At 62.6% G+C, this 57,671-nt stretch carries 45 protein-coding genes, 1 other RNA gene and 1 pseudogene (1 of these 47 running past the window's edge); 17 read left to right on the top strand and 30 right to left on the bottom strand.

All coding sequences use genetic code 11. The features are described from left to right. Window positions 1–652, top strand: partial view of a GntR family transcriptional regulator gene (locus tag ACODSJ_RS19565; RefSeq protein ID WP_253472816.1) — the 3' portion only. It extends 113 nt beyond the left edge of the window; the window shows 652 of its 765 coding nt (coding positions 114–765); its start codon lies beyond the left edge, outside the window; its stop codon occupies window positions 650–652. A gap of 113 nt (window positions 653–765) precedes the next feature. Here ACODSJ_RS19565 and guaD read toward each other — a convergent pair whose 3' ends face one another. The 4 genes from guaD to xdhA all read right to left on the bottom strand — a co-directional run bounded on the left by guaD (window position 766) and on the right by xdhA (window position 6,920). Then, the gene (gene guaD, locus ACODSJ_RS19560) at window positions 766–2,070 is read right to left on the bottom strand and encodes a guanine deaminase (RefSeq protein ID WP_489103291.1); all 1,305 of its coding nucleotides are present in this window, start codon (window positions 2,068–2,070) and stop codon (window positions 766–768) included. A 19-nt stretch (window positions 2,071–2,089) separates the two neighbouring features. Next, complete coding sequence (gene xdhC, locus ACODSJ_RS19555; protein WP_489103290.1) at window positions 2,090–2,932, bottom strand: xanthine dehydrogenase accessory protein XdhC; 843 nt, start codon at window positions 2,930–2,932, stop codon at window positions 2,090–2,092. Between the two features lie 141 nt (window positions 2,933–3,073). Further along, on the bottom strand, window positions 3,074–5,473 hold the full coding sequence (gene xdhB, locus ACODSJ_RS19550; RefSeq protein WP_489103289.1) for a xanthine dehydrogenase molybdopterin binding subunit: 2,400 nt from the start codon (window positions 5,471–5,473) through the stop codon (window positions 3,074–3,076). Continuing rightward, window positions 5,466–6,920, bottom strand: a complete 1,455-nt coding sequence (gene xdhA / locus ACODSJ_RS19545) for a xanthine dehydrogenase small subunit (protein WP_489103288.1) — start codon at window positions 6,918–6,920, stop codon at window positions 5,466–5,468. Before xdhA ends, xdhB begins: the two co-directional genes overlap by 8 nt. 379 nt (window positions 6,921–7,299) lie before the next feature. Here xdhA and ACODSJ_RS19540 point away from each other — a divergent pair, with 379 nt between their 5' ends. From ACODSJ_RS19540 to ffs, 6 genes are all read left to right on the top strand, one after another. Further along, entirely contained in the window at window positions 7,300–7,959 is a 660-nt protein-coding gene (locus tag ACODSJ_RS19540) for a GntR family transcriptional regulator (RefSeq protein WP_489103287.1), read from the top strand. A gap of 1 nt (window position 7,960) precedes the next feature. Then, window positions 7,961–11,449: a chromosome segregation protein SMC gene (gene smc, locus ACODSJ_RS19535; protein WP_489103286.1), complete on the top strand. Its 3,489-nt coding sequence runs from the start codon at window positions 7,961–7,963 to the stop codon at window positions 11,447–11,449. Between the two features lie 257 nt (window positions 11,450–11,706). Further along, window positions 11,707–12,552, top strand: coding sequence for a cell division protein ZipA (gene zipA, locus ACODSJ_RS19530; RefSeq protein ID WP_489103285.1), 846 nt, complete (start codon window positions 11,707–11,709; stop codon window positions 12,550–12,552). Window positions 12,553–12,689: 137 nt separating this feature from the next. Beyond that, window positions 12,690–15,047 carry an NAD-dependent DNA ligase LigA gene (gene ligA / locus ACODSJ_RS19525; RefSeq protein WP_489103284.1) on the top strand — a complete coding sequence of 786 codons (2,358 nt, stop codon included), beginning with the start codon at window positions 12,690–12,692 and terminating at the stop codon, window positions 15,045–15,047. A 196-nt stretch (window positions 15,048–15,243) separates the two neighbouring features. Beyond that, window positions 15,244–16,404, top strand: coding sequence for a zinc-binding metallopeptidase family protein (locus ACODSJ_RS19520; RefSeq protein ID WP_489103283.1), 1,161 nt, complete (start codon window positions 15,244–15,246; stop codon window positions 16,402–16,404). A 175-nt stretch (window positions 16,405–16,579) separates the two neighbouring features. Next, window positions 16,580–16,676: signal recognition particle sRNA small type (gene ffs, locus ACODSJ_RS19515), an RNA gene on the top strand. A gap of 164 nt (window positions 16,677–16,840) precedes the next feature. Here ffs and ACODSJ_RS19510 read toward each other — a convergent pair. Further along, window positions 16,841–17,155 carry a helix-turn-helix domain-containing protein gene (locus tag ACODSJ_RS19510; protein ID WP_489103282.1) on the bottom strand — a complete coding sequence of 105 codons (315 nt, stop codon included), beginning with the start codon at window positions 17,153–17,155 and terminating at the stop codon, window positions 16,841–16,843. Window positions 17,156–17,470: 315 nt separating this feature from the next. Between ACODSJ_RS19510 and ACODSJ_RS19505 the strand changes: the two genes are divergently transcribed. Then, a complete protein-coding gene (locus ACODSJ_RS19505) occupies window positions 17,471–19,213 on the top strand; it encodes a putative bifunctional diguanylate cyclase/phosphodiesterase (protein ID WP_489103281.1) in 1,743 nt (580 codons plus the stop codon). Here the strand turns inward: ACODSJ_RS19505 and ACODSJ_RS19500 are convergent. Next, window positions 19,165–19,929, bottom strand: a pseudogene (locus ACODSJ_RS19500) (substrate-binding periplasmic protein). The gene ACODSJ_RS19505 and the pseudogene ACODSJ_RS19500 sit on opposite strands and share 49 nt — an antisense overlap. Window positions 19,930–20,071: 142 nt before the next feature. On the opposite strand from ACODSJ_RS19500, the gene dnaX reads away from it, so the two are divergent. The 3 genes from dnaX (at window position 20,072) to recR (ending at window position 23,290) form a co-directional block, all read left to right on the top strand. Beyond that, window positions 20,072–22,135 carry a DNA polymerase III subunit gamma/tau gene (dnaX, locus tag ACODSJ_RS19495; protein ID WP_489103280.1) on the top strand — a complete coding sequence of 688 codons (2,064 nt, stop codon included), beginning with the start codon at window positions 20,072–20,074 and terminating at the stop codon, window positions 22,133–22,135. Window positions 22,136–22,198: 63 nt separating this feature from the next. Beyond that, window positions 22,199–22,537 (top strand): YbaB/EbfC family nucleoid-associated protein, encoded by a 339-nt coding sequence (locus ACODSJ_RS19490; protein WP_003183512.1) that lies wholly within the window; start codon window positions 22,199–22,201, stop codon window positions 22,535–22,537. 150 nt (window positions 22,538–22,687) lie between these two features. Then, window positions 22,688–23,290, top strand: coding sequence for a recombination mediator RecR (gene recR / locus ACODSJ_RS19485; RefSeq protein WP_489103279.1), 603 nt, complete (start codon window positions 22,688–22,690; stop codon window positions 23,288–23,290). 38 nt (window positions 23,291–23,328) lie between these two features. On the opposite strand, the gene ACODSJ_RS19480 is transcribed toward recR, so the two are convergent. From ACODSJ_RS19480 to ccoN (ACODSJ_RS19395), 18 genes are all read right to left on the bottom strand, one after another. Beyond that, entirely contained in the window at window positions 23,329–23,877 is a 549-nt protein-coding gene (locus ACODSJ_RS19480) for an adenine phosphoribosyltransferase (protein WP_041020481.1), read from the bottom strand. 84 nt (window positions 23,878–23,961) lie between these two features. Next, the gene (gene fnr, locus ACODSJ_RS19475; RefSeq protein WP_489103278.1) at window positions 23,962–24,696 is read right to left on the bottom strand and encodes a fumarate/nitrate reduction transcriptional regulator Fnr; all 735 of its coding nucleotides are present in this window, start codon (window positions 24,694–24,696) and stop codon (window positions 23,962–23,964) included. A 94-nt stretch (window positions 24,697–24,790) separates the two neighbouring features. Further along, window positions 24,791–26,173, bottom strand: coding sequence for an oxygen-independent coproporphyrinogen III oxidase (gene hemN / locus ACODSJ_RS19470; protein ID WP_489103277.1), 1,383 nt, complete (start codon window positions 26,171–26,173; stop codon window positions 24,791–24,793). A 215-nt stretch (window positions 26,174–26,388) separates the two neighbouring features. Further along, window positions 26,389–27,072 carry a sulfite exporter TauE/SafE family protein gene (locus ACODSJ_RS19465; protein WP_489103276.1) on the bottom strand — a complete coding sequence of 228 codons (684 nt, stop codon included), beginning with the start codon at window positions 27,070–27,072 and terminating at the stop codon, window positions 26,389–26,391. Beyond that, window positions 27,065–27,283 carry a cbb3-type cytochrome oxidase assembly protein CcoS gene (ccoS, locus tag ACODSJ_RS19460; RefSeq protein WP_489103275.1) on the bottom strand — a complete coding sequence of 73 codons (219 nt, stop codon included), beginning with the start codon at window positions 27,281–27,283 and terminating at the stop codon, window positions 27,065–27,067. Before ccoS ends, ACODSJ_RS19465 begins: the two co-directional genes overlap by 8 nt. A gap of 24 nt (window positions 27,284–27,307) precedes the next feature. Beyond that, a complete protein-coding gene (locus tag ACODSJ_RS19455; RefSeq protein ID WP_489103274.1) occupies window positions 27,308–29,758 on the bottom strand; it encodes a heavy metal translocating P-type ATPase in 2,451 nt (816 codons plus the stop codon). 214 nt (window positions 29,759–29,972) lie between these two features. Beyond that, window positions 29,973–30,512, bottom strand: coding sequence for a FixH family protein (locus ACODSJ_RS19450; RefSeq protein WP_489103273.1), 540 nt, complete (start codon window positions 30,510–30,512; stop codon window positions 29,973–29,975). Between the two features lie 11 nt (window positions 30,513–30,523). Further along, entirely contained in the window at window positions 30,524–31,939 is a 1,416-nt protein-coding gene (gene ccoG / locus ACODSJ_RS19445) for a cytochrome c oxidase accessory protein CcoG (RefSeq protein WP_489103272.1), read from the bottom strand. 374 nt (window positions 31,940–32,313) lie between these two features. Continuing rightward, window positions 32,314–32,712: a type II toxin-antitoxin system VapC family toxin gene (locus ACODSJ_RS19440; RefSeq protein WP_489103271.1), complete on the bottom strand. Its 399-nt coding sequence runs from the start codon at window positions 32,710–32,712 to the stop codon at window positions 32,314–32,316. Continuing rightward, window positions 32,713–32,967, bottom strand: coding sequence for a type II toxin-antitoxin system Phd/YefM family antitoxin (locus tag ACODSJ_RS19435; RefSeq protein WP_489103270.1), 255 nt, complete (start codon window positions 32,965–32,967; stop codon window positions 32,713–32,715). It lies immediately after the preceding gene. A 148-nt stretch (window positions 32,968–33,115) separates the two neighbouring features. Then, the gene (gene ccoP, locus ACODSJ_RS19430; protein ID WP_489103269.1) at window positions 33,116–34,099 is read right to left on the bottom strand and encodes a cytochrome-c oxidase, cbb3-type subunit III; all 984 of its coding nucleotides are present in this window, start codon (window positions 34,097–34,099) and stop codon (window positions 33,116–33,118) included. Continuing rightward, window positions 34,096–34,281: a cbb3-type cytochrome oxidase subunit 3 gene (locus ACODSJ_RS19425; protein ID WP_105523028.1), complete on the bottom strand. Its 186-nt coding sequence runs from the start codon at window positions 34,279–34,281 to the stop codon at window positions 34,096–34,098. The genes ccoP (ACODSJ_RS19430) and ACODSJ_RS19425 overlap by 4 nt, the downstream gene beginning before the upstream one ends. Before the next feature lie 5 nt (window positions 34,282–34,286). Then, window positions 34,287–34,895 (bottom strand): cytochrome-c oxidase, cbb3-type subunit II, encoded by a 609-nt coding sequence (gene ccoO / locus ACODSJ_RS19420; protein WP_025110367.1) that lies wholly within the window; start codon window positions 34,893–34,895, stop codon window positions 34,287–34,289. Beyond that, window positions 34,895–36,337 (bottom strand): cytochrome-c oxidase, cbb3-type subunit I, encoded by a 1,443-nt coding sequence (gene ccoN / locus ACODSJ_RS19415; protein ID WP_489103268.1) that lies wholly within the window; start codon window positions 36,335–36,337, stop codon window positions 34,895–34,897. The genes ccoO (ACODSJ_RS19420) and ccoN (ACODSJ_RS19415) overlap by 1 nt, the downstream gene beginning before the upstream one ends. A 477-nt stretch (window positions 36,338–36,814) precedes the next feature. Then, the gene (gene ccoP / locus ACODSJ_RS19410; protein ID WP_489103267.1) at window positions 36,815–37,771 is read right to left on the bottom strand and encodes a cytochrome-c oxidase, cbb3-type subunit III; all 957 of its coding nucleotides are present in this window, start codon (window positions 37,769–37,771) and stop codon (window positions 36,815–36,817) included. Then, on the bottom strand, window positions 37,768–37,971 hold the full coding sequence (locus ACODSJ_RS19405) for a cbb3-type cytochrome oxidase subunit 3 (protein ID WP_489103266.1): 204 nt from the start codon (window positions 37,969–37,971) through the stop codon (window positions 37,768–37,770). Before ACODSJ_RS19405 ends, ccoP (ACODSJ_RS19410) begins: the two co-directional genes overlap by 4 nt. 5 nt (window positions 37,972–37,976) lie before the next feature. Beyond that, window positions 37,977–38,585 carry a cytochrome-c oxidase, cbb3-type subunit II gene (ccoO, locus tag ACODSJ_RS19400; RefSeq protein ID WP_489103265.1) on the bottom strand — a complete coding sequence of 203 codons (609 nt, stop codon included), beginning with the start codon at window positions 38,583–38,585 and terminating at the stop codon, window positions 37,977–37,979. A 10-nt stretch (window positions 38,586–38,595) separates the two neighbouring features. Continuing rightward, window positions 38,596–40,020 (bottom strand): cytochrome-c oxidase, cbb3-type subunit I, encoded by a 1,425-nt coding sequence (gene ccoN, locus ACODSJ_RS19395; protein ID WP_489103264.1) that lies wholly within the window; start codon window positions 40,018–40,020, stop codon window positions 38,596–38,598. A gap of 84 nt (window positions 40,021–40,104) precedes the next feature. Here ccoN (ACODSJ_RS19395) and ACODSJ_RS19390 point away from each other — a divergent pair, with 84 nt between their 5' ends. Beyond that, window positions 40,105–40,800, top strand: coding sequence for an alpha/beta family hydrolase (locus ACODSJ_RS19390; RefSeq protein ID WP_489103263.1), 696 nt, complete (start codon window positions 40,105–40,107; stop codon window positions 40,798–40,800). Between the two features lie 127 nt (window positions 40,801–40,927). Here ACODSJ_RS19390 and ACODSJ_RS19385 read toward each other — a convergent pair whose 3' ends face one another. The 3 genes from ACODSJ_RS19385 to acnA form a co-directional block, all read right to left on the bottom strand. Then, on the bottom strand, window positions 40,928–42,493 hold the full coding sequence (locus tag ACODSJ_RS19385) for a methyl-accepting chemotaxis protein (protein WP_489103262.1): 1,566 nt from the start codon (window positions 42,491–42,493) through the stop codon (window positions 40,928–40,930). Window positions 42,494–42,570: 77 nt separating this feature from the next. After that, the gene (locus ACODSJ_RS19380) at window positions 42,571–43,359 is read right to left on the bottom strand and encodes a CPBP family intramembrane glutamic endopeptidase (RefSeq protein WP_489103261.1); all 789 of its coding nucleotides are present in this window, start codon (window positions 43,357–43,359) and stop codon (window positions 42,571–42,573) included. Window positions 43,360–43,701: 342 nt separating this feature from the next. After that, entirely contained in the window at window positions 43,702–46,443 is a 2,742-nt protein-coding gene (gene acnA, locus ACODSJ_RS19375; RefSeq protein WP_489103260.1) for an aconitate hydratase AcnA, read from the bottom strand. Window positions 46,444–46,609: 166 nt separating this feature from the next. On the opposite strand from acnA, the gene rlmM reads away from it, so the two are divergent. Together rlmM and tusA are read left to right on the top strand one after the other, a co-directional pair. After that, complete coding sequence (gene rlmM, locus ACODSJ_RS19370; protein ID WP_489103259.1) at window positions 46,610–47,683, top strand: 23S rRNA (cytidine(2498)-2'-O)-methyltransferase RlmM; 1,074 nt, start codon at window positions 46,610–46,612, stop codon at window positions 47,681–47,683. Window positions 47,684–47,878: 195 nt separating this feature from the next. Beyond that, window positions 47,879–48,130 (top strand): sulfurtransferase TusA, encoded by a 252-nt coding sequence (tusA, locus tag ACODSJ_RS19365; protein WP_489103258.1) that lies wholly within the window; start codon window positions 47,879–47,881, stop codon window positions 48,128–48,130. Here the strand turns inward: tusA and ACODSJ_RS19360 are convergent. Next, window positions 48,127–49,530: an MATE family efflux transporter gene (locus tag ACODSJ_RS19360; protein ID WP_489103257.1), complete on the bottom strand. Its 1,404-nt coding sequence runs from the start codon at window positions 49,528–49,530 to the stop codon at window positions 48,127–48,129. The genes tusA and ACODSJ_RS19360 overlap by 4 nt on opposite strands. A gap of 291 nt (window positions 49,531–49,821) precedes the next feature. On the opposite strand from ACODSJ_RS19360, the gene pdxB reads away from it, so the two are divergent. After that, window positions 49,822–50,964 carry a 4-phosphoerythronate dehydrogenase PdxB gene (pdxB, locus tag ACODSJ_RS19355; protein WP_489103256.1) on the top strand — a complete coding sequence of 381 codons (1,143 nt, stop codon included), beginning with the start codon at window positions 49,822–49,824 and terminating at the stop codon, window positions 50,962–50,964. A gap of 125 nt (window positions 50,965–51,089) precedes the next feature. Here the strand turns inward: pdxB and ACODSJ_RS19350 are convergent, their stop codons facing one another. Further along, entirely contained in the window at window positions 51,090–51,269 is a 180-nt protein-coding gene (locus ACODSJ_RS19350) for a PA1571 family protein (protein WP_489103255.1), read from the bottom strand. 246 nt (window positions 51,270–51,515) lie between these two features. On the opposite strand from ACODSJ_RS19350, the gene ACODSJ_RS19345 reads away from it, so the two are divergent. Continuing rightward, window positions 51,516–53,297: an ABC transporter transmembrane domain-containing protein gene (locus ACODSJ_RS19345; RefSeq protein WP_489103254.1), complete on the top strand. Its 1,782-nt coding sequence runs from the start codon at window positions 51,516–51,518 to the stop codon at window positions 53,295–53,297. A gap of 206 nt (window positions 53,298–53,503) precedes the next feature. Here the strand turns inward: ACODSJ_RS19345 and ACODSJ_RS19340 are convergent, their stop codons facing one another. Beyond that, a complete protein-coding gene (locus tag ACODSJ_RS19340; protein ID WP_489103253.1) occupies window positions 53,504–55,432 on the bottom strand; it encodes a transglycosylase SLT domain-containing protein in 1,929 nt (642 codons plus the stop codon). 214 nt (window positions 55,433–55,646) lie between these two features. Here ACODSJ_RS19340 and ACODSJ_RS19335 point away from each other — a divergent pair, with 214 nt between their 5' ends. Further along, window positions 55,647–57,566 (top strand): ATP-binding cassette domain-containing protein, encoded by a 1,920-nt coding sequence (locus tag ACODSJ_RS19335; RefSeq protein ID WP_489103252.1) that lies wholly within the window; start codon window positions 55,647–55,649, stop codon window positions 57,564–57,566. Window positions 57,567–57,671 lie beyond the last annotated feature (105 nt).

The following is a 57,671-nucleotide window of genomic DNA, read 5'->3' as shown; positions in this document are numbered from 1 at the left end:
ACGCCTGGCGCCCGGTACGAAGTTGAGCGAAGAGGCCTTGGGGGAGATATTCGGAGTCAGCCGCACGATCATCCGCCGCGCGCTGTCACGCCTGGCCCATGAAGGCGTGGTGTTGTTGCGACCCAACCGCGGCGCCGTGGTGGCCAGCCCGAGTGTCGAAGAGGCGCGCCAGGTGTTCATGGCCCGGCGCCTGGTGGAGCGGGCGATCACTGAACTGGCGGTGCAACACGCCACGGCCGAGCAATTGGCCGAGCTGCGCCAGATGGTCAGCGACGAGCGCGACAGTTTCTCCCGTGGCGACCGTGGCGCCGGCATTCGTCTGTCGGGCGAATTCCACCTCAAGTTGGCCGAAGCGGCGAAGAATGCCCCGCTGATCAGCTTCCAGCGCAGCCTCGTGTCCCAGACCTCGCTGATCATCGCCCAGTACGAAAGCGGCAACCGTTCCCACTGTTCCTACGACGAACACACCCAGTTGATCGACGCCATCGAGGCCCGCGATGCCACCCTGGCGGTGGACCTGATGATGCACCACATGGACCACATCGACAGCAAGCTCAACCTCGACGAAGAAAGTGCGTCGGATGACTTGCATGCGGTGTTCTCGCATTTGTTGCAGAGCAAGAAGCCGGGGCGTTCGCCGGCCAAGCTTTGAGTTGAATCCGTCATACCGAGTCGCCCTTATCGCGAGCAGGCTCGCTCCCACATTGGAATGCCCCTGTGGGAGCGAGCCTGCTCGCGATTGGCGGCCTGACAGACGAATGAGATTTACCGCCGATGCACCAGCCGACCTGCCGCATAGGTCCGCATCACCGTCCGATCATCCCCCAGCGTCATCAACACAAACAGCTTCTCGGCAAGGTCCTTTGCCTGCTTGAGGCGATAACCCAGCAGCGGCGTCGCGTTGTAGTCGAGCACCAGAAAGTCGGCGTCGGTGCCGGGTTGCAACGTACCGATCTTGTCCTCCAGCCGCAGGGCGCGGGCGCCGCCGAGGGTGGCCAGGTACAGCGACTTGAACGGGCTCAGCCGCGCGCCTTGCAACTGCATCACCTTGTAGGCTTCGTTGAGGGTTTGCAGCAGTGAAAAACTGGTGCCGCCGCCCACGTCCGTGCCCAATCCTACGTTCACCTTGTGCTTCTCGGCCATGGGCAGATTGAACAGGCCGCTGCCGAGGAACAAGTTCGAAGTCGGGCAGAACGCGATGGCGGAGCCGGTCTCGGCCAGGCGCGCGCATTCGTCGTCGCACAGGTGTACGCCATGGGCGAGCACCGAACGTTCGCCCAGTAACCGGTAATGGTCGTAGACGTCCAGGTAGCCCTTGCGCTCGGGGAACAGCTCCTTGACCCACTGCACTTCCTGCAGGTTTTCACTGATGTGGGTCTGCATGTACAAGTCGGGGTATTCACCGAGCAACTGGCCGGCCAGGGCCAGTTGCTCCGGCGTGCTGGTGGGGGCGAAACGCGGGGTCACGGCATAGTGCAGGCGGCCCTTGCCATGCCAGCGCTCGATCAGCGCCTTGCTCTGGGTGTAGCTGGACTCGGCGGTGTCGACCAGATAGTCCGGGGCGTTGCGGTCCATCATCACTTTGCCGGCGATCATCCGCAGGTCGAGTTTTTCCGCCACTTCGAAGAACGCGTCCACCGACTGTGGGTGCACGCTGCCAAACACCAGCGCGGTGGTGGTGCCGTTGCGCAGCAGTTCCTTGACGAAGATATCGGCCACGGCGTCGGCATGGGTTTTGTCGGCGAACTGGCTTTCGCAAGGGAAGGTGTAGGTGTCCAGCCAGTCCAGCAATTGCTCGCCGTAGGCGCCGACCATGCCGGTCTGCGGCAGGTGGATGTGGGTGTCGATAAAGCCGGGGGTGATCAGCGCGTCCGGATAATGGTTGATCTCCACGTCCGCCGCCAAGGTTGGCAGCAGGTCATGGGCGTGGCCGATGGCGCTGATCCGGCCGTCTTCCACCACCAGCACACCGTCCTCGAAATACTCATAAGAGGCCGGGATGCCGACTTCGGCCGGGTCGGCGAGGCTGTGGAGCAGGGCGGCGCGGTAGGCTTTGCGTGTCAGGGGCATGGGAGTTCTCAGCGATTGTTCAACGGTTCGCCTGGCTGCGGCGCGAGGCGGGCAGCAACTTGGCAATCGGTTCGGCGCGGGCGGTGTGCTGGCCGAAATCGGCGTTATAGGTGGCGATGATTTCGCCAGCGATGGAGATGGCGATTTCCACGGGCAACTTGCCCTTGACCTCGCCGATGCCCATCGGGCAACGCATGCGTTGCAAGGTGCTGCTGTCGAAGCCGCGACCGCGCAGGCGATGTTCGAACTTGACCCGTTTGGTCTTCGAGCCGATCAGGCCGAAGTAGCCGAAGTCGTTGCGCTTGAGGATCGCGGCGCTCAGCTCCAGGTCGAGCTGATGGTTGTGGGTCATGACGATGCAGTAGCTGCCGGCGGGCAATTCGTCGACTTCGTCCAGGGGCTCTTCGGTGACGATCTTGCGCACGCCGTGGGGCAGGTGTTCGGGGAATTCGTTTTCCCGCGAGTCGATCCAGCGCACCTTGCAGGGCAGGCTGGCCAGCAGCGGTACCAGGGCGCGGCCGACATGGCCGGCGCCGAACACCGCGATCTGTGCCTGCACTTGGCCCATGGGTTCGAACAGCAGCACGGTGACGCCGCCGCAGCATTGGCCCAGGCTTGCACCGAGGCTGAAGCGCTCCAGGTGGGTGGTCTGCTGGCCGCTGGCGAGCATCTGCCGGGCGATCTCCATGGCCTTGTATTCCAGGTGCCCGCCGCCGATGGTGTCGAACGTCTGGCTGGCGCTGATGACCATCTTCGAACCGGCGTTGCGCGGGGTCGAGCCAAGTTCTTCGATGATCGTCACCAGCACGCAGGGTTCGCCGCGGGTTTGCAGGTCGGCGAGGGCGCTGATCCAGTTGTACATGTTCACCTCTACAACATCGTTGTCTGTTCCGGCCTCATCGCGAGCAGGCTCGCTCCCGCATTGGATCGGTGTCCCACATTAGGGCGGTGTTTACAAATCCCCTGTGGGAGCGAGCCTGCTCGCGATTGACCGCGCCGCGGTCTAGAGCGAAGCCAACTCAGTTTCAGCTTCTCCAGCCTTCACCGCGTTCAACCCTCGCATCTGCTCACACCCCCACAACACCCGCTCCGGCGTTGCTGGCGCGTCGATCCTGGGTTGCTGCCGGTAATCCCCCAGGCTCGCCACGGCGTCCTTGATAGCGCACCACGCGGCGATACCGAGCATGAACGGCGGTTCGCCCACGGCTTTGGAATGGAACACCGTGTCTTCCGGGTTCTTGCGGTTTTCCACCAGCTTCACCCGCAGATCCACCGGCATGTCGGCCACGGCCGGGATCTTGTAGCTGGCCGGGCCATTGGTCAGCAGCTTGCCCTTGTCGTTCCACACCAGCTCTTCCATGGTCAGCCAGCCCATGCCCTGGATGAAGCCGCCTTCGACCTGGCCAATGTCGATGGCCGGGTTCAGCGAGGCGCCGACGTCGTGGAGGATGTCGGTGCGCAGCATCTTGTATTCGCCGGTCAGGGTATCGACGATCACCTCGGCGCAGGCCACGCCAAAGGCGTAGTAGAAGAACGGCCGGCCACGGGCCTGGCTGCGGTCGTAGTAGATTTTCGGGGTCTTGTAGAAACCGGTGCTCGACAGCGAGACCTGGGCGAAATACGCCTGCTGCACCAGCGCTCCGAACGTGAGGATCTGATCGCGCACCCGCACATGGCCGTTGTGGAACTGCACGTCTTCTTCGCTGACCTTGTACTGCCGCGCGGCAAACTCCACCAGGCGTTGCTTGATGGTTTCGGCGGCGTTCTGCGCGGCCTTGCCGTTCAGGTCGGCGCCGCTGGAGGCGGCGGTGGGCGAGGTGTTCGGCACCTTGTCGGTATTGGTTGCGGTGATCTGCACCCGGTCCATTTCCACCTGAAACACTTCGGCCACTACTTGCGCGACCTTGGTGTTCAAGCCCTGGCCCATTTCGGTGCCGCCATGGTTCAGGTGAATGCTGCCGTCGGTGTAGACGTGGATCAGGGCGCCCGCCTGGTTGAGAAAGCTGGCGGTGAACGAAATGCCGAACTTGACCGGCGTCAGCGCCAGGCCCTTCTTCAGGACCGGGCTATTGGCGTTGAAACGCCGGATCGCTTCGCGGCGCTCGGCGTACTGGCTGCTTTCTTCCAGTTCGGCGGTCATTTCTTCGAGCATGTTGTGCTCGACGGTCTGGTAGTAATGGGTGACGTTGCGCTCGGTCTTGCCGTAGTAATTGGCCTTGCGCACCGCCAGCGGATCGAGCCCCAGATGCCGGGCGATGGCGTCCATCACTTCTTCGATGGCGACCATGCCCTGCGGCCCGCCGAAACCCCGGTAGGCGGTGTTCGACGCGGTGTTGGTCTTGCAGCGATGGCCGTTGATGGTCGCGTCGCCCAGGTAATAGGCATTGTCGGCATGGAACATCGCCCGGTCGACGATCGAGGCCGACAGATCGGGTGAGCAACCGCAGTTGCCGGCCAGCTCCAGGGCGATGCCGTGCAGGCGCCCGGTGCTGTCGAAACCCACGTCGTATTCAATGTAGAACGGGTGGCGCTTGCCGGTCATCAGCATGTCTTCGACCCGCGGCAGGCGCATCTTGGTCGGCTGGCCGGTGAGGTGCGCGATGACGGCGCACAGGCAGGCCGGGCTGGCGGCCTGGGTCTCCTTGCCGCCAAAGCCGCCGCCCATGCGGCGCATGTCGACGACGATCTTGTTCATCGACACGCCCAGCACTTCGGCCACCAGTTTCTGCACCTCGGTGGGGTTCTGGGTGGAACAGTAGACGAGCATGCCGCCGTCCTCGGTGGGCATCACCGAGGACACCTGGGTTTCCAGGTAAAAGTGTTCCTGGCCGCCGATGTGCAACGAGCCCTGGAGTCGATGCTCGGCAGTCGCCAAGGCCGCGGCCGAATCGCCGCGTTGGTGGGTATGGCTGTCCAGCACGAAATGCCGCTTGCGCAGCGCTTCGACCACGTCCAGCACCGGCTCCAGGTCTTCGTATTCGATGATCGCGGCCATCGCCGCCTTGCGGGCCGTGTCGAGGTCCTTGGCGGCGACGGCCAGCACCGGTTGGCCGACAAACTGCACGTCGTCGATGGCCAGCAACGGATCGCCGGGCAACAACGGGCCGATGTCCTTCAGGCCCGGTATGTCTTGATGGGTGATGGCAATGCGCACGCCGTCGAAGGCGTAGCAGGGCGCTGTGTCGATCCGCAGGATCCGTGCGTGGGCGCGGTCCGAGAGCCGGGCATAGACGTGCAACTGGTTGGGGAATTCCAGGCGATCATCGATGTACTGCGCTTCGCCGGACACATGCTTGGCGGCGCTGTCGTGCTTGACGCTGCGGCCCACCCCGGTGGTCAGTTCGCGAGCGAACAGCTCGGCGAGCTCGGCTTGAGTCTTCTCTGGGGCGTGATGGTTAGACATAAGCGGTCACCCGGGTCTCGATGTGCGGCGTTTGCAGTTCGATGAAGTATTTGCGCAGCAGATTGCGGGCACTGAGCAGGCGGTATTCCTTGCTGGCGCGCAGGTCCGACAGTGGCGTGAAATCCTCGGCCAGGGCGGCGCAGGCGCGCTCGACGGTGCTTTCGGTCCACGGTGCGCCGATCAGGATGGCTTCACAGTGCCTGGCGCGCTTGGGCGTGGCGGCCATGCCGCCGAAGGCCACGCGCGCGTCACGGACCACGCCGTTGTCGATGCGCAGGTTGAAGGCGGCGCACACGGCGCTGATGTCATCGTCCAGGCGCTTGGACACCTTGTAGGCGCGAAACGCCTGCTCGGCGCTGGCGCGGGGCACGATGATCTTCTCGATGAATTCGCTGTCCTGGCGGGCGGTGACCCGGTAGTCGATGAAATAGTCTTCCAGGGCCAGGGTGCGGCGGGTCTGGCCCTTGCACAGCACGATCTGCGCGCCGAGGGCGATCAGCAGGGGCGGCGTGTCGCCAATGGGCGAGGCGTTGCCGATGTTGCCGCCGAGGGTGCCCTGGTTGCGGATCTGCAGCGAGGCGAAGCGCTGCAACAGTTCGCCAAAATCGGGGTACTCGGCCTTCAAGGCCGCGTAGCAATCGGAGAGTGTTGTGGCCGCACCGATTTCCAGGCGATCGTCGAAACGCTCGATGCCCTTGAGTTCGGCCACATGGCCCACGTAGATCATCACCGGCAGGGTGCGGTGAAATTGGGTGACTTCCAAGGCCAGGTCGGTGCCACCGGCCAGCAGGCGCGCCTGGGGGTAGGCATCGTAGAGATCGGCCAGGTCGGCGAGGGTCAGTGGCACCAGGCAACGCTTGTCACCGCTGTTGAGCTCGCCGGTGTCCGTCGGCGCGATGGCCTTGAGGCGGGCGATGGTCTCGGCTTCGCGGGCATCGAACTGGTCCGGTTGCTTGCCCCGGCAGGCCTGCTCGGCGGCGGCCAGGATCGGCCGGTAGCCGGTGCAGCGGCACAGATTGCCGGCCAGGGCTTCGTGGGTCTTGTGAGCGTCAGGTTGCGCGCTGTTCTTTTGCAGGGCGAACAGCGACATGACGAACCCCGGCGTGCAGAAGCCGCATTGCGAGCCGTGGCAATCGACCATCGCCTGCTGGACGCTGTGCAATTGGCCTTGGTGCTTGAGGTCTTCGACGCTGATCAGTTGCTTGCCGTGCAGGGACGAGACGAACGTCAGGCACGAGTTGAGGCTGCGGTAGCGAATGCGTTCGTGGCCATCCGCGTCCGTTTCCAACTCGCCCACCACCACGGTGCACGCGCCACAGTCGCCGCTGGCGCAGCCTTCTTTGGTACCGGATTTGCCCACATGTTCGCGCAGGTAATTGAGCACGGTCAGGTTCGGGTCCAGGGCATGCTCGCGACGGAGCTCCTGGTTGAGTAAAAACTGGATCACGGAAGGCCTCGCAGATTCATTATTGTTGTACTCGACGTGGGGTGAATTTAGCAGGTCTGACTTTTCGGTCAATAAAATTCTGACTTAAGGGTCAGGAAAATGAGTTTTGTCGATGAACAACGATCTATAGACACTGTTGAACCCTGTGGGCGAGCTTGCTCGCGATAACGGCGGTACATTCAGTATGGATGCAAGCTGACCCACCGCTATCGCGACCAAGCTCAGCTCCCACAGGATTTCCCACAGGTCCTGTTTCAGGATGAGAGCTCAAACTTTTTTGCTTATATCGTGCCAAAACCCGATGCAGGCCCTGCGCCATGACCTGTCGAGTGCGCTACACTTCGCCGCTTGTGTGAATCGAAGAGTTTGAAGGACAACCATGACGTTCAAGGCCCCGGACAGCCTCGCCGAGCAAATCGCCCATCATCTGGCCGAGCGCATCATTCGCGGTGAGATGAAGCCGGGAGAGCGGATTCAGGAGCAGAAGGTCACGCTGGCCCTCAATGTCAGCCGTGGTTCGGTTCGCGAAGCCTTGTTGATCCTCGAACGGCGACACCTGGTCGCGATCCTGCCGCGTCGGGGCGCCCATGTCACCGAACTCACCGAACACAAGGTGCGCAGCCTTTGCGCGTTGATGAGCGAGCTGTACATCCTGCTGGGCAATGCCGTCGCCCACGGTTGGAAAGAGCAGCCGGACATGGCACCGTTCGTCGCGATCCAGCAGCGTCTCAAGGACGCTTACGAGCGCCAGGACATCCGCACCTTCGTCGATGAAAGCTTCAGCGTGATGCGCGCCGCTTATCCGTTCGCCAACAACCCGTACTTGCAGGAAACCGTCGAGAACCTGCAGCCGGCCATGAGCCGTGCCTATTTCCTGGCCTTGGAACAGCGCAAGGCCGAGATGAGCGAGTTCCTCGATTTGTTCCAGCGTCTGCTCACCGCTGTGCTGGCCCGTGATTTGCCGCAGATTCGCGTCGTGCTGACGGCCTACGCCCAGCGCAGTTGCGATCTGGTGGTTTCTGCCCTGACGGCGGCCTGACGTGCGACTCAAGTGCATCAAGCTGGCGGGGTTCAAATCCTTCGTCGACCCGACGACGGTGAACTTCCCCAGCAACATGGCGGCCGTGGTCGGGCCCAATGGTTGCGGCAAGTCGAACATCATCGACGCCGTGCGTTGGGTGATGGGCGAGAGTTCGGCCAAGAACCTGCGTGGCGAGTCGATGACCGACGTCATCTTCAACGGCTCCACCAGCCGCAAGCCGGTCAGCCAGGCCAGCATCGAATTGGTATTCGATAACTCCGACAGTACCTTGGTCGGCGAGTACGCGGCCTATGCCGAAATCTCCATCCGTCGCAAAGTGACCCGCGACAGCCAGAACAGCTATTACCTCAACGGCGCCAAATGCCGGCGTCGCGATATCACCGATATTTTCCTTGGCACCGGCCTGGGGCCGCGCAGTTACTCGATCATCGAGCAGGGGATGATCTCCAAGCTGATCGAGGCCAAGCCCGAAGACTTGCGCAATTTCATCGAAGAAGCCGCTGGTATTTCCAAATACAAGGAGCGGCGCCGCGAGACCGAAAACCGCATCCGTCGCACCCATGAAAACCTGGCGCGCCTGACCGACCTGCGAGAAGAACTCGACCGTCAGCTCGAACGGCTGCATCGCCAGGCCGAGGCCGCGAAAAGGTATCAGGAGTACAAAGCCGAGGAGCGCCAGCTCAAGGCGCAGCTTTCGGCCTTGCGCTGGCAGGCGCTGAACGAGCAGGTCGGCCAGCGCGAGGCGATCATCGGCAACCAGGAAGTCAGTTTCGAGGCCCTGGTGGCCGAACAACGCAACGCCGATGCGGCCATCGAGCGCCTGCGCGACGGCCATCATGAGTTGTCCGAACGCTTTAATCTGGTGCAGGGGCGCTTCTATTCGGTCGGAGGAGACATCGCTCGGGTCGAGCAGAGCATCCAGCATGGCCAGCAACGGCTGCGCCAGCTTCAGGACGATCTGAAAGAGGCCGAGCGCGCACGCCTGGAAACCGAATCGCACCTGGGCCACGACCGCACCTTGCTGCTCACCCTCGGCGAAGAGCTGGAACGGCTCACGCCGGAGCAGGAAATGACCAGCGCGGCCGCCGAAGAGGCCGCCGCAGCGCTGGAAGAAGCCGAGCTGACCATGCACGGCTGGCAGGAGCATTGGGACCGTTTCAACCTGACCTCGGCCGAGCCACGGCGCCAGGCGGAGGTGCAGCAGTCGCGTATCCAGCAATTGGAAACCAGCATGGAGCGCCTGGCCGAACGTCAGCGCCGGTTGGCCGAAGAGCGCGCGTTGCTCGCGGCGGACCCCGAAGACGCGGCGATTCTGGACCTGAGCGAGCAACTGGCCGCCAGCGAAGCGACGCTTGAAGATTTGCAAGCCAGCGAAGACGCCCAGGTCGAACGGCTCGAGCGACTGCGCCAGGCCTTGCAGCTGGCCTTGCACAACCAGCAGCAGGCCCAGGGCGAGTTGCAGCGGCTCAATGGTCGCCTGGCTTCGCTGGAAGCCTTGCAGCAAGCCGCACTGGATCCAGGCACCGGCACGGCCGAGTGGCTGCGGGACCAGCATCTGAGTGAGCGTCCGCGGTTGGCCGAAGGCCTGAAGGTCGACGCCGGTTGGGAGCTGGCGGTGGAAACCGTGTTGGGCGCTGACTTGCAAGCGGTCTTGGTGGAGGACTTTGGCGGCTTCGACCTGTCGGGCTTCAGCCAGGGCGATCTGCGCCTGCTCAGCCCGACGGCTGATGGCGTGCGGATCCCGGGCAGCTTGCTGGATAAGGTCGAGGCCCAGGTCGATCTGTCGCCCTGGCTGGGCCAGGTCAAACCGGTGGACAGCCTGGAGCAGGCGTTGGCCCTGCGTGGACAACTGGAGGCCGGCGAAAGCCTGATCAGCCGCGACGGCTACTGGGTCGGTCGGCATTTCCTGCGTGTGCGCCGGGCCAGCGAAGCCGAGAGCGGCATGCTCGCCCGTGGCCAGGAAATCCAGCGGTTGGGTGCCGAGCGCGAGGAGCGCGAGGCCAGCGTCGAAGCCCTGGAAACCGAATTGCAGAACCTGCGGGCGCAGCAGCGTCAACAGGAGAACGGCCGCGAACACCTGCGCCGGCTGTTGCAGGATGAAGCGCGCCAGCAGGGCGAGCTCAAGGCCCAGTTGTCGGCCGGCAAGGCCAAGGTCGAGCAGTTGGCGTTGCGTCGCACCCGTCTTGAAGAAGAAATGGCCGAGCTGGGCGAGCAGCGGGAGCTGGAACACGAACAGATCGGTGAGGCGCGCCTGCACTTGCAGGAAGCCCTCGATGCGATGGCGGTGGACACCGAGCAGCGCGAGTTGCTGCTGGCCCAGCGCGATAGCTTGCGTGAGCGCCTCGACCGGGTGCGCCAGGAAGCTCGCCAGCACAAGGACCACGCCCACCAGTTGGCAGTGCGCCTGGGGTCGCTCAAGGCTCAGTACGATTCCACGCGCCAAGCGCTGGAGCGCCTGGAAATGCAGTCCGAACGCCTGACCGAAAAGCGTGAGCAACTGAGTCTGAACCTGGAGGAGGGCGCGGCCCCGCTGGAAGAGCTGCGTCTCAAGCTCGAAGAACTGCTCGACAAGCGCATGAGCGTCGACGAAGAACTCAAGACGGCGCAATTGACACTGGAAGACGCCGATCGGGAGCTGCGCGATGCCGAGAAGCGGCGCAGTCAGGCCGAACAGCAATCCCAGTTGATCCGTGGCCAGATGGAACAGCAGCGCATGGAGTGGCAGGCCCTCACCGTGCGCCGTAAAACCTTGCAGGACCAATTGCTTGAAGACGGCTACGATCTCAATGGCGTGCTCGCCACCCTGGTGGCCGGGGCCGGCGAGAAGGAGGCCGAGGAGGAACTGGAACGCATCGCTGCGCGCATCCAGCGGTTGGGGGCCATCAACCTGGCCGCCATCGACGAATACCAGCAACAGTCCGAGCGCAAGCGTTACCTGGATGCCCAGGACGCTGACCTGGTGGAAGCGCTGGAAACCCTGGAAAACGTCATCCGCAAGATCGACAAGGAGACCCGCAATCGCTTCAAGGATACCTTTGATCAGATCAACAGCGGTTTGCAGGCCCTTTTCCCAAAAGTTTTCGGCGGCGGCAGTGCCTACTTGGAACTGACGGGCGAAGATCTACTCGATACAGGGGTGACGATCATGGCGCGTCCTCCCGGCAAGAAGAACAGCACCATTCACTTGCTCTCCGGCGGTGAGAAGGCGTTGACGGCACTGGCCCTGGTCTTTGCCATTTTCAAATTGAATCCGGCGCCGTTCTGCATGCTCGACGAGGTCGATGCGCCGCTGGACGACGCTAACGTGGGCCGTTACGCACGGCTGGTGAAGGAAATGTCTGAAACGGTGCAGTTCATCTACATCACGCACAACAAGATCGCCATGGAAATGGCCGATCAGCTGATGGGGGTGACCATGCACGAGCCCGGTTGCTCGCGACTGGTGGCGGTGGATGTGGAGGAGGCCATGGCGATGGTGGATGCCTGAGGACCGCTTCTAGGGCCTCTACCTGGAACGCTGAAGGGTATTTTTCACCCTTGGGCCTGTTGTTCTTGCTGGATTGGGACACAAGCCCATGTGACAGACGGTGTAAAGTTGTCTTTGGTCGTGCTAGTTTAATGTCAATTTTTCCTATGCGTGGGCAAAACGCCATTCAGAACATAGAGTTGGCTCCACGTTTTAAAGCGGTTTGCAAATAGCTAAGCCCCTTATTTTTCAGCATTTTTATAGAGGCACGGGATTACATGGAAATCGGTCTGCGCGAGTGGCTGATCGTCATCGGCATCATTGTCATTGCCGGTATACTTTTCGACGGCTGGCGTCGCATGCGCGGCGGCAAGGGCAAGCTCAAGTTTCGCCTGGATCGCAGCCTGTCGAACCTGCCGGACGACGATGACAATGCCGAACTGCTGGGCCCGCCCCGGGTGCTGGACACCCACAAGGAGCCGCAGCTGGATGAACATGACCTGCCTTCGGTCAGCGCACCGGTGCGCGAGCCCCGGGAGTCGGGTTCCAAGCGCGGCAAGCGCAATAGCGAGCCGTCCCAGGGTGATTTGAACCTGAACCTCGACCTCGATGGTGGTCCGAGCCTGAGCAGTCGCGACAGTGACTACCCGGACGAGAGCAAGGTCTCGAACGCCGACAAGGATCAGGCCCAGGCTGAAGAAGTGCTGGTGATCAGCGTGATCTGCCGTGACCCGGCCGGCTTCAAGGGGCCTGCATTGCTGCAGAACATCCTGGAAAGCGGCTTGCGTTTCGGCGAGATGGACATCTTTCACCGGCACGAAAGCATGGCTGGCAACGGCGAAGTGCTGTTCTCCATGGCGAACGCGGTCAAGCCTGGGGTGTTCGACCTGGACGACATCGACCACTTCAGCACCCCGGCGGTGAGCTTCTTCCTCGGCTTGCCAGGCCCGCGTCATCCCAAGCAGGCCTTCGACGTCATGGTGGCTGCGGCGCGCAAGCTGTCCCAGGAGCTCAACGGCGAACTCAAGGATGACCAGCGCAGCGTGCTGACCGCACAGACCATCGAGCATTACCGCCAGCGCATCGTCGAGTTCGAGCGCCGGGCGCTGACTCAGAAACGCTGATTGATGGCACAGGCTCTCCCTGACCAGAGAGCTTTTGTGGCGAGGGAGCTTGCTCCCGCTGGGGGCGAAGCGCCCCCTCCAAGTCTTGAGAAAATTGAGCAGCCCAGGCTGCTCTTTTGCTTTATGAGAGAACACCCATGAACGCCGTTGAAACCCGCATCCTAGCGCTGCGCGCCGAGCTGGATCAGCACAACTATCGCTACCACGTCCTGGATGAGCCCAGCATTCCGGACGCCGAGTACGATCGCCTGTTCCACGAACTCAAGGCCCTGGAAGAGCAGCATCCTGAGCTGGTGACCCGTGACTCCCCGACGCAGCGGGTCGGCAGCGTGGCGTTGTCGGCGTTCAGCCAGGTGCGCCACGAGATCCCGATGCTCAGCCTGGGCAACGCCTTCGACGAAGCCACCATGCGCGAGTTCGACCGCCGGGTGACCGAAGGCCTCGACCTGCCCATGGGCGATCTGCTGGGCGGTGGCGCCGCGGTGGAATACAGCTGCGAACCGAAGCTCGATGGCCTGGCGGTCAGCCTGTTGTATCAGGACGGCATGCTGGTGCGCGGCGCCACCCGTGGCGACGGCACCACTGGCGAAGACATCAGCGTCAACGTGCGCACCGTGCGCAACATTCCCCTCAAGTTGCAGGGCAGCGGCTGGCCGCCGGTGTTGGAAGTGCGCGGCGAGGTGTACATGTCCAAGGCCGGCTTCGAGCGTCTCAACGCCACGCAATTGGAGTCCGGTGGCAAGACGTTCGCCAATCCGCGTAACGCGGCCGCCGGCAGCCTGCGCCAGTTGGATTCGAAAATCACCGCCAACCGCCCCTTGGAATTCTGCTGCTATGGCATCGGCCAGGTGAGCGCCGACATCGCCGACACTCACATCGGCAATCTTGAGCAGCTCAAGGCCTGGGGCCTGCCCATCAGTCGCGAGCTGAAACTGGCCCACGGCCTGGATGATTGCCTGGATTACTACCGCGACATCGGCGAGCGACGCAACGCGTTGCCTTATGAAATCGACGGTGTGGTGTTCAAGGTCAACAGCGTCGCGTCCCAGCGTGAACTCGGTTTCCGTGCGCGGGAGCCGCGTTGGGCCATCGCCCATAAATTCCCGGCCAGCGAAGAACTCACCGAGTTGCTGGACGTGGAGTTCCAGGTTGGCCGCACCGGTGCCGTAACGCCGGTGGCGCGGCTCAAACCGGTCCGGGTCGCGGGTGTGACGGTGGCCAATGCCACGCTGCACAATATGGACGAAGTGGCGCGCCTGGGGCTGATGATCGGTGACACGGTGATCATTCGCCGCGCCGGGGACGTGATTCCGCAAGTGGTGCAGGTGGTGACCGAGCGCCGTCCAGAGCACGCCCGTGCGGTCGCGATCCCGCAGCAATGCCCGGTGTGCGGTTCCCATGTGGAGCGCACGCAACTGATCAAACGCAGCAAGGGTCGCGAAACCATCAGCGAGGGGGCGGTGTATCGCTGCGTCGGTCGCCTGGCCTGTGGCGCCCAGCTCAAGCAGGCGATCATCCACTTCGTGTCGCGCCGTGCCATGGACATCGAAGGCCTTGGGGAAAAGAGTGTCGAGCAGTTGGTGGATGAGGGGCTGGTGGGCTCGCCGGCGGATCTGTATGCCCTGACCTTCGAACAAGTGGTCGACCTGGAAGGCTTTGCCGAACTGTCGAGCAAGAACCTGCTGGCGGCCATCGTCGACAGCAAGAAACCGGGGTTGGCGCGCTTCATCTACGCCCTTGGCATTCCGGATGTGGGCGAAGAGACCGCCAAGGTCCTGGCTCGCTCCCTCGGTTCCCTTGCGCGCGTCCAAGCGGCCCTGCCGCAAGTGCTGACGTATTTGCCGGACGTCGGCCTGGAAGTCGCCCATGAGATCCACAGCTTCTTCGAGGATTCGCACAACCGCCAGGTGATCGATGCGTTGTTGCGCCATGGTCTTGATATCCAGGACCAGGGTGAACTGGGCGCCGAATTTGCCGCCAGTACCACCTTGGGCGGTTTTCTCGACAAATTGAACATTCCGTCGGTGGGCCCGGGCGGGACGCAAAAACTGGCGGACAAGTTCGGTACGCTCGAGGCGGTCATGAACGCCGACTGGCTGGACATGCGCCAAGCGTTGCCGGAGAAACAGGCCAACGCCGTGCGCGAGTTTTTCGCCATCGCCGACAACCGCCGGCAGGCCGAGGCCGCAGAACAACAGCTGCGTGATTTCGGCATGCACTGGCAGAGCGAGAAAAAAAACGTCGAAGGCCTGCCTGAAACGGGTCACACCTGGGTGCTGACGGGTACGCTGGAGCTGATGAGTCGCGACGTCGCCAAGGAAAAACTCGAAAGCCTGGGGGCCAAGGTGGCCGGTTCCGTGTCGGCGAAAACCTACTGCGTCGTGGCGGGGCCGGGCGCCGGTTCGAAGCTGACCAAGGCCAATGAATTGGGGCTCAAGGTGCTCGACGAACAAGCGTTCGTCGATTTCCTGACGGGGCATGGCATCACGCTCTGAATGGATACCCGGCTCTTGTGGCGAGGGAGCTTGCGCCCGCTCGGCCGGTCCGACGCCTCGGGCGGAGCCGTCGTAAATGGGGCGGCTGCGCCACCCAGCGGGAGCAAGCTCCCTCGCCACGGTCCATGAGGTAAGGCATGGGAACGATCGTGGAGATGGGGTGATCTAGTCTTGGAGGCTCCAGGGAGAGATCGCCATGTACCGCTTCTTCGAACAATTGAGCTCGCGCATCGCCGCGCCATTCATGGGCGACCGTTCGCGCAACAGCAAGGTCTGGTCGTGTCGCTGCGGCCAGTCGCTGTTCTTTCGCAACAGTCAGTGCCTGGCTTGCCTCGCGGCGCTGGGCTATCAGCCGGAGCAGAGCCGCCTGTCGTCCCTGCAACCTGGCGAAGCCCCCAATACCTGGACCCTGGATGCCGACCCGCAGGCCGGACTCTTTCGACGTTGCGCCAACCTCGACACTCCGGCAGCCTGCAATTGGCTGTTGCCCGCCGACGGCCCTGACACGCTGTGCATTGCCTGCCGTTTGAGCCGCACCATCCCTGACCTGTCGATCCCGGAGAATCCGGAGCGCTGGCGCAAGGTCGAAACGGCCAAGCGCCGGTTGGTGGCGCAACTGATCACCCTCGGTTTGCCGGTTGTTCCCAAAACCGTCGATGAAAGTCAGGGCCTGGCGTTCGACTTCATCGGCGTCGACCCCGACGGCACGCCGCCGACCACCGGCCATGCCAGCGGCCTGATCACCCTCGACATCAAGGAAGCCGACGACGCCCACCGCGAGCACGTGCGCCAGCAATTGCACGAACCGTATCGCACCTTGCTGGGGCACTTCCGGCATGAAGTGGGGCATTACTATTGGGATCGGCTGATCGCCAGCAGTCATTGGCTCGAGGCCTTTCGCCAGTTGTTTGGCGACGAGCGGACCAGCTACTCCCAAGCCATGGAGCGGCACTATCAGCAAGGCGCGCCCCTGGACTGGCAAACCCGCTACGTCAGCGCCTACGCCACCATGCACCCTTGGGAGGACTGGGCCGAAACCTGGGCCCATTACCTGCACATGATGGACGCGGTGGACACGGCGTTGGGCTTTGGCATGAGCGCCCGGGACATGGATTTCGACTACCAGCCTTTTCCGCCTGAGACCCTGTTCGATCCTGCACACCCGGGCGGCGAGGCCTTCCTGTCGTTCGTCAATGCCTGGATCGAACTGGCCGGCATGCTCAACGAACTGTCGCGCAGCATGGGCCAGGCAGATTTCTACCCGTTCGTCGTACCGGCTGCGGTCATCACTAAGCTGCATTTCATCCACCTGGTGATCCAGGAAGAGGGCGGTCGGGCGGATGAGGTGTTGTTGTAGGTTTCTTTGGCTGCATCGCTGTCGAAGGCAGCAACGTCATCGCGAGCACGCTTTGCTCCTACAGCAAGTGCTTGAACGTCTTCAGTTTTTTTATCCGGCACGAACGGTTGTAACTTCCGGCCAGATAGGTACAATGGCGCGGCTTGCCGACTGGCGAGCGTCGTTATGGTGACCCCATCGGTCCCCCCGCAACGATTACCCGTGAACCTGGTCAGATCCGGAAGGAAGCAGCCACAGCGGGAACATTGTGTGCCGGGGTGTGGCTGGTGGGGTCGCCTCCATAACGCCCAGGCCTTCATTCGCAAGGTCTTTCAAAATCTTTTATTTCTTTTTGTTTACCGGTCGATCCTCGATCGAGGCTTTCTGCTGTCCGGATTCTGGCGGGAGCCCGATCCGCACGGTACGGACAGACCCCATCCTCTTTCTCAGGCCTGTATCAAGGCTTGGACAGCGCCTGGTCAACCGCTGCGATCAGCTTGCCCAGATCTGTCGGGGTGGCTTTGTGTATGACGCCGAACAGGTACGCCCGCTGTTCATCTTCATCGGTCATGTTGGCAAAGAACGCTTTGAGTTGTACCTCCAGTGCGCCAGCAAGCAAGGACAAAGCCTCCACGCTGGGAGTGTAGGTACCGGTTTCGAAGCGGCTGATGGTTTTGGGGTCAAAACCGGTTTTTTCGCCAAGTTCAGCCTGAGTAAGCCCTGCTACTTTACGGTAGCGTCTGATGGCTGGACCCAAACTTGAAATTTGCATCGCTTAATTCCCATTTAGAATCAAGAACTTAACGATAGATTTTTGCATTAGGCAACCGCGCAATCCATCACCTTACTTTGCAAAGTGTGATGTGTTTCGTAGAATCGGCCTCTGGCACGGGCGTTCGGTGGCCTGGTTCTAAGCGAAAAGATTGGACTTGGCGTCCTTGCCGCGTTGGCTCGGTGCCCTCCGATAGCACTTGCCAAGCTGTTCTCAGCTTTTCCCAAGGTGTTTGAGCCTAGTTGATTTTCGCCTTTTCTGAAGGCGGTGCAACCGCGCGCGACTAATGAGCCTGACTCATGGATGAATGCTTCGATGGATAAGAAGTACCGAAGAGCCGTTGACGCCGCCGCGATTTTTTCCGAAACCGATCTTGACGGGCGCATTACCTACGTCAACGACCAGTTCTGTCACCTTTTCGGCTACCGGCGCGATGAATTGCTGGGGGCCAATCACCGTCTGATCAACTCCGGCCACCACCCGGAAGAGTTTTTCGCCGGCATGTGGCGCAGCCTCTCATTGGGGCAGGTCTGGAAAGGGGAAATCTGTAACCGGGCCAAGGACGGTACGTTGCACTGGGTCGATACCACCCTGGTGCCCGTGATCGACGAAGCGTCCGGGCGCACTGAGCGCTACTTGGCGATTCGCTTTGACGTCAGTGAGAAGCGCCAACTGCTGCATTCGTTGCAGTGGCGGGTTGGGCATGACGTATTGACCGGGTTGCCCAATCGCACCTATCTGTCCGATCTGCTGGACCAGTCCCTGGCGTTCTCCCGCGAGGAGCGTTTCCCCTTGGCGGTGTGCATGCTCGACCTGGACGGTTTCAAGGCCGTCAACGACGGCCACGGCCACGCCAGCGGGGATCAGTTGCTGGTGGAGGTTGCCAGGCGCCTGCGCAGCATTGTGCGCGGCGAAGACGTGGTGGCACGGCTGGCGGGGGACGAGTTCGTGCTGGTGTTGCGCCACGTGCGAGGGCTGGAGGAGTTGCATGCTGCGTTAAACCGGGTGTTGATGGGGGTTTCCATGCCTTACGCCATCAACGGCAAGGCCATCAAGGTGTTTGCCAGCGTCGGCGTCACGTTGTTCCCGGATGACAACGAAGACGCCGACACCTTGTTGCGCCACGCCGACCAGGCCATGTACGTGGCCAAGCAGAGTGGTCGCAATCGCTACCATTTGTTCGATGTGTCTCGTGACAGGGAAGTGCGAGCTACCTATCAGTCTGTCGAGCGGGTTCGTCAGGCATTGCTGGAGAACGAGCTGCGGCTGCATTTCCAGCCCAAGGTCAACATGCGCAGCGGCGCCGTGGTGGGCCTTGAGGCACTGTTGCGTTGGAAGCATCCGCAACGAGGCCTGGTACCGCCTCGGGAGTTTTTGCCGCTGGTGGAGGAGACCGACCTGATTGTCGATATCGGCGAGTGGGTCATGGAGCGGGTCCTGGGCCAATTGCAGCGGTGGCAGCGGGTGGGGCAGGGCTGGCCGGTGAGCATCAATATTTCGGCGCGGCATTTTCAGCGCACGGATTTCGTCGAGCGTCTGCGGCATGTGCTGGAGCGGCATTCGGTGGTGTCGCCGCGCCTGTTGGACCTGCAGATCGTCGAGTCCGTCGCCGTGGAAAACCTGGCGCACGTCAGCGCTTGCCTCAAGGCATGCCAGGCCCTTGGCGTAGGGTTCTCGCTGGGGGGCTTCGGCACGGGCTACTGTTCCCTCAAGGATCTCAAGCACCTGCGCACGCAGACCATCAAGATCGACAAGACCTTTGTCCGCGATATCCTCAATGACCGTGATGACCTGGCGCTGACTGAAGCGATCATCGGCCTGGCCCGGGCGTTTGGCCGCGAGGTCGTTGCCGAGGGTTTGGACAGCCTTGAGCATGGGCAATTGCTGTTGCGCCTGGGCTGCGAGGTTGCCCAAGGCTATTTCATCGCCCGGCCCATGCCGCCCGAGCGGATTCCGGGCTGGGTGAGGGAGTTCGTGCTGCCGCCGCAGTGGCGACAGCGCGCAGGTCTTCAGGGGGAAGCGGCCTCGACTTCCGACACCGCGTTGCGTCCGGTATAGAGCTGGATGATCGCGTCGATCTCTCCGGATGCCTTCATTTCCTCCTACATGCGCAAGATGCGTTGGGTCGCCAGCCTGGGGTCGTTGCGTAGGTAGCAACTCAGTTCCTGTTCCTGGAGAACGGCCACGCTGTGCAATTGCCGGTCGGCGGTGTGTCGTTGGTTGAACCAGTCCAGTGCCCACTGGTTGCTCACCCCATAGCGATAGCGCCCGGCCAGCAGCTTGGCCAGCACTTGATCCTGGCTGCGGGCATCGTCGCGCCGCAGGTGGCCGCTGTCGAACAGTGGCTGCAAGGTGGGGTAGGCATAGCTGAGCATGGTGCCAATGGGTTGCGGCTCCAGGGTCTTGAGCGAAACCGTCGGCGGCGCGCTGGGCGAACCAACGAGCAGGTCGCGTTGAAAGAACAGCGGCACACTCCACAGGTAGTCGCCACGGTTGGCCACCCAATCGGGAGAGACGTAGCAACGGATGTCGACTTCGCCTTGTTGCATCGCGCCGTCCAGCCGGGCGCGGGACAGCACGTGAAATTGGGCCGGCGTACCCATCCGGGTCGCCAGGCTGAGCATGATGTCGGGCAGAATGCCTTGGGTTGGGCGACCTCGTTCGATCTGCACCATGGGCATGGCCCAGCCGTCGGTGATGGCGAAACGCAATGGCACTTCCTCGGCGAAGCAGCCGGTACCCAGTAACAGCAATGCCCCCATGGCCGAGCGCATAAACTCTCCTGACGATGAAAAAAGTGTCGACAACGAGCCTCAGGATCCAAGCTTAGTCAGATTAGACGAGCACACCGGATGCAATTTCGCCCTTGCTCCGCTAGCATTAGCCGCTTCTGCTTTCCAGTGGCGATGGTTTTCGATGAGTTATCAGGTTCTTGCACGTAAATGGCGTCCGCGCTCGTTCCGCGAAATGGTCGGCCAGACCCATGTGCTCAAGGCTCTGATCAATGCCTTGGACAGCCAGCGGCTGCACCACGCCTACCTGTTCACCGGTACCCGTGGCGTGGGCAAGACGACCATTGCGCGGATCATCGCCAAGTGCCTGAACTGCGAAACCGGCATTACCTCGACCCCGTGTGGCGAGTGTTCGGTCTGCCGGGAAATCGACGAGGGGCGTTTCGTCGACCTGATCGAGATCGACGCCGCCAGCCGCACCAAGGTCGAAGACACCCGCGAGCTGCTCGATAACGTGCAGTACGCCCCGAGCCGTGGGCGCTTCAAGGTCTACCTGATCGACGAAGTGCACATGCTCTCCAGCCATTCCTTCAATGCGCTGCTCAAGACCCTCGAAGAGCCACCGCCCTACGTCAAGTTCATCCTGGCGACCACGGATCCGCAGAAACTTCCTGCAACGATTCTGTCCCGCTGCCTGCAGTTCTCTCTGAAGAACATGACGCCGGAGCGGGTGGTCGAGCATTTGACCCATGTACTGGGCGTCGAGAACGTGCCGTTCGAAGATGACGCGCTGTGGCTGCTGGGTCGGGCTGCCGACGGTTCGATGCGTGACGCCATGAGCCTGACCGACCAAGCCATTGCCTTCGGTGAGGGCAAGGTCTTGGCGGCCGATGTGCGGGCCATGCTCGGGACCCTCGACCACGGCCAGGTCTACGACGTGCTGCATGCACTGATCGAGGGTGACGCCAAGGCGCTGCTCGAAGCCGTGCGTCACCTGGCCGAGCAAGGGCCGGACTGGAGTGGCGTGCTCTCGGAGATCCTCAACGTGCTGCACCGTGTCGCCATCGCCCAGGCCTTGCCGGAAGGGGTCGACAATGGCCACGGCGACCGTGAGCGCGTGCTGGCCCTGGCCCAGGCACTGCCGGCCGAGGACGTTCAGTTCTATTACCAGATGGGCCTGATAGGCCGTCGCGATTTGCCGCTGGCGCCGGATCCGCGCGGTGGTTTTGAAATGGTGTTGCTGCGGATGCTGGCGTTCCGGCCTGCCGACACGGCGGATGCCCCGAGGCAAACGTTAAAGCCAGTGGGGATCAGCCAGGCCACAGCTGATTCCGCCAAGCCAGTGGCTGCCGCGCCCGTCGTTGCGCCGGCAGTGACTCCAGTTCCCGTTACGCCGCCTGCGGCGCAGCCGGCCCCGGCCCCTGTCGTCCCGGCCCCCGAGCCTGAGCCGCTTCCCGAGCCTGTGGCTGAAGCTGTGGCTGAAGAGGTCATCGACCTGCCCTGGAACGACCCGGTCGAGACCTTGATCGTCCAGCCGCCCGTAGAGCCAGTATTGGAAATTGCGGCCGAGCAGCCCGACCTGCCACCGATGCCGCTGCCGACACCCGATAGCGTGGTCCCGGATGCACCTGAGTGGGTCGCCGCGCCCATGCCCGAGCCGACCGTGGCTGACGTCGATGCCGCCACGCCCGGCATGGACCTGGACGATGAGCCGCCGCTGGACGAGGACTACATCGAGCCGGACATGGATTCGGCCTACAGCTATCTGGACGACCTGGCCAGCGAACACGCGGCCGAGCCGGCTGCGGAGCCCGAGCCTGAGCCGGCGGCGATGCCCGCCACGGGGCTTGCGCTGCAATGGTTGGAACTGTTTCCGAAATTGCCGATTACCGGCATGACCGGCAGCATCGCCGCCAACTGCACATTGATTGCCGTGGAGGGCGATCACTGGTTGCTGCACCTGGATCCGGCCCACAGTGCGCTGTTCAACGCGACCCAGCAGCGGCGCCTCAACGAAGCGCTGAACCAGTACCACCAGCGCACCCTGACGTTGAGCATCGAGCTGATCAAGCCCGAGCAGGAAACCCCGGCCCAGGCCGCGTCGCGCCGTCGCGCCGACCGTCAGCGCGAGGCCGAGGAGTCGATTCACAATGATCCGTTCATCCAGCAGATGATGCAGCAGTTCGGCGCGGTGGTCCGTCACGATACTATCGAACCTGTCGAGGCCCCGGTAACCCAGGGCTCATAACTGAAGGCGCCGGGCGAGTAGGCCGGGCGCGTTGTTTATCCAAGTACTTTCGAGGTGATTCCCATGATGAAAGGTGGCATGGCCGGCCTGATGAAGCAGGCGCAGCAGATGCAGGAAAAGATGGCCAAGATGCAGGAAGAACTGGCCAACGCCGAAGTCACCGGCAAGTCCGGCGGCGACATGGTGACTGTGGTCATGACCGGTCGTCACGACATCAAGCGCGTCAGCATCGACCCAAGCGTGGTTGAAGGCCTGAGCGAAGACGACAAGGAAATGCTCGAGGCCCTGTTCGCCGCTGCCGTCAACGACGCGGTGCGCAAGATCGAAGCCAACAGCCAGGACAAGATGTCCGGCATGACCGCCGGCATGCAGTTGCCACCGGGCATGAAGCTGCCGTTCTGATTCGCCATCCCGCCGGGGATGGGCTACACACAATGCCAGGCATCGCGCCTGGCATTTTTGTGTGTGCCTGGGGAGCCGGCCCGAATATTTGACGCTGCCCGGAGGCGCGGGTATAAACCGCGTCTCGTTGTTATGTCGGACATTTCCTCCATGAGCTTCAGCCCTTTGATTCGCCAACTGATCGACGCCCTGCGAACACTGCCGGGCGTGGGTCAGAAAACAGCCCAGCGCATGGCGTTGCAATTGCTCGAGCGGGATCGCAGCGGCGGTTCGCGCCTGGCCCAGGCCTTGAGCCAGGCCATGGAAGGGGTGGGCCATTGCCGTTTGTGCCGCACCCTCACCGAAGAGGAGCTTTGCCCGCAATGCGCCGATGCGCGTCGCGACGACAGCCTCTTGTGTGTCGTGGAAGGGCCGATGGATGTGTATGCCGTGGAGCAGACCGGTTTTCGTGGTCGTTATTTCGTGCTCAAGGGACATCTGTCACCGCTCGACGGCCTCGGGCCGGAGGCCATTGGCATTCCTCAGCTGATGACGCGGATCGAGGAGGCGGGCACCTTCACGGAAGTCATCCTGGCCACGAACCCGACGGTCGAAGGCGAAGCCACCGCCCACTACATCGCCCAGTTGCTGAACAACAAGGGCCTGATCGCCTCCCGCATCGCCCACGGCGTACCGTTGGGTGGGGAGCTTGAGCTGGTGGACGGCGGGACGCTGGCGCATTCGTTTGCCGGGCGCAAGCCGATCACGCTCTAACAGCCGCCGAAAAAACCTGTGGGAGCAGTGTTTGTGGGTTATCGCTCGCTCAACGAGAACTGCGTCAGGCAGAACGTGGGAATGCCCATGTCTTCCAAGCGCTGCGAGCCCAGCAACTCTGGCAAGTCGATGATCGCCGCCGCTTCATGAACCTTGGCGCCCATGCGGCGGATCAGGTTGGCGGCGGCGATCAGCGTGCCACCGGTGGCGATCAGGTCATCGAACATCACCACCGAGTCCCCCTCACACAGGCTGTCGGCGTGCACTTCAAGGAAGGCTTCGCCGTATTCGGTCTGGTAACCCTCGGCCAGGACGTCCGCCGGCAGCTTGCCTTGTTTGCGGAACAGCACCAGCGGCTTGTTCAGTTGGTAGGCCAGGATCGAGCCGATCAGGAACCCACGCGCATCCATCGCGCCGATGTGCGTGAACTCGGCCTCGACGTAGCGGTGGGCGAAGCTGTCCATCACCAGGCGCAGGGCCGTCGGGGATTGGAAGAGCGGGGTAATGTCGCGAAAGATCACGCCCGGCTTCGGAAAATCGATCACGGGGCGAATCAGGGATTTGATGTCGAAGGAGTCAAAGACCATCGTGGAGGTGTCCTGGCAGGGCTACGAGCGCGGCAGTATAACGCGGCGGGGACACCTCGGCGTCCCTGTGCCGCGCGGGGTGTATCAGGCTTCGAGCGCGCCGCCGGCCAGGGCGCAGAGCTGGATCGGGTCGATAATACGGATTTCCTTGCCTTCGGCGGCGATCAGTTCGTTCTGCTGGAAGCGGGTGAACACGCGAGATACGGTTTCCACCGCCAGGCCCAGGTAGTTGCCGATCTCGTTGCGCGACATGCTCAGGCGGAACTGGTTGGCCGAGAAACCACGGGCGCGGAAGCGTGCCGAGAGGTTGACCAGGAACGTGGCGATGCGCTCGTCGGCGGTCTTTTTCGAGAGCAGCAGCATCATCTGCTGGTCGTCGCGGATTTCGCGGCTCATCACGCGCATCAGCTGGCGACGCAGCTGTGGCAATTGCAGTGCGAGCTCATCGAGGCGATCGAAGGGAATTTCGCACACCGACGTGGTTTCCAGCGCCTGTGCCGAGACCGGATGGATCTCGGTGTCCATGCCCGACAGACCGACCAGCTCGCTGGGCAAATGGAAACCCGTGAGCTGCTCTTCGCCGCTGTCGCTCAGGTTGAAGGTCTTCAAGGCGCCCGAGCGCACGGCATACACCGAATCGAAGGTGTCGCCCTGACGGAACAGGAACTCACCTTTTTTCAGCGGGCGGCCCCGTTTGACGATCTCGTCCAGCGCGTCCATGTCCTCCAGATTCAACGAAAGTGGCAGGCAAAGGGGCGCCAGGCTGCAATCCTTGCAGTGAGCCTGACTGTGAGAGCGCAATTTGACGGGCTCGGACATTTCTTTAATCCTTGTGGGAAAACACGCATGGTGCGTAAGGGTAACCCAGCACAGGAAGTCCGGCCAGTACGGTTTGATCGTCAAATTGTCGCGCTTAGATCACGCGGGAGAAGCGCTGCCGTTCGTGCTGGTCCAGATACGCGTCGAACACCATGCAGACCGACCGCACCAGCAGGTGTCCTGCAGGCCGCACCGTGATGTGGCTGTCCTGGAGTTCGATCAGCCCGTCTTCGGCCATGGCCTGTAGCTGCGGCCACAGAGCAGCGAAATATCCACGGAAATCGATGTTGAAGGTTTGCTCGATATCGCTGAATGGCAGGTGGAAGTGACAGATCAACTGCTGGATCACCGCGCGCCGCAGGCGGTCGTCGGCATTGCACAGCAGCCCGCGACTGGTCGCCAGTTGGCCGTCGGCCAAGGTGCTCTGGTAATGGGGCAGGTCGCTGCTGTTCTGGCAGTACACATCACCGATCTGGCTGATGGCTGAAACGCCGAGGCCGATCAGGTCGCAGTGGCCGTGGGTGGTATAGCCCTGGAAGTTGCGTTGCAGGGTGCCTTCTTCCTGGGCGATCGCCAGATCGTCGTCAGGCAGGGCGAAGTGATCCATGCCGATGTAACGATAACCGGCGGCGGTCAGCTGTTCGAGGGTGCCTTGGAGCATTGCCAGTTTCTGCTCGGGGTTCGGCAGTTCCTGGCTGTTGATGCGCCGCTGGGGCTGGAAGCGTTCCGGCAGGTGGGCGTAGTTGAACACCGAAAGGCGGTCGGGCTGCAGATGGATGACTTCCTCGATGGTGCGGGCAAAGCTTTCCGGGGTCTGCTTGGGCAAGCCATAGATCAGGTCGATGTTGATCGAGCGGAACTGCAGGGTTCGGGCTGCATCGATCACGGCGCGGGTCTCGTCCAGGCTTTGCAGGCGGTTGACCGCACGCTGGACGGCCGGATCCAGGTCTTGCAGGCCGATGCTGACCCGATTGAAGCCCAGTTCCCGCAGCAGACCCATGGTCGACCAGTCGGCTTCGCGCGGGTCGATTTCTATGCTGTAGTCGCCAGAGTCGTCATCCAGCAGGTTCAGGTCCTTGCGCAACCTGGCCATCAACTGGCGCAGCTCGTCATGGCTGAGGAATGTCGGGGTGCCGCCGCCCAGGTGCAGTTGCTCGACGCGCTGGGTTGGGTCCAGGTGGCAGCCGATCAGTTGGATTTCCTGTTCCAGGCGTTGCAGGTAGGCGTGGGCACGACCGCGGTCCTTGGTGATGACCTTGTTGCAGGCGCAGTAGTAGCAAATGTTCGCGCAGAAGGGGATGTGCACGTACAGCGACAGCGGTCGCGCGGCCTTGCGGCTTTCGCGCAGGGCATGCAAAACGTCGAAGGTGCCCACTTGGCTGCCGAATTGCGCTGCGGTTGGGTACGAGGTGTAGCGTGGTCCCGCCAGGTCGTAGCGGCGGATCAAGTCTGGGTCCCAACGAATGGCGTCGAGCATGCGGGCGTTCCCCGGATAGGCTGGCATAGACGCGAGTCTAGGGGCGGCGGCGCGGGGTGGTTTTGATTTGTGTCAACGGGGGTGGGGTTGGGCCGGTCTGGCCTGTGGGAGCAAAGCTTGCTCGCGATGACGGCGGCACATTCAACAAGGGTGTCAACCGATCCACCGCTGTCGCGAGCAAGCTTGGCTCCCACAGTTGATGGGGGGCTACTCGGTCAATGCCCCATGAGCCAATGCTGATGCGGCCCCGGCAGCGTCCAGATTCCGAAAATGATCACCAGCAACCCACCGGCCATGCGCACGCTACGCTTGCGCAGCAGGGCGGTGATGCGTTCGGCGGCCAGGCCGGTGGCGAGCAGCACGGGCCAGGTGCCGAGGCCGAAGGCGAGCATCAGCAGCGCGCTGTCCAGGGCATTGCCTTGGCTGGCGGACCACAGCAGGGTGCTGTAGACCAATCCGCACGGCAACCAGCCCCACAGTGCACCGAGCAGCAAGGCCCGGGGCAGGCTCGACACCGGCAGCAAGCGGTTGGCGATGGGCTGGATATGTCGCCACAAGCCGCGACCGACACCTTCGATGCGGGTCAGGCCGCTCCACCAGCCCGCCAGGTACAGGCCCATGGCGATCAGCAGCAGACCGGCCAGCACCCGCATGATCATCGCTCCCGGGCTGTTGGCGACGGCCCAGCCCGCCAGGCCGATCAGCAACCCGGCGGTGGCGTAGCTCAGGATTCGCCCCAGGTTGTACGCCAGCAGCAGTCGCAGGCGCCGATTGCGCTGTTCCTTGGGAATTGCCAGGGTCAGGGCGCCCATCAGGCCGCCGCACATGCCCAGGCAATGGCCGCCCCCCAACAAGCCGAGGATGAGCGCTGAAACCAGCAAAGGCGCCAGATCAAGCATGGGGCGGCGCCTTGTCGTCCGGGCCATGGGCCTCGCCGCGGGCCTCGTCCACGGCCGCCTTGTGGTTGGGGTCTTGGTCGTCGAACAGGATGCTGTGGGCCGGGCCGTCGAGGTCGTCGTACTGGCCGCTGTCCACGGCCCAGAAGAAGATGTAGACAGCGATGGCCACGATCAGCAGGGCGGCCGGGATCATCACATAAAGAGCTGGCATGGCGTAACTCCAGGCCCGCGCGGCTCAGGCCGGCAGCGGACGGGTATCGGGCGTGGCGTCGAGCGCCTGTGCCTTGGGCTGGCGAGTCAGCCTCAGGGCATTCAGCACCACGGTCAACGAACTGATGGACATGCCGACCGCTGCCCACACTGGCGTAATCCAGCCGAGGGCGGCGAACGGCAACATGAGGCCATTGTACAGCGCCGCCCACGCCAGGTTCTCGATGATCACCCGGCGGGTGCGGCGGGCGAGGTTGAAGGCATGGATCAGCGCGTCGAGGCGATTGGACAGCAGCACGGCGTCGGCGCTGGTCTTGGCAAGGTCGGTCGCCGAGCCCATGGCCACGCTGATGTCCGCCGCTGCCAGCACCGGCACGTCGTTCACTCCATCGCCGAGCATCAGCACTTTGCGACCTTGTTGGTGCAGCGCCTGGAGCACGGCCAGCTTGTCGTCCGGGCGCAGGCCGCCCCGGGCCTCGTCGATGCCCAGTTCGGCGGCGACGCTGGCGACCATCGGCGAGCTGTCGCCCGACAGCAACAGCGTTTTCCAGCCCCGAGCCCGGCAAGCCGCCAGCAGCTTCGGTGCATCGGTGCGCAAGCGGTCGTCGAGGACGAACCAGGCCAACGGCCCGTGATCATCGCCCAGCAACAGCCACTGTCCGGGTTCGTCCGGCATCGACGGTATCGCTGCGCCGCTGAGTTCACAAACGAAGCCGGGCTGGCCAATGCGCAGGCGCTGCTCACCCACCAAGCCTTCGAGCCCCAGTCCAGGGCTGCTCTGCACTTGCTCGGCGGCCAAGGGGGCGCGGCCAAACGCGCGGGCTATGGGGTGTTCGGAACGGTTTTCCAACGCGGCCGCCAAGCCCAGGCATTGCGCGCTGTCCAGCGCTGCCAGCGGCCGGATGCTGCGTAACGCCAGGCGGCCTTCGGTGAGGGTGCCGGTCTTGTCGAAAATCACCGTGTCGATCTGGTTCAGGCCTTCCAGCACATGGCCGCGGGTCAGCAGCAGGCCGAGCTTGTGCAGGGTGCCGGTGGCGGCGGTGAGGGCGGTCGGCGTTGCCAGGGACAACGCGCAAGGGCAGGTGGCGACCAGCATCGCCAGTACGATCCAAAACGCCCGGGACGCATCCAGTTGCCACCACAACAGGCCAATGGCTGCCGCTGCGACCAAAGAAAACAGCAGGAACCATTGCGCGGCCCGGTCGGCAATTTCCGCCAGCCGTGGCTTCTCGGCCTGGGCCCGTTCCAACAGCCGCACGATGGCCGACAGGCGAGTGTCTTGCCCGAGGGCCAGCACCTCGACCGTCAAGGCGCCTTCGACGTTCAGGGTGCCTGCGGTGACCGCATCGCCCACTTGGCGCGGCTGTGGCAGGTATTCGCCGGTCAGCAACGATTCGTCGATGCTGGACTGCCCGTCGAGGATCTTGCCATCGGCCGGCAGGACCGCCCCGGGATGGACCAGCACCCGGTCGCCGGTGCGCAACTCGCTGAGCAGGATGCGTTCGCTCTGGCCGTTGTCTTCCAGGCGAAGGCACGAAGCGGGCAACAGATTGACCAGTTGGGCGGTCGCGGCGGCGGTGCGCTCCCGGGCTCGACGTTCGAGGTATCGGCCGGTCAGCAGGAACAGGGCGAACATGCCCACGGCGTCGAAATACAACTCGCCGACGCCGGTGATCGACGTCCAGATCCCGGCGATGTAGGCACTGCCGATCGCCAGGGACACGGAAACGTCCATGGTCAGGTGGCGGGTGCGCAGATCGCGCATGGCGCCTTTGAAGAACGGTGCGCAGCTGTAGAACACGATCGGCGTGGTCAGGAACAGGGCGACCCAGCGCAGGATGGTGTGCATCTGCGGGCTCAGGTCGATGTTGAATTCCGGCCAGGTGGCCATGGTTGCCATCATCGCCTGGAACCACAGCAGCCCGGCCACGCCCAGTTGACGCAGGGCCAGGCGGTTCTGCGCGGCCAGTTGCTCGCAGGCCTGGTCGGCCTGGTAGGGGTGGGCGACGTAGCCGATCTGGCGCAATTCGGCGAGCAGCGTGCTCAGCGGCAACTGAGCGTCGGCCCAGCGCACATGCAGCCGATGGTTGGAGAGGTTCAATCGCGCCTCGGCCACGGCCGGCAGGCTGCGCAGTTGTTTTTCGATCAGCCAGCCGCAGGCGGCGCAACTGATCCCTTCCATCAGCAAGGTGGTTTCGGCCAGATCGCCCTCGTGGCGCACGAACGACTGCTGCACGTCCGGACGGTCGTACAGCGCCAGTTCATCGGTCAATTGGACAGGCAGGGTTTCAGGGTTGGCCGATGCTTCACTGCGATGCTGGTAATAACTTTCCAGGCCGCCAGCGACAATGGCCTCGGCCACTGCCTGGCAGCCCGGGCAGCACAGTTCGCGGGTTTCACCAAGGACTACGGTGGTGAAGCGACTGCCAGGGGGGACGGGCAGGGCGCAGTGGTAGCAGGGCTGGGGCGTGGTCATGGTGGTGGCGTGAAGGCCTTTGGCTGAAGGAGCTTGCTAACAGTGAGGGCACTTTGGTGGCGAGGGAGCTTGCTCCCGCTGGCCTGCGTAGCAGGACCAAGGCCGCCGACACCATGGAACCTGACCGCGCCAGGATGCAGATTTTAGGGCCGCTTCGCGCTGGAGCGCCAGCCCGGCCCAGCGGGAGCAAGCTCCCTCGCCACAGAAAAGCAGCTTATTTTTTCAGGTCCTCAGCACCTTGCAACGGCTCGTCGCCGAGCAGGATGTCCTGGCCGGGGTTGACCTGTTCTTCTTCGAACAGGCGCCAGGTCTTGCCGTTTTCCGCACCCAGCAGCTCGACGAAACGCCGGCCTTCGATCTTGTCCGCCAGTTGCCCAACGTAGCGCCCCGGCTCGCTGTCATTGCGAGCCAGGACGATCTTGCGGTCCTTTTCCGGCTGGGTCGGTGAAATCAGGCTCAGTTCCACGGTCTGCGGACGGCTGTTGCCGCTCAGGCGCAGGTTCACTTCCCCGGTGATCTCGTCCAGTTGCACGTTGGCATGCAATTGCAGGCTCTGGCCCAGCAGCTCGCGCTCCAGGGAGCGGTTGATGCCCTTGCCGGCCTCGTAGTAGTTGTCATTGACCAGGTTGTCCGGGTTGTTCACCGCAATGGTCACCATCGTCAGGCTCAGCGTCACCGAGCAGGTCAGGATCCCGATAATGATCCACGGCCAGAGGTGCTTGTACCAAGGGCTGGTGGCGGTTGCTGCAGGCATGTTCTGTTCTCTCAACGCGATTGTGGGCCGATGAATCGGCTCTTGGCTTCGACATGGACGCTGTTGTCATCGGCATCCTTGAGGATGAACGTCACCTCGTTGGTGCTCGACGGCAGTTGGTCCGGTGCACTGGACAGTTCAACCGGCTGGCTGAAGATGTCTCCGGCCGCGACCTTGATTTCCCGTCGGCCTTGCAGCTTGAGATCGGGCAGGCCGGTGGCGTCCAACAGGTAGGTGTGGTCGCGCTGGTCCTTGTTCATGATCTTCAGGCTGTAGACGTTCTCGATCCGGCCTTCGGCGTTCTCGCGATACAGCACGCGGTCCTTGCTGACATCGAACCCCACCAGCGAACGCATGAAGAATGCGGTCACCAGCAGGCTGATCATCGCCAGCAATACCAGGGCATAGCCGATCAGGCGTGGGCGCAGTTTATGGGTTTTCTGCCCCGACAGGTTGTGTTCGGTGGTGTAGCTGATCAGGCCGCGTGGGTAATCCATCTTGTCCATGATGTTGTCGCAGGCGTCGATGCAGGCCGCGCAGCCGATGCACTCGATCTGCAAGCCATCGCGGATGTCGATGCCGGTGGGGCAGACCTGGACGCACATGGTGCAGTCGATGCAATCCCCCAGGCCAAGGGCCTTGTAGTCGACGCCTTTCTTGCGTGGGCCCCGGCTCTCGCCGCGACGCGGGTCATAGGAAACGATCAGTGTGTCCTTGTCGAACATCACGCTTTGAAAGCGTGCATAAGGGCACATGTAGATGCACACCTGCTCGCGCAACCAGCCGGCGTTGCCGTAGGTGGCGAGGGTGAAGAAACCGACCCAGAAATACGACCAGCCATCGGCCTGGCCGGTGAAGAACTCGAATATCAGCTCGCGGATCGGCGTGAAGTACCCGACGAAGGTCATGCCGGTGACGAAGCCGATCAGCAGCCACAGGCTGTGCTTGGCGAATTTGCGCACGAACTTGTTGGCGCTCATGGGTGCCTTGTCGAGCTTGATGCGCTGGTTGCGGTCGCCTTCGGTGACCTTCTCGCACCACATGTAGATCCAGGTCCACACGCTTTGCGGGCAGGTATAGCCGCACCACACCCGTCCGGCGTAGACGGTGATGAAAAACAGGCCAAACGCCGCGATGATCAACATCCCGGACAGCAGGATGAAATCCTGGGGCCAGAAGGTCGCGCCGAAAATGAAGAATTTGCGTTCCGGCAGGTTCCACCAGACGGCCTGATGGCCGCCCCAGTTCAGCCAGACCGTACCGAAGTACAGCAGGAACAAGAACGCTCCACCGAGCATCCGCAGGTTGCGGAACAGGCCGGTGAAGGCGCGAGTGTAGATTTTTTCCCGAGAGGCATACAGGTCGACGCTCTTGTTGGCGTCCTTGGCAGGCGGGGTGACGTCATGTACCGGAATTTGATTACTCATCAATTGCATCCCACGGCAGTGGAAAAGTGCCGAGGCCAGTACGTGCCGGCCACGGTCAGAAGGGGTGTAGCAGTGGCGCAATGATACGCCTGTCGCTCTAGCTCAAGGGTGCGACCTTTGGTCGCGTTGGGCGCATGGACACAATGGTGTATCGGATGTAACAAGTCATGATCCAGATCAATTGACTATAGCTATTTCATAACGGCGGCGAAGCGAAGGGCACGATCTGAGGTTTGCCCGGCCTTGCTCCCGAGCAGTCGTAACACCAGGCAATGCGGTCTGCCTGAAGGCATGCAGAGGCCTGCTTCACGCAGGCCAGCGGGAGCAAGCTCCCTCGCCACAAAGGCCACCTTGTAATGACTGCCGAATAGGCATCAGCCAACCCACGGATTGAGCAGTGCCACGCCACTGCTTTGAAAATCACTCACGTTGCGGGTCACCACGGTCAGGCCATGGACCAGGGCCGTGGCGGCAATCAAGGCATTGCGATCGGGTACATGCAGGCGCGCGTAACGCAGCGCGACGGCGCGGTCCACCGCCAGGATCCGCCCGGCGAACGCCGGCATCACGTGATTGTCCAGCCATGCCCGCAGGCGACTGCCTTGCGTCGGGTCCTTGCGTTCGAAGCGCAGTACGCCGGTTTCCAGTTCCAGCACGGTGATCGCCGAGACATACAGACTGGGGGAGGGGACGCTGCGGGCCCAGGCTTGGACGTTTTTATCGGCCTGCGGTTTGCGCAGTTCCGATATGACGTTGGTGTCGAGTAAAAACATTCAGGACAGGTCCACCGAGCGAGGAGTGATGATGGCGCGCTCGGTATCGAAATCGATGTCCGGCGCATCGGGTATGACCAGTAACTCGACGATGCTGGCTTGGCTGCCGGTCAGTTTCTGGTACTCCTCAATGCTTAGCAGTACATGGGCTGGCTTGCCACGGTCGGTGATGATAACCGGCCCTTCGCGGGTGGCTTTTTTGGCACCACTTGTGTCGTGGTTGAACTCGCGGCTGGAGAGGGTGGTGATAGACATGACGGTGCCCCACATTGAAAGCGAATGTAGGCACGTTACTACTGGTGTGGTTGGGCGGCAAGTCGCGCCGGTCAGTTGCAAGACGCGGTAAATAAAAAAGGCCCCGCCAATCGGATTGGCGGGGCCTTTCGTGTATCAGGTGCTTGTCTTACTGGGCGTTAGCGGCCGGAGCCTTTTCGCCGTGGGACAGGCTGTAGACATAGGCCGCCAGCAGGTGGACCTTGTCGTTGCCTTGCAGGTCGGCCTGGGCCGGCATCTGGCCTTGGCGACCGTAGCGGATGGTCTGCTGCAGCTGCGCGAAGCTCGAGCCGTAGATGAACGCCACCGGGTGCGTCAGGTCAGGTGCGCCCATGGCTGGCGTGCCTTTGCCCGCTGGGCCGTGGCAGGCCACGCAGTTGGCGGCGAACAGTTTCTGGCCGTTGGCCGGATCGGCCTTGGCGCCTTCCGGCAGTTTGCGACCGTGCAGGCCAGTCACCAGGTAGGAAGCGACGTCGGCAACGCCTTGCTCGCCGATCACGGCAGCCCAGCCCGGCATCACGGCGTGACGACCGCCCATGATGGTGGTCTTGATGGTTTCCGGCTCGCCGCCCCAGCGCCAGTCGGCATCGGTCAGGTTAGGGAAACCATAGGCGCCCTTGGCGTCGGAGCCGTGGCAGACCGAGCAGTTGGAGGCGAACAGGCGGCCGCCCATCTTCAGGGCTTGCGGGTCCTTGGCGACTTCTTCGATCGGCATGGAAGCGAACTTGGCGAAGATCGGACCAAACTTGGCGTCCGAACGGGCCATTTCCTTTTCCCACTCGTGAACGCCGGTCCAGCCGCTCTGGCCATTGGCGAAGGCGGTCTGCTTTTCGGTGTCCAGGTAGTTATAGCCAGGCAGCAGGCCTTTCCAGTTGCCCAGGCCAGGGTAGAGCGCCAGGTAGCCGAGGGCGAACACGATGGTGCCCACAAACAGCATGAACCACCATTTCGGCAGCGGGTTGTCGTACTCCTCGATCCCGTCGAACGAGTGGCCGACCGTCTCGTCCGTTTGCTCGGCGCGCTGGCCCTTGCGGGTCGACAGCAGCAGCCAGGTCAGGGAGAAGATCGTTCCCAGGCTGAGGACTGTGACGTACAGACTCCAGAATGTAGTCATTCTTTGTTACTCCTAGAAGCTTGCTCGACGTGCTTGATGGCTTCGGGATCATCCGCGAACGGCAACAAGGTCGCGTCGTCAAACTCCGACTTGCGCTTGGGGCTGAACACCCACAGCGCCAGGCCAACGAAGGCCACCATCACGACAACGGTGCCCAGGCCACGAATCATCCCGATATCCATAAGAATCACCGTTTGCTTTTGATGATAGTGCCCAGGCCTTGCAGATAAGCCACCAGCGCGTCCATTTCAGTCTTGCCCTTCACGGCATCCTTGGCACCGGCGATGTCTTCGTCGGTGTAAGGCACGCCCAGGGTGCGCAGGACTTCCATTTTTTTCGCGGTGTCTTTGCCGTCGAGCTTGTTTTCTACGAGGAACGGGTAAGCCGGCATCTTCGACTCAGGCACCACGTTGCGCGGGTTGTACAAGTGCGCACGGTGCCAGTCGTCGGAGTAGCGGCCGCCAACACGGGCCAGGTCCGGACCGGTACGCTTGGAACCCCACAGGAACGGGTGGTCCCAGACGCTTTCACCGGCGACCGAGTAGTGACCGTAGCGTTCGGTCTCGGCGCGGAACGGACGGATCATCTGCGAGTGGCAACCCACGCAGCCGTTGGCGATGTAGATGTCGCGGCCTTCCAGTTCAAGGGCCGAGCGCGGCTTCATGCCTTCGACCGGCTTGTTGGTCACGTCCTGGAAAAACAGCGGAACGATCTGGGTCAGGCCGCCGATGCTCACGGCGATGACCATGAAGAAGGCCAGCAGGCCAATATTCTTCTCTACTGCTTCGTGCTTCATCAGTGAGCTCCAACTACGGCGATCTTGGCGGCGGCTTCAGCTTCAGCCGGGTCAGAAGCACGAACGGTGCGATACACGTTGTAGGCCATGAACAGCATGCCGGTGGCAAAGAACGCGCCGCCCAGGGCACGTACGATGTAGCCCGGATGGCTGGCTTGCAGGGCTTCGACGAACGAGTAGGTCAGGGTGCCGTCGTCGTTGATCGCGCGCCACATCAGGCCCTGGGTGATGCCGTTGACCCACATCGAGGCGATGTAGAGCACGGTACCGATGGTTGCGAGCCAGAAGTGCGTGTTGATCAGGCCGGTGCTGTGCATCTGCGTGCGGCCGAACAGTTTCGGGATCATGTGGTAGATCGCGCCGATGGAGATCATTGCCACCCAGCCGAGTGCGCCGGCGTGTACGTGGCCGATGGTCCAGTCGGTGTAGTGGCTCAGGGAGTTGACGGTCTTGATGGCCATCATCGGGCCTTCGAAAGTCGACATGCCGTAGAACGCCAGGGACACCACCAAGAAGCGCAGGATCGGGTCGGTGCGCAATTTATGCCAGGCACCCGACAGGGTCATCATGCCGTTGATCATGCCGCCCCAGCTCGGTGCCAGCAGGATGATCGACATCGCCATGCCCAGGGACTGTGCCCAGTCCGGCAGTGCGGTGTAGTGCAGGTGGTGCGGACCGGCCCAGATGTACAGGGTGATCAGCGCCCAGAAGTGCACGATGGACAGGCGATAGGAATAGATCGGACGCTCGGCCTGTTTCGGCACGAAGTAGTACATCATCCCCAGGAAGCCGGTGGTCAGGAAGAAGCCCACGGCGTTGTGGCCGTACCACCACTGGATCATTGCGTCGGTTGCGCCCGCGTAGGCCGAGTACGACTTGAAGAAGCTCACTGGCAGCGATGCGTGGTTGACGATGTGCAGCATGGCCGTCACGAGGATGAAACCACCGTAGAACCAGTTACCGACATAGATGTGCTTGGTCTTGCGCTTGACGATGGTGCCGAAGAACACCAGGGCATAGCTCACCCAGACAATGGCCAGCAGGATAGCCAGCGGCCATTCCAGTTCCGCGTATTCCTTGGTGGTGGTGTAGCCCAGCGGCAAGGTCACGATCGCGCCGACGATGACCGCTTGCCAACCCCAGAAGGTGAAGGCGGCGAGGCTGTCGGAGATCAGTCGGGTCTGGCAGGTTCGCTGCACGACGTAGTAAGAAGTGGCAAACAATGCACAACCACCGAAGGCGAAGATCACCAGGTTGGTGTGCAGTGGGCGCAGGCGTCCAAACGTCGTCCATGGCAGGTCGAAGTTCAACTCCGGCCAGACCAGTTGCGAGGCGATGAAGACACCGAGCCCCATGCCAAGGATCCCCCAGACCACCGTCATGATGGCGAACTGGCGGACTACCTTATAGTTATAAGCAGTCGGACTGATTGCTGTGCTCATTCTAAGGTTCCACGGTTTGGGTGTTTTATTAGGATAAAAAATCGGTCGCAAGTATGGAGAAAGCGGGGGGTCATTGCAACGCGCCATGACCTGAGTCAATGCTTTCTAAAGCTGATTCTGCGGCCTTTCCATGTTCTGTGTAGGGACAAAATTGACCCTCTGCAAAACGTCGAGGCGAAGGAAAGAGGCGAGGGGGTCGGGTCGGCTGTAACGGGGTGTGTTCACACACTGCGTTCGAGGAATGCCGGGGAGCTGTCCTGATAGCCGGTATTCGCCTGCCTTTGCGGCGTTTTCGTCGAACGATTGTCGAACACATCGGGTCGGGTCGACCTCTGACCGGCAGTCGCCAGTGCACGCAAAGGCAAGCTTAGACGCGATTGCGGGGATTCGAAAGGAAGACGAAGGAGGGGTGCGACAAAAAGAAGCAGCTTCAAGCTGCAAGCGAGTATGCCTCGCTTGCAGCTTTTGCTTTTGCTGTTACTTGATGCTTGCAGCTTGCGGCTTGCCGCTCAACTGCTCGTCACTTTTGGAAAGGCTGTACACGTAGGCCGCGAGCAGTTGCACCTTGTCATTGCCGAGCAGTTCGCTCTGCGCTGGCATATGGCCCTGGCGGCCATGGCGAATGGTCTGTTGCAGCTGTGCCAGGCTGGTGCCGTAGATGAAGCCGGCCGGTTGCGTCAGGTTCGGCGCCCCCATGGCTTCGGTCCCCTGGCCGGTGGCGCCATGGCAGGCGACACAGGTGGTGCTGAACGTTTGCTGGCCCGCTTGCAGGTCGGCACCGTTGTCCGCTGGCAGCGGCAAGCCGGCCAGGTCGTGGCGAACATACGCGGCCACGTTCTTGACCCCGGCTTCCCCGAGGATTTCGCCCCAGGCTGGCATCGCAGCCATGCGGCCACCCATGATGGTGGTCTTGATGGTGTCGGCCGCGCCACCCCAGCGCCAGTTGCTATCGGCCAGGTTCGGGAAGCCGAAGGCCCCCTTGGCGTCCGAGCCGTGGCAGACCGAGCAGTTGGAGGCGAACAGGCGTGCGCCCATCTTAAGCGCCTGTGGATCCTTGGCCACTTCTGCCACTGGCATCGCAGCGAATTTGGCGAAGATCGGCCCGAACTTGGCGTCGGCCTTGGCCATTTCCTTTTCCCACTCATGGGCGCCGGTCCAGCCGTTTTCGTAGCCGGGCAGGATGCCTTTCCAGTTGCCCAGGCCCGGATAGAGCACCAGGTAACCGACGGAAAACACCAGGGTGCCGGCGAACAGCAGGAACCACCACTGCGGCAGCGGGTTGTCGTACTCCTCGATGCCGTCGAAGCTGTGGCCCATGGTCTGGTCGACGCTGCCCTTGGTCTCGCCCTTGCGGGTGCCGATCAGCAGCCAGGTCAGGCCGATCAGGCTGCCGATGGTCAGTACGCAGATCCACGTACTCCAGAAGGTGGTCATGGCCGGGTACTCCTTGTTGCAGGGTCTTGGGGATTGGCGGGGTCGACCGACAGGTCGTCGGCGAACGGCAGCAGGCGCGCCTGGGCGAATTCCGGGCCGCGTTTGCTGCTGAAGACCCACAGGATCAGGCCGATGAAGGCGACGAAGACCACGACCGTGCCCAGGCCGCGGATCATTCCAGTGCTCATTTCAAGAAACATGGGGCTCACCTCTTGCTCTTGATGGCAGTGCCGAGCACTTGCAGGTAGGCCACCAGCGCGTCCATCTCGGTCTTGCCCTTGAGCGTGGCTACGCTGCCAGCGATGTCCTCATCGGTGTACGGCACACCGAGGGTACGCATGGCGCGCAGCTTGCCTTCGGTGTGGCTGCTGTCCACCGCCTGGGTCACCAGCCATGGATAGGCCGGCATTTTCGACTCGGGCACGACGTTGCGCGGGTTGTACAAGTGCGCGCGGTGCCAATCATCGGAGTAGCGCGCGCCGACCCGGGCCAGGTCTGGCCCGGTGCGCTTGGAGCCCCACAGGAACGGGTGATCCCAGACGCTTTCGCCAGCGACCGAGTAGTGGCCGTAGCGTTCGGTCTCGGCGCGGAACGGACGGATCATCTGCGAGTGGCAGCCAACGCAGCCTTCGCGGATATAGATGTCGCGACCTTCCAGTTGCAGGGCGGTGTAGGGCTTCATGCCGTCCACCGGTTTATTGGTCACGTCCTGGAAGAACAGCGGCACGATCTGGGTCAGGCCGCCGATGCTTACGGCCAACACCATCAGCAGCATCAGCAGGCCGACGTTTTTTTCGATTGTTTCGTGTTTCATGGCGGACTCCTCAGGCCATCTGCGCGGCAGCGGCGGCTTCGGCAGGCTGGTAGGCCCGCACGGTGCGCCAGGTGTTGTAGGCCATCAGCAGCATGCCGATGAGGAAGATCGCTCCGCCCGCCAGTCGCACGACGAAGCCTGGGTGGCTGGCCGCCAGGGTTTCGACGAAGGAGTAGGTGAGCGTGCCGTCCTCGTTCACTGCACGCCACATCAGGCCCTGGGCGATGCCGTTGACCCACATCGAAGCGATGTAGAGCACGGTGCCGATGGTGGCGAGCCAGAAGTGCGCGTTGATCAGGCCGATGCTGTGCATCTGTGGCCGACCGAAGACTTTCGGGATCATGTGGTACAGCGCGCCGATGGAGATCATTGCCACCCAGCCGAGTGCGCCGGCGTGTACGTGGCCGATGGTCCAGTCGGTGTAGTGGCTCAGGGCGTTGACGGTCTTGATGGCCATCATCGGACCTTCGAAGGTCGACATGCCGTAGAACGCCAGGGACACCACCAAGAAGCGCAGGACCGGGTCGCTGCGCAACTTATGCCAGGCACCCGACAGAGTCATCATGCCGTTGATCATGCCGCCCCAACTGGGTGCCAGCAGGATCAGCGACATCACCATGCCCAGGGACTGTGCCCAATCCGGCAGTGCGGTGTAGTGCAGGTGGTGCGGACCGGCCCAGATGTACAGGGTGATCAGCGCCCAGAAGTGGACGATGGACAGGCGATAGGAATACACCGGGCGTTCGGCCTGTTTCGGCACGAAGTAGTACATCATCCCCAGGAAACCTGCAGTGAGGAAGAAGCCCACGGCGTTGTGGCCGTACCACCATTGCACCATCGCGTCGGTGGCCCCGGCATAGATCGAGTAGGACTTGGTGAAGCTGACCGGCAGCTCCAGGTTGTTGACGATGTGCAGGATCGCCACGGTCAGGATGAACCCGCCGAAGAACCAGTTACCTACATAGATGTGCTTGGTGTTGCGCTTGGCCACGGTGCCGAAGAATACGATGGCGTAGGCGACCCAGACGATGGTGATCAGGATGTCGATCGGCCATTCCAGCTCGGCGTATTCCTTGGAACTGGTGTAGCCCAGTGGCAGGCTGATAGCCGCCAGCAGGATCACCAGTTGCCAGCCCCAGAAGCAGAACGCGGCGATCTTCGGCGCGAACAGCTGGGTCTGGCAGGTGCGTTGCACCGAATAAAACGAACTGGCAAACAACGCGCACCCGCCGAAAGCGAAGATCACCGCGTTGGTGTGCAGTGGGCGCAGGCGGCCGAAGCTGGTCCATGGCAAATCGAAGTTGAGTTGTGGCCAGACCAATTGGGCGGCGAGAAAAACCCCGAGCCCCATCCCGACGATGCCCCACACCACCGTCATAATGGCGAATTGGCGGACCACCTTGTAGTTGTAGGCGGTACTGATAGAAGTGTTCATGGTTCCCCATCCACGGTTCAGGCCGAAGAGCTGGCTGCGCAGCGCTTCGCCTGGAGTTATAGGCAGACTAAAAGCGAGGCAAGCATGGACAAACAGCACAAGGCCAGTATTGACGGGGATCAATGGGCGCGGTGCGTGGAACAGCGCGGTTGGCGCTGGACGGCCGCGCAATCGGGCACCCTTGAGGAGGCCCCGACGCTGATCCTCGCCCACGGCGCCGGTGCACCGATGGACAGCGAATTCATGGCGCAAATGGCCGCGCGCCTTGCTGCGCATGGGGTCAACGTGTTGCGTTTCGAGTTTCCCTACATGGCCCAGCGGCGCCAGGATGGGGGCAAGCGTCCACCCAACCCGGCACCTAAGCTGTTGGAGTGCTGGCGTGACGTGTATGCCGCAGTGCGGCCTTATGTCGCTGGACGGCTGGCTATTGGCGGCAAGTCCATGGGCGGACGCATGGCGAGCCTGCTGGCCGATGAGTTGAAGGCCGATGCGCTGGTCTGCCTGGGGTATCCGTTCTATGCCGTGGGCAAGCCGGAGAAGCCACGGGTGGAACACCTGGCGGGTTTGAAGACCCGGACTTTGATTGTCCAGGGTGAGCGCGATGCGCTGGGCAATTGGGAGGCGGTGCAGGGGTATGCCTTGTCGCCGAGTATCGAGGTGATGTGGCTGGTGGCAGGGGATCATGACTTGAAGCCGTTGAAGGCTTCGGGGTTCAGTCATGATCAGCATCTGGAAGCGGCGGTGACTAGGGTGGCGGAGTTTCTTCTTCTAGATCGATAGCGCCTGTCCTAGCCTTTTCGCGATCCGACTTGCTCGCGAAGACGGTTCATGGCGTGGCTCACTTTTGAAGTGGCAATAAAAAACCGGAAAGCATCCACTTCCCGGTTTTTTATTGAGCAGATGTCTATCAGCGGTTAAACCGCTCCACCAACGAATACTGCGTAGTGGCCGTGCGGGTCAGTTCTTCGCTCAGCAGCGCCGAGCTGTGGGCCTGACCTGAGGTCTGGTCGGCCAGCTGCGAAATGTTGCTGATGTTGCGGCTGATCTCTTCGGCCACCGAGCTTTGCTCCTCGGTGGCGGCGGCGATCTGGGTGGTCATGTCGGTGATGTTGGCCACCGCTTCGCTGATCCCCACCAGTGCCTGGTCCGCCTCCATGACCCGTGCCACGCCTTCCTCGGCCTGGCGATGGCCGGCGTCCATGGTCTGCACGGCATTGGTGGCCGTCTGCTGGAGCTTGGCGATCAGGGCATGGATCTGCCCGGTGGATTCACTGGTGCGTTGCGCCAGTTGTCGCACTTCGTCGGCCACCACGGCAAAGCCGCGACCCATTTCACCGGCACGGGCCGCTTCGATGGCGGCGTTGAGTGCCAGCAGGTTGGTCTGGTCGGCGATGCCCTTGATCACGTCCACCACGCCACCGATCTCGTCGCTGTCCCTGGCCAGTTGGGTCACGGTCTGCCCGGTTTCGCCGACCACGACCGACAGGCGCTCGATGGCTTCGCGGGTTTCCCCGGCGATATCGCGGCCACGCCCGGTCAGGCGATTGGCTTCCTGGGTGGCATCGGCGGTGCGTTGCACGTGGCTGGCGACTTCCTGGGTGGTGGCGGCCATCTCGTTGACCGCCGTGGCGACCTGTTCGGTCTCCAACCGCTGGCGCTCAAGGCCCGTGGAGCTGTCGTGGGCCAGGGTATTGGACTGGCGCGCCTGCTCGTTGAGGTGCTCGGCGGTGTCCTGCAAGCGGGTCAGGCAGGTTTTCAGGCGGGCTTCCTGGCTGAGGATCGACATCTCCAGGCGTGCCTGGGCGCCGCGGCTGTCGGTGTACATGCGGGCGATCAACGGGTCGGAAGTGGTTTGCTCGGCCAGCCGCAACAGGCGCTTGATGCCGCGTTGTTGCCATTGCAGGCCCATCAACCCCAGCGGCACCGACAGCAGCGCGGCGAGGGCGAAGCCCCATTGGGAATTCAGGAAGGCGCCGACGATGAAGCTGAGCTGGCTGACCAGGATAAACGGCAACCAATCCTGCAGCATGGGCACCCACTTGTCACTGTGCGGAACCGCCGGCTTGCCCTGGTTGATGCGTTGATAGAGCGCTTCGGCGCGGCTGATCTGCTCGGCAGTGGGCTTGACCCTGACCGATTCATAGCCGACCACCTGGTTGCCTTCGAAGACCGGCGTGACATAGGCGTTGACCCAATAGTGGTCACCGCTCTTGCAGCGATTCTTGACGATGCCCATCCAGGGCGAGCCCTGTTTCAACGTGTTCCACATGTGTGCGAACACAGCGGGAGGCACGTCGGGGTGTCGCACCAGGTTGTGAGGCGAATGGATCAGTTCTTCTTTCGAAAACCCGCTCACATCGACGAATGCGTCGTTGCAGTAAGTGATCACACCCTTGGCGTTGGTGGTGGAAATCAAGCGTTGTTGCGCCGGAAAGGTTCTCTCGCGCTGTGTGACGGGCTGGTTGTTACGCATGGTGTGTAGGTCCGCAAGGCTTTGAAAGGTTGTCGGCGCTAGCAGGTTTTAATTGAAGATATTTTCACCTTTCGCTATCACGCCAGCATCGGGTAGGTAAATAGGGCGAAATGAAGCAGGTTGAGCAAAAAATGGGTGGCGATTGCCGCCCCCAGCCCGCCAAAACGGTAGGCCAGTCCATAGCCAATCCCCGCCAGGCCCGACAGCAGCACCCATTGCCAACCCGCCCCGGCGTGCACCAGGCCGAAAAACGCCGAGGCCAGGAGCAGCGCCAGGTTGTCGCCGTGCTTCAACTGTTTGAAGCAGCGGCTGAGCCCACCTTGAATGTAGCCACGGAACAGCGCTTCCTCCACCAGGGTCACCAACAAAAGGTTGTTGCACACCCACAGCCAGGCGTGTGCCGGCCACTTGGGTGCCCAGTGGATCATGCCCAGCAGCATCGCCCCGCCCAGCGCCAGCACAGCGCTCAAAACCAGCCCCAGCGCCGTGGCGTAGACCGACAGGCGCAACGAGCGCCGGCCAACGATCCAGGGGCAGGCCAACAATAGCCAGAAGCCGATCAGGGGCTTGTCCTGGTTCAGGTACATGGCAAACCGGGCGGCATCGTCGGTCAGGCGTTGCGCCGGGATGGCCCGGCCATTGAAAAAGCCCGGCATCCAATGCAGGGCCAGGGCCAGGGCCATCACCACAAACAGGACATGACCGAGAAACCGGCCGACGGAGGTCTGCTGCTGGCGCACCGCAAAGCCGGCAAACAACAGCAGCGCAAGGGAGATTGCGACGGTCCAGGCCAATTGCCCGTAGGCCAGGGCCAAGCCATAGCCGAGGGCGAGCATGGCCAGGTAAGGCCAGGGGAGAGCGGGCATAGAACATCCTTTTAGACTGTGGAGCTTCGGCGGGCATGGCCGCGTCTACGACGTCGCCACGTCGCGCAAAGAGCACATTTGCGCTCCTGCACGTTCATGCGCGAGAGGGTTCATTACGAGTGGTGCAGGCCGTTGGCTGACTCGGTTCCGTGAGCGCCGGGGCGATTATAGGCAGGTCGGTGCCGAGAGGCTAATAACGGTCGGTTGGCGAAAAAAAACCTGTGGGAGCGAGCCTGCTCGCGATAGGGGCGTTTCAGTCAACATCATGTTGGCTGATCCACCGCTATCGCGAGCAGGCTCGCTCCCACGGGGGAACTGGTACTACAAAAGAACCGAGCTGTCCTAGGCGGCGATCAACTGCCGCAGAACGTAGTGCAAGATCCCGCCGGCCTTGAAATATTCCACTTCGTTCAAGGTGTCGATCCGGCACAGCACTTCAATGCGCTCCTGGCGCCCGTCCTCCCGGGTGACGACCACCGGCAGGTTCATGCGCGGGGTCAGTTCGACGCCGCTCAGGCCCAGGATCTCCAGGGTTTCCTGGCCGGTCAGGTTCAGGCTCTTGCGGTTCTGGTCGAGCTTGAACTGCAACGGCAGCACGCCCATGCCCACCAGGTTGGAGCGATGGATACGCTCGAAACTCTCGGCGATCACCGCCTTGACCCCCAGCAGGTTGGTGCCCTTGGCGGCCCAGTCCCGGCTCGAACCGGTGCCGTATTCCTGCCCGGCAATCACCACCAGCGGCGTGCCGGTGGCCTGATATCGCATGGCGGCATCGTAGATCGACATTTTTTCGCCGCTAGGGATGTGGATCGTATTGCCGCCTTCTTCGCCGCCGAGCATTTCGTTGCGAATGCGGATGTTGGCGAACGTGCCGCGCATCATCACCTGGTGGTTGCCGCGCCTTGAGCCATAGGAGTTGAAATCCCGGGGCTCGACGCCTTGTTCGCGCAGGTAGCGCCCGGCCGGGCTGTCGGCCTTGATGTTGCCGGCCGGGGAGATGTGGTCGGTGGTCACGGAGTCGCCCAAGAGGGCCAGGACGCGTGCGCCCTTGATGTCCTTGATGGCCGGTGGCGGCCCGTCGATGCCGTCGAAGAACGGCGGGTGCTGGATGTAGGTCGAGTCCGGCTGCCAGACATACGTGGCCGCTTGCGGCACTTCGATGGCTTGCCATTGCTCGTCACCGGCAAACACGGCGGCGTATTCCTTGTGGAACATGCCGGTGTCGACCTGGGCCACGGCATCGGCCACTTCCCGGCTGCTGGGCCAGATGTCCCGCAGGTACACCGGCTTGCCATCGCGGTCGTTGCCCAGCGGCTCGCTGCTGATGTCGATGCGTACCGTGCCCGCCAACGCATAGGCGACCACCAGCGGTGGCGAGGCCAGCCAGTTGGTTTTTACCAGCGGATGCACCCGTCCTTCGAAATTGCGGTTGCCCGACAGCACCGAAGCCACGGTCAGGTCGGCCTTCTGGATGGCTTTTTCAATCGGCTCGGGCAATGGACCAGAGTTGCCGATGCACGTCGTGCAACCGTAGCCCACCAGGGCGAAGCCGAGTTTGTCGAGGTATTCGGTCAGCCCGGCGGCCTGGTAGTAATCGGTGACCACCTTGGAACCCGGCGCCAGGGAACTCTTGACCCAGGGCTTGCGGGTCAGGCCCCTTTCCACGGCTTTCTTCGCCAGCAGCCCGGCGGCCATCATCACGCTGGGGTTGGAGGTGTTGGTGCAGGAGGTAATGGCGGCGATCACCACCGCGCCGTTTTTCAGGCGATGGGTCTGACCTTCGAATTCATAATCGGTTTCACCCACCTGATCGGCATTGCCTACCGCCACGCCACCACCGCCTTCGCTCTCCAAGCGACCTTCTTCTTTGCTGGTGGGCTTGACCTGCAGGCCGAGGAAGTCGCTGAAGGCCTGGCCGACGTTCGGCAGTGCGACGCGGTCTTGCGGGCGTTTGGGGCCGGCGAGGCTGGCTTCGACGCTGCCCATGTCCAGCTCCAGGGTGTCGGTGAACAGCGGTTCCTGGCCGGGCAAGCGCCACAGGCCCTGGGCCTTGCAATAGGCTTCGACCAGCTTCACGGTCTCCGCCGGGCGCCCGGACAGGCGCAGGTAGTCCAGGGTCACGTCATCCACCGGGAAAAAACCGCAGGTGGCGCCGTATTCCGGGGCCATGTTGGCGAGGGTGGCGCGGTCGGCCAGTGGCAGGTCGGCGAGGCCGTCGCCATGGAACTCGACGAATTTGCCCACCACGCCTTTCTTGCGCAGCATTTGCGTGACGGTCAACACCAGGTCGGTGGCAGTGATGCCTTCGCGCAACTTGCCGGTGAGCTTGAAGCCAATCACTTCCGGAATCAGCATCGACACCGGTTGGCCGAGCATGGCCGCTTCCGCCTCGATCCCGCCGACACCCCAGCCCAGTACGCCGAGGCCGTTGATCATGGTGGTGTGGGAGTCGGTGCCCACCAGGGTGTCGGGGAAGGCATAGGTGCGACCGTCTTCCTCCGTGGTCCATACGGTGCGACCCAGGTATTCGAGGTTGACCTGATGGCAGATGCCCGTGCCCGGTGGCACCACGCTGAAATTGGCGAAAGCGCTCTGGCCCCAGCGCAGGAAGGCGTAGCGTTCACCGTTGCGCTGCATTTCGATGTCGACGTTCTGCTCGAACGCCTGGCGGCTGGCGAAGCGGTCGACCATGACCGAGTGGTCGATCACCAGGTCCACCGGCGACAATGGGTTGATTCGCTGCGGGTCGCCGCCGGCCTTCTCCACGGCAGCGCGCATGGCGGCCAGGTCGACCACGGCGGGGACGCCGGTGAAGTCTTGCATCAACACTCGCGCCGGGCGGTACTGGATCTCCCGGTCGGAGCGGCGGTCCTTGAGCCACCCGGCCAAGGCCTTGAGGTCGGTGCCGGTGACGGTTGTGCCGTCCTCCCAGCGCAGCAGGTTTTCCAACAGCACTTTGAGCGACATGGGCAGCGTGTCCAGCTCGCCCAGGCTGCGGGCCGCCTCCGGCAGGCTGAAATAATGGTAGGTCCTGGCGTCGACTTGCAGCGTCTTGAGGGTTTTCAGGCTATCGATGGAGGGCATTGAAATCACTCCTTTGAGTCCGCACGGCGACGGACTGACGGAACGGACAGAGCTTTTAACCTAGTCCTGTTTTGACCGAATGACTAATCACTGGACTCTAGAGGCAGTTCGGGGTTCCGAACTCCGCTATCATGCGCCGGTTTCGTGACAGCGCTACGGAGTTTCAATGAACACGCTTTTCATGCATTGCCGGCCGGGTTTCGAGGGCGAAGTCTGCTCCGAGATGGCCGACCACGCCGTGCGCCTGGACGTGGCGGGCTACGCCAGGGCTAAACCGGCCAGCGCCTGCGCCGAATTTGTCTGCAGCGAAGACGACGGCGCCGAGCGGCTGATGCGCGGTCTGCGTTTCGCCGAGCTGATTTTCCCGCGTCAATGGGCGCGCGGCACCTTCATTGACCTGCCGGAAACCGACCGCATCAGCGTCATCCTGGCGCACATGGCGGCGATGCCGGTGTGCGGCAGCCTGTGGCTGGAGGTGCTCGATACCAATGACGGCAAAGAACTGTCGAACTTCTGCAAGAAATTCGAAGGCCCGCTGCGCAAGGCGTTGAGCGGGGCCGGCAAGTTGGTGGAAGACCCGCGCAAGCCGCGCCTGTTGCTGACCTTCAAGAGCGGCCGCGAGGTGTTTTTGGGGCTGGCGGAGGCCGACAATTCGGCGATGTGGCCGATGGGCATTCCCCGGTTGAAATTCCCCCGGGAAGCGCCGAGCCGCTCGACCCTCAAGCTTGAAGAGGCTTGGCACCATTTCATCCCCAAAGACCAATGGGACGAGCGCCTGCACAGCGACATGACCGGCGTGGACCTCGGCGCGGCGCCAGGTGGCTGGACCTGGCAACTGGTCAACCGCGGCATGCTGGTGACCGCCATCGACAACGGCCCGATGGCCGAGAGCCTGATGGACACGGGGCTGGTGCAGCATCTGATGGCTGACGGTTTTACCTTCAAGCCCAGGCAGCCGGTGGATTGGATGGTCTGCGACATCGTCGAGAAGCCGGCGCGCAACGCGGCGATGCTGGAAGAGTGGATTGGCGAAGGGCATTGCCGCGAGGCGGTGGTCAACCTCAAGTTGCCGATGAAACAGCGCTATGCCGAGGTGAAACGCCTGCTCGAACGCATCGCCGATGGCTTCAAGGCTCGTGGTATCAAGGTCGAGATCGGTTGCAAGCAGCTGTATCACGACCGTGAGGAAGTGACGTGCCATTTGCGGCGGCTGGATACGAAAAAGCCCAAGTCCCGCTGAAGTATGTAGCGAGCTCTTGTGGCGAGGGAGCTTGCTCCCGCTCGGCTGCGAAGCAGTCGTCGATGTTTAGACCCAACAGGGCATTGGGGTCGCTTCGCAACCCAGCGGGAGCAAGCTCCCTCGCCACAGGATGATGCACCTCTGTTAAGCGCGCCGACATTGCGCGACAATGCCGGCCAGTTTCAGGAGTACACGATGAGTGAAATGAACGATACACCGGTCGACGGCACGCTGGATGCCACCGGCCTCAACTGCCCGGAGCCGGTGATGATGCTGCACCAGCACATCCGCGACCTGGTGCCCGGTGGGCTGCTGAAAGTGATCGCCACCGACCCCTCGACGCGCCGCGATATCCCCAAGTTTTGCGTGTTCCTGGACCACGAACTGGTGGCCCAGCGTGAAGAAGCAGGCACGTACCTTTACTGGATCCGCAAGAAACTCGCCTAACCCCTCGAGCGGCTGATGCGGATCTGCTTGCGCGCACTGCGCGCCAAACGGATCGACAGCATCAACGCCGCGCAGCTCAAACCCGCGATCAAGCCCTGCCACAACCCACTCGGACCGCTGGCGGGGCCAAGCCAGTCGGTCAGGCCGAGGGTGTAGCCCACCGGCAGGCCGATGCCCCAATAGGCGAACAGCGTCAGGATCATTGTCACCCGAGTGTCCTGATAGCCGCGCAATGCCCCGGCCGCCGTGACCTGGATGGCATCGGAGAACTGGAACAGGGCTGCGTACACGATCAGCATCGACGCCACTTCGATGACCACCGGATCGGCGGTGTAGATCGCCGCGATGGGACCGCGCAGGCTGAACATCAGGCTGGCCGAAAGGCAGGCGTAGGCCAGCGCCGTGCCCATGCCCACACCGGCGGCGAAGCGGGCTTCGCGAGGTTGACGCCGTCCCTGGGCCTGGCCGACCCGCACGGTCACGGCCATGCCCAGGGAGTAGGGGATCATGAACACCAGAGAGCTGAAGTTCAGGGCAATCTGGTGGCCGGCCACCACGGTGGCGCCGAGGCTGCCGATCAGCAGCGCGATCACCGCGAAAATACTCGACTCGGCAAACACGGCGATGCCGATCGGCAAGCCGATGCCCAGCAAGCGCTGGATGACCGCCCATTGTGGCCACTCGAAGCGGCTGAACAGCTGGCTCGCCTGGTAGGCGGGCGCCCAACGGGCCCAGCCGGCCATGCCTACAGCCATGGCCCACATCACGATGGCCGTGGCCCAGCCGCACCCGACACCGCCCATGGCGGGCACGCCCAGATGGCCATAAATGAAGATGTAGTTGAGTGGAATGTTCAGTGCCAGGCCGCACAGCCCCAAGATCATTGCCGGTCGCGTTCGCCCCAGGCCATCGCTGTAGCAGCGCAGCACGTGATACAGCGCGACCGCCGGCAACCCGGTGCCGATGCCGCGCAAATATTCCATGCAGGGACCGATCAGTTCGGGGTCGACCTTCATGAGGTGCAGGATCGGTTCGGCGCTGAACAGCGCCAGCGTCGCCAGCAGCCCCACCGACAGCGCCAGCCAGAGTGCCTGGCGCACCAAGGGACCGATCTCGGCGAACGTACCGGCGCCGAAGCGCTGGGCGACTTTCGGCGTGGTGGCCAGCAGCGTGCCGGTCATCAACAGGAACACCGGCACCCAGATCGAATTGCCCAGCGCCACCGCCGCCAGGTCGCGCGGCCCGACACGGCCGGCCATCACTGCATCGACAAAACCCATGGCCGTGGTCGCCAGTTGCGCGACCATGATCGGCACGGCCAGTGCGAGCAGCGTCTTGAGCTCCAGGCGGGTCCGGGCCAGGCGGGAGAGGGTGGCGGGGTTGTCGATCACAGGGTTCACAGGCGGAGCGTCCGAAAAGGTTTAGCGCAAGGCGGTGGATTCTACGCCCTGACACAATGGTCAGGAAAAAACCAGTGTTGGGGATTTGTAAGCGCTCACCTGTCGGGTGGATGCCCTGTGGCGAGGGAGCTTGCTCCCGCTGGCCCGCGCAGCAGGCCCGCTCCGTCAGCGACTGCTTCGCAGCCGAGCGGGAGCAAGCTCCCTCGCCACAACAGCGTTCACCGAAGTAATGCGCTGGCCCATCGAGGCGAGGAACGCCTACACTGCTCACCCCGCCAAAGGAGCTCCGCCATGCTGATCGTAGCCGACGAAAACATTCCCTTGCTCGATGCGTTTTTCCAAGGCTTCGGCGAAATCCGTCGGGTGCCCGGTCGCGGCATCGACCGTTCGATGGTTGCCCAGGCCGACGTGTTGCTGGTGCGTTCGGTCAGCCAGGTCAATCGGGCGTTGCTGGAAGGCAGCAAGGTACGCTTCGTTGGCACGTGCACCATCGGCACCGATCACCTGGACCTGGACTATTTCGCCGAGGCCGGGATTCGCTGGGCCAGTGCGCCGGGCTGCAATGCCCGCGGCGTGGTGGATTATGTACTGGGCAGCCTGATGACCCTGGCCGAAATCGAAGGCGCTGACCTCAAGCAGCGCAGCTTCGGAGTGGTCGGGGCGGGTCAGGTGGGCAGGCGGCTGATCGAAGTGCTCAAGGGGCTGGGGTGGGCCGTGAAGGTGTGCGACCCGCCGCGCCAGGCGGCCGAAGGGGGCGACTACGTGAGCCTGGAGCAGATCATCGAACAGTGCGATGTGATCAGCTTGCACACCCCCTTGACCCGCGACGGCGCGCAACCGACCTGGCATCTGTTCGATGAAGCACGCCTGAATCGACTCAAGCCCGGCACCTGGCTGATCAACGCGGCCCGGGGGCCGGTGATCGACAACGCAGCATTGCGCGAGGTGCTATTGGCCCGTGAAGACCTGCAAGCGGTGCTGGATGTGTGGGAGCAGGAACCGACCGTGGACGTGGACCTGGCCGACCTCTGCGTGATCGCCACGCCGCACATCGCCGGTTACAGCCTCGATGGCCGCCAGCGCGGCACGGCGCAGATCTACGAAGCCTTGTGCGCGTTCCTTGAACAACCGGCCCAGGTCAGCCTCGGCGACCTGCTGCCCCGGCCCTGGTTGGGCGGCATCACCCTGGATGCTGAAACCGACCCGGCCTGGGCGCTGGCGGCGATGTGTCGGGGCGTTTACGACCCGCGCCGGGACGATGCGGATTTTCGTCGCAGCCTGGTGGGCACGGTCGATGAGCAGCGCCGTGCCTTCGATGCCTTGCGCAAGCACTACCCGCCACGCCGGGAGATCGACAGCCTGAAGGTTCGTGTCGACGGCCAGTCGCCGGCCTTGCAACAAATCGTGACCGCACTGGGGGCCACCTTCCTTTAACTGTGGCGCGCTCTTGTGGCGAGGGAGCAAGCTCCCTTGCCACAAGAGCATGGCCATAGGCGCTGCAAAATCAGCCGGCATAAAAAACCCGACATCAAGGTCGGGTTCAATGAAGACGGGCTGTGTCACTTTTGTTCGGCAGGCTTGACCAGTCGCTTTTCCAGTTCGCTGCAGGCCTTCTGGATCATCTCTTCGGTGATCGGTACTTCGCGCCCTTGGGCATCGATGAACGAGCAGCCCAGGGACTGATCCGGTTGCGTGCGAATCACTTGAATCTTGTCGTCGCTGCGGTGTTGCAAGGACATGGCCTGTCTCCTCATCAGGTTGTGCGCCTACTTTAATGTCGCCAGGTGACCGAGCCATGACACTCCCTGTAGGTTCATGGCGACACCTCCACTCAATCAGAAACACAGTTGCGTTTCCAGCCAGACTTTAGACCGATAACATCTAGCCGCTAGTCGTTGTGGTCATATTTAACCTGACTCATTCTGATTCAACAGGGTGGCGCCCCGTCGGGGTGCCGCCGATCGTTTTCCCCGTTGCATTACCGGATGCCACTGATGCTCTCTGCCCAACATCGCCGTGCCATACGCCTGGCCAGCGGCTTCATCGCCCCTTATCGCAAACAGGTCATCGGCGCCTTGCTGGCGCTGATTGTCACCGCCGCTATTACCTTGTCCATGGGACAAGGCATCCGGTTGTTGGTGGACCAGGGCTTCATGACGCGCTCTACGCACCTGCTCAACCAGTCCATCGGCCTGTTCATGGCGCTGGTGGTCGGGCTGGCCATCGGCACCTTTTCCCGCTTCTACTTGGTGTCCTGGATCGGCGAGCGGGTGGTGGCCGATATCCGGCGGCAGGTTTTCAACCATCTGGTGTACTTGCACCCGGGGTTCTACGAAAACAACCGCAGTTCTGAAATCCAGTCGCGCCTGACCGCCGACACGACGTTGCTGCAGTCCGTGATCGGTTCATCGTTGTCGTTGTTCCTGCGCAACGCCTTGATGGTGGTGGGCGGCATCGTGCTGCTGTTCGTCACCAATCCCAAGCTCACCAGCATCGTGGTCATCGCCTTGCCGCTGGTGTTGGCACCGATCCTGATCTTTGGTCGGCGGGTGCGCAGCTTGTCGCGCCAGAGCCAGGACCGGATTGCCGACGTGGGCAGCTACGTCTCCGAAACCCTCGGCCAGATCAAGACCGTGCAGGCCTACAACCATCAGGTCCAGGACGAGCGTCGTTTTGCCGTCACCGTCGAGCAGGCCTTCGACACCGCCCGCAAGCGCATCGCCCAGCGGGCCTGGCTGATTACCCTGGTGATCGTGCTGGTGCTGGGCGCTGTGGGCGTGATGCTGTGGGTCGGTGGCATGGATGTGATCGCCGGGCGCATCTCCGGCGGCGAGCTGGCGGCCTTCGTGTTCTACAGCCTGATCGTCGGCAGCGCCTTCGGTACCCTGAGCGAAGTCATCGGCGAACTGCAACGGGCCGCCGGCGCTGCCGAGCGGATTGCCGAATTGCTGCGTTCGCCGAACATTATCCAGCCACCGGCCGCGGGCCTGGTGACCTTGCCTGCGCGAGTGCGTGGGGACTTGCGCCTGGAAGGCGTGCGTTTTTCCTACCCGTCACGACCGGATAGCTTCGCGGTCGACGGCCTGGACTTGACGGTCAAGGCGGGCGAAACCCTCGCGCTGGTCGGGCCGTCCGGTGCGGGCAAATCGACGGTGTACGATTTGCTGCTGCGCTTCTATGACCCGGCACAGGGGCAGATTCTCATCGACGACGTGCCGCTGACCCAGCTCGATCCCTTGGACTTGCGCCGGCACTTCGCCCTGGTTTCGCAGAACCCGGCGTTGTTTTTCGGGACGGTCGAGGAAAACATCCGCTACGGCAATCCCGATGCAACCTTCGAACAGGTGCGCGAAGCCGCGCGGATCGCCCACGCCCACGACTTCATCGAAAAAATGCCCGGCGGTTACCAGACCCACCTGGGTGATGGCGGCCTGGGCTTGTCCGGCGGTCAGCGCCAGCGGCTGGCCATTGCCCGGGCGCTGCTGGTGGACGCACCCATCCTGCTGCTGGACGAGGCTACCAGCGCCCTTGACGCACAAAGCGAACACCTGATCCAGCAAGCCTTGCCCAGCCTGATGAAAAACCGCACCACCCTGGTCATCGCCCATCGCCTGGCCACGGTGAAAAACGCCGACCGGATCGCGGTGATGGACCAGGGCAAGGTGGTGGCCGTGGGCACTCATCAGGAGCTGGTCGTCAGCAACGCGTTGTATGCACGGTTGGCGGCGTTGCAGTTCAATGTCGGTTTGGCGTCTGCAACCGACTGAAGACCTGTGGGAGCAAAGCTTGCTCGCGAGGCAGGCGACATGGTTCAACTGAAAGACTGTGCCATCGTTCATCGCGAGCAAGCTTTGCTCCCACAAGGTCCAGCACCCGACCCAGCATGTGACTCAATAGCCGACCAAAAAAATGCCCCTATCATTCACTCGATAGGGGCATTTTTTGTCTTTCAGGAACAGATGGCCGCTAACCCTCACTGATCATCAAAGTACCGCTCATGCCAGTCCACCAGCGGTTGCGGCGAGTTGAGTTTCTGGCCGTAGATCACCGAGTAGGACAACACGTTCTGCACGTATTGGCGGGTCTCGTCGAAGGGGATGCTTTCGACCCAGACGTCGAAGCTAAGGTGGTCGGCACCCCGCAGCCATTGGCGTACGCGGCCGGGGCCGGCGTTGTAGGCGGCCGAGGCCAGGACGCGGTTGCCGTTGAATTGGCTGTGGACCTGGCTCAGGTAGGCGGCGCCCAGCTGGATGTTCTTGTCCGGGTCCAGCACCTGCTTCGGCGAGGCCAGGGGAATGCTGAACTTGCGCGCGGTTTCCTTGGCCGTGCCGGGCATCAGTTGCATCAGGCCGGCGGCGCCGACGCCGGAACGGGCGTCGTCCATGAAGGCGCTTTCCTGGCGGGTAATGGCGAACGCCCAACTTGGATGCAAGCCGCGAATCCTGGCTTCGCGCACCAGGGTGTCGCGATGGGCCATCGGGAAGCGGATATCCAGGTCATCCCAGTACTTGGCCTGGCTGATGGTACGGATGGCCGGGAAGTACCATTTCAGGTCGTAGGCCAGCTTGGCCTGGGCGACCATTTCGTCGCGATTGAAATGACGGCTCACGTGATACCACTCGCGACGGCCATCGACGATTTCCCCACGGGCATGGAACTCAAGCGCCCGTCGCACGCCCGGCGTGTTGCGGACCTTGTTGATCAACGCCTGGCTCATCACCAGCGGCTTGTTGGCGAGCGAATACGGTGATTGGGCGCGGTCGGCGGCCAGGAAACCATAGAAATCCCGCTCGCGGGCCAGGTGCTTGTAAAGCGTCAGCGCTTCGGGGTTTTGCGGTTGCGCCAGCTCCAGGGTGCGGGCCTGCCAGTACCGCCAGCGGTTGGTGCTGGCCAGCGACTCGGGCAGGCGACGGGTCAGTTGGTAGGCATCGTCCCAGCGGGCCAGGCGCAACAGCAGACGCAGGCGCCATTCGGAGACGGTGTCGTCGCGCAGTTCCGGGTCGTACTTTGTCATCACGTCCAAGGCGCGGCTGTCGAAGCGCTTGGCCAGGGCCAGGCCGATTTCCCGGGCAATCGCGACTTTTTCATCCCGGGAAAAATGCATGGTGCTGGCGTAGCCGTCCAGCAGCGTCATGGCTTGTTCCGGATCCTGGCGAGCCAGGCGGCGCAGGCCGAGGCTGACGATGTCGGACATGGGCTCATCGGCCGGGGTGAAGCGTGAGGGCTGGTTGAGCAGTTCGGGTTTCTGCGCCACGTCCACCAGCAATTTGCCGCGGGGGGCGAGGGAGGTCAGGCCGCTGACCAGACTGTTGGCCAGGGGATAGTTCTTTGCCTGGGCGGCCAGCTTGGCTCGTTCCCAGCGCTTCTGCTCGGTCAGTTGGCCCTGGCTGGCCCAAAGGCCGAACAGTGCGTCGCAGGCCTGTGGCTGGGATTTGCCGGTGAGCCACAACTTATCAGTGTTGGCGTAGCCTTCGGCCTTCAGGCCATGGTTGAGCTGGTACTGGGCGTTGAGGCAGTCCAGCTCGGTGAAATTGAGCTTGGGGTCGTAATACTTGACGAAGGTGTCCCAGTCGCCGCGCTCGGTCAGCCACCGCAGCCAGCGCAGCTTCATCCAGTTGGCTTGGGGCAGGTCACCGTGCTCGGCGAGGAACTGTTCGATTTCGGCGTTGCTGGCGCTCTTCAGGCGAGCGGTCAGTTCGTCGTAGGCCAGGTACGGCTCCAGCGGATAATCGCGCAGGGCCTGGCTGTAGCGCAAATAGGGGCCTGAATCGCCCTTGGCCAAGGCGCGCTTGGCCTCGTCGTAGTACTGGCGCTGAGTGGAGATATCCACCGCCTGAGCAGACTGAACGGCAGTGGCGCATACAAAAAGACAAGACAAGACACTGAAAAGGCGACTGCTCATGATACGTCCGGGCAGAAAAAAACATGACAAGCCCAAGGCAAAACCCAGGGTAACTGTCTGTAGCTTAGCCTTTTGCCAGCAGCCGGCGAAAGCTTTGCAGGGCCGTCGGTGCAAGTTCGCAACATTTGTCATGCAGAGTGCTACGGCGACGAAATTGACGGCCTCCTGATGCCGCATCTCAGGTAGAATGCGCGCCCGGTTTTTGGAGAAGCTCATGACCCTGCTCAAATTCAGCGATGTGTCCCTTGCATTCGGCGCGATGCCGTTGTTGGACAAGGTGTCCTGGCAGATCGCCCGTGGTGAGCGGGTGTGCATCATCGGCCGCAACGGCACTGGCAAATCCAGCATGATGAAGCTGGTCAAGGGCGACCAGAAGCCGGACGACGGCTCGGTCTGGCGTGCACCCGGCCTGAAGATCGGTGAATTGCCCCAGGAACTGCCGGCAGCCGACGAGCGGACCGTGTTCGACGTGGTCGCCGAAGGCCTGGACGGGGTTGGCGCGCTGCTGGCCGAATATCACCACCTGAGCCAGAACATCGTCACCGATGCCGACCTGGACAAGCTGATGCATGTCCAGCACGACCTCGAAGCCCGCGATGGCTGGCGCTTGCAGCAGTTGGTCGACAGTACCCTGAGCCGCCTGCAACTGCCGGCCGACAAGACCCTCGCCGAGTTGTCCGGTGGCTGGCGTCGTCGCGTCCTGCTGGCCCAGGCCCTGGTGTCCGAGCCGGACCTGCTGCTGCTCGACGAACCGACCAACCACCTGGACATCGGCGCCATCGCCTGGCTCGAAGAGGCCCTGAAAGATTTCCAGGGCGCGGTACTGTTCATCACCCACGACCGTTCCTTCCTGCAAAACCTGGCGACGCGCATCCTCGAACTGGATCGTGGCGGCCTGATCGACTGGAACGGCGACTACGCCAGCTTCCTGGTGCACAAGGAAGCCGTGCTGGCGGCGGAAGAAACCGCCAACGCCCTGTTCGACAAGCGCCTGGCCCAGGAAGAAGTCTGGATTCGCCAGGGCATCAAGGCACGGCGTACCCGTAACGAAGGTCGCGTACGCGCCCTCAAGGCCCTGCGCGTGGAGCGCAGCGAACGGCGCGAGCGCACCGGCAAGGCCAATATCCAGCTGGACACGGCGGAAAAATCCGGCAAGCAGGTCATGGTGCTGGAGAACGTCAGCTTCGCCCATCCAGACGGTCCGTTGCTGGTCAAGAATTTCTCCATGGTCCTGCAGCGCGGTGACCGTATCGGCCTGCTCGGCGCCAACGGCACCGGCAAGACCACCCTGCTCAAGCTGATGCTCGGTGGCCTGGTGCCAACCAGCGGCACGGTGGAAGAGGGCACGAAGATCGATGTCGCCTACTTTGACCAGTTGCGCCATCAATTGGACCTGGAAAAGACCGTGATCGATAACGTGGCCGAGGGTCGCGATTTCATCGATATCGACGGCCAGAGCCGCCACGTGCTGAGTTACCTGGGTGACTTCCTTTTCAGCCCCCAGCGTGCCCGCACGCCGGTCAAGGCGCTGTCCGGTGGTGAGCGCGCCCGTCTGTTGCTGGCCAAGCTGTTCAGCAAGCCGGCCAACCTGCTGGTGCTCGACGAGCCAACCAACGACCTCGATGTGGAAACCCTCGAGCTGCTGGAAGAAGTGCTGCTGACGTTCAGCGGAACGGTGTTGATGGTCAGCCACGACCGGGCATTCCTCGACAACGTGGTCACCAGCACCCTGGTGTTCGAAGGCGAAGGCCTGGTTCGCGAATACGTCGGTGGTTATCAGGACTGGCTGCGCCAGGGCGGCTCGCCGCGCCTTCTGGGCGTGACCGAGAGCAAATCCGGCAAGGCTGACCTGAACTCGGCGGTGGTCAAGGCCGAGCCCGCCCCGGTTGCCGCTGCTGCGGCCCCTGCACCGACGAAGAAAAAGCTCAGCTACAAGCTACAGCGAGAGCTGGAAGCGCTGCCGGGCGAGATCGATGCGAAGGAAGCACAGATCGCTGCCGTGGAAGCTGAAATGGCCGACGCCGGTTTTTACCAGCGACCAGCGGTCGAAACCGCCAAGGTCATCGCGCACCTGGAACAGCTGCAAGCCGAGCTGGATGCACTGGTGGAGCGTTGGGCTGAGCTGGATGCCTGATCCCGCAAGGGGGGGGCAAGGCTGTTCCTGCCGTGAGTCACGGTGGCGAGGGAGCTTGCTCCCGCTGGGCTGCGAAGCGGCCCCCTTTTTGTGAGTGCTTCGCAC

This window comes from Pseudomonas sp. FG6 (assembly GCF_057809015.1).
Note: the sequence above shows the minus strand (reverse complement) of the source record. Positions and strands in the feature narration are given on the sequence as shown.

Coding starts and splice junctions, on each gene's coding strand:
- ccoN (WP_489103268.1), bottom strand. CDS start 36,337: ATGAGCACAGCAATCAGTCCGACTGCTTATAACTATAAGGTAGTCCGC.
- dnaX (WP_489103280.1), top strand. CDS start 20,072: ATGAGTTATCAGGTTCTTGCACGTAAATGGCGTCCGCGCTCGTTCCGC.
- ACODSJ_RS19340 (WP_489103253.1), bottom strand. CDS start 55,432: ATGAGCAGTCGCCTTTTCAGTGTCTTGTCTTGTCTTTTTGTATGCGCC.
- ACODSJ_RS19505 (WP_489103281.1), top strand. CDS start 17,471: ATGGATAAGAAGTACCGAAGAGCCGTTGACGCCGCCGCGATTTTTTCC.
- tusA (WP_489103258.1), top strand. CDS start 47,879: ATGAGTGAAATGAACGATACACCGGTCGACGGCACGCTGGATGCCACC.
- ACODSJ_RS19405 (WP_489103266.1), bottom strand. CDS start 37,971: ATGTTTCTTGAAATGAGCACTGGAATGATCCGCGGCCTGGGCACGGTC.
- ccoN (WP_489103264.1), bottom strand. CDS start 40,020: ATGAACACTTCTATCAGTACCGCCTACAACTACAAGGTGGTCCGCCAA.
- zipA (WP_489103285.1), top strand. CDS start 11,707: ATGGAAATCGGTCTGCGCGAGTGGCTGATCGTCATCGGCATCATTGTC.
- ACODSJ_RS19380 (WP_489103261.1), bottom strand. CDS start 43,359: ATGCCCGCTCTCCCCTGGCCTTACCTGGCCATGCTCGCCCTCGGCTAT.
- ACODSJ_RS19490 (WP_003183512.1), top strand. CDS start 22,199: ATGATGAAAGGTGGCATGGCCGGCCTGATGAAGCAGGCGCAGCAGATG.
- recR (WP_489103279.1), top strand. CDS start 22,688: ATGAGCTTCAGCCCTTTGATTCGCCAACTGATCGACGCCCTGCGAACA.
- ACODSJ_RS19390 (WP_489103263.1), top strand. CDS start 40,105: ATGGACAAACAGCACAAGGCCAGTATTGACGGGGATCAATGGGCGCGG.
- ccoO (WP_025110367.1), bottom strand. CDS start 34,895: ATGAAGCACGAAGCAGTAGAGAAGAATATTGGCCTGCTGGCCTTCTTC.
- rlmM (WP_489103259.1), top strand. CDS start 46,610: ATGAACACGCTTTTCATGCATTGCCGGCCGGGTTTCGAGGGCGAAGTC.
- ACODSJ_RS19350 (WP_489103255.1), bottom strand. CDS start 51,269: ATGTCCTTGCAACACCGCAGCGACGACAAGATTCAAGTGATTCGCACG.
- ccoP (WP_489103267.1), bottom strand. CDS start 37,771: ATGACCACCTTCTGGAGTACGTGGATCTGCGTACTGACCATCGGCAGC.
- ACODSJ_RS19480 (WP_041020481.1), bottom strand. CDS start 23,877: ATGGTCTTTGACTCCTTCGACATCAAATCCCTGATTCGCCCCGTGATC.
- xdhC (WP_489103290.1), bottom strand. CDS start 2,932: ATGTACAACTGGATCAGCGCCCTCGCCGACCTGCAAACCCGCGGCGAA.
- ACODSJ_RS19345 (WP_489103254.1), top strand. CDS start 51,516: ATGCCACTGATGCTCTCTGCCCAACATCGCCGTGCCATACGCCTGGCC.
- ACODSJ_RS19435 (WP_489103270.1), bottom strand. CDS start 32,967: ATGTCTATCACCACCCTCTCCAGCCGCGAGTTCAACCACGACACAAGT.
- hemN (WP_489103277.1), bottom strand. CDS start 26,173: ATGCTCGACGCCATTCGTTGGGACCCAGACTTGATCCGCCGCTACGAC.
- ACODSJ_RS19335 (WP_489103252.1), top strand. CDS start 55,647: ATGACCCTGCTCAAATTCAGCGATGTGTCCCTTGCATTCGGCGCGATG.
- guaD (WP_489103291.1), bottom strand. CDS start 2,070: ATGCCCCTGACACGCAAAGCCTACCGCGCCGCCCTGCTCCACAGCCTC.
- ccoO (WP_489103265.1), bottom strand. CDS start 38,585: ATGAAACACGAAACAATCGAAAAAAACGTCGGCCTGCTGATGCTGCTG.
- ACODSJ_RS19510 (WP_489103282.1), bottom strand. CDS start 17,155: ATGCAAATTTCAAGTTTGGGTCCAGCCATCAGACGCTACCGTAAAGTA.
- ACODSJ_RS19385 (WP_489103262.1), bottom strand. CDS start 42,493: ATGCGTAACAACCAGCCCGTCACACAGCGCGAGAGAACCTTTCCGGCG.
- pdxB (WP_489103256.1), top strand. CDS start 49,822: ATGCTGATCGTAGCCGACGAAAACATTCCCTTGCTCGATGCGTTTTTC.
- ACODSJ_RS19465 (WP_489103276.1), bottom strand. CDS start 27,072: ATGCTTGATCTGGCGCCTTTGCTGGTTTCAGCGCTCATCCTCGGCTTG.
- ACODSJ_RS19455 (WP_489103274.1), bottom strand. CDS start 29,758: ATGACCACGCCCCAGCCCTGCTACCACTGCGCCCTGCCCGTCCCCCCT.
- ACODSJ_RS19425 (WP_105523028.1), bottom strand. CDS start 34,281: ATGGATATCGGGATGATTCGTGGCCTGGGCACCGTTGTCGTGATGGTG.
- fnr (WP_489103278.1), bottom strand. CDS start 24,696: ATGTCCGAGCCCGTCAAATTGCGCTCTCACAGTCAGGCTCACTGCAAG.
- ccoP (WP_489103269.1), bottom strand. CDS start 34,099: ATGACTACATTCTGGAGTCTGTACGTCACAGTCCTCAGCCTGGGAACG.
- xdhB (WP_489103289.1), bottom strand. CDS start 5,473: ATGTCTAACCATCACGCCCCAGAGAAGACTCAAGCCGAGCTCGCCGAG.
- acnA (WP_489103260.1), bottom strand. CDS start 46,443: ATGCCCTCCATCGATAGCCTGAAAACCCTCAAGACGCTGCAAGTCGAC.
- ligA (WP_489103284.1), top strand. CDS start 12,690: ATGAACGCCGTTGAAACCCGCATCCTAGCGCTGCGCGCCGAGCTGGAT.
- ccoS (WP_489103275.1), bottom strand. CDS start 27,283: ATGCCAGCTCTTTATGTGATGATCCCGGCCGCCCTGCTGATCGTGGCC.
- ccoG (WP_489103272.1), bottom strand. CDS start 31,939: ATGAGTAATCAAATTCCGGTACATGACGTCACCCCGCCTGCCAAGGAC.
- ACODSJ_RS19520 (WP_489103283.1), top strand. CDS start 15,244: ATGTACCGCTTCTTCGAACAATTGAGCTCGCGCATCGCCGCGCCATTC.
- ACODSJ_RS19440 (WP_489103271.1), bottom strand. CDS start 32,712: ATGTTTTTACTCGACACCAACGTCATATCGGAACTGCGCAAACCGCAG.
- ACODSJ_RS19540 (WP_489103287.1), top strand. CDS start 7,300: ATGACGTTCAAGGCCCCGGACAGCCTCGCCGAGCAAATCGCCCATCAT.
- ACODSJ_RS19450 (WP_489103273.1), bottom strand. CDS start 30,512: ATGCCTGCAGCAACCGCCACCAGCCCTTGGTACAAGCACCTCTGGCCG.